Below are 57,671 nucleotides of genomic sequence, written 5' to 3'. Positions count from 1 at the left end.
TTGAATTGCGCGGCATACATATAGCCGAGCGCATATGATGGGAAGTACCCGAAGCTTGCGCCAGCCCAGTGGACATCCTGTAACACGCCTTCAGAATTGTTGGAAGGGCGGACACCAAGGTATTCTTCATATTTATCATTCCATAGCTGTGGCAGATCCTTCACTTCCAATTCGCCGTTGAACAGCCCTTTCTCCAACTCGTAGCGGATCATGATATGAAGTGCATAAGTCAGTTCGTCCGCCTCAATACGGATGAGTGAAGGCTTGGATTCATTGATCGCACGGATAAACTCTTCCTGTGACACCTGTCCGAATTGTTCCGGTGAAAACATTTTTAACATCTCATAATTCTTTTCCCAGAATTTTTCGCTGCGGCCGACAAAATTCTCGAAAAATAACGATTGGGATTCATGGATGCCCATAGATGCGCCAGTCTCCACTAATGTTCCGCTTAACTCTTCCCCGATATTCTGTTCATATAATGCATGTCCGCATTCATGGATAGTGCCGAATACTGCTGTACGGAAATCCTTTTCATCATATTTAGTCGTGATCCGAACGTCTTGGCGATTGATGCCGATCATGAAAGGATGCACCGTTTCGTCGAGCCGTCCGGCATCGAAATCATAGCCAAGCTGCTCCAGAATCTTATCACTGAAACTTTCCTGTGCCTCTTGCGGAAACTGGTGATACAGGAAATCTGTCTGTGGTTTGTTGGGTGAATCGGCAATTTTCTGCACCAGTGGGATGATGCGGCTGCGCAAGTCGCCGAATACCTCATCCAGAATTTCAGTAGTCATGCCAGGTTCATATTGATCCAACAGCGTATTGTAGGCACTGCCGTTCTTTTCTCCCCAATAGCCGATCATCTTTTTCGTCGTAGCCACCATCTTTTCAAGATAAGGCTGGAATAAAGAAAAGTCATCTGTATCTTTGGCTGTTTCCCAAACAGATTCAGCTTTGGATTGAAGGATCACGAATTCCTTGTATTCATCAGCTGGAATCTTTTTGCTTAAATCATACTGTTTCCGCGCTTCTTCCACAGATCGAAGCATCACCGGATCCAGCTCCTCTTTTTTCGCTTCCAGTGAAGTTATCAGCTCACCGAATTCATCTGAAGTTGACATAATAAAAATATCAGAAGAAATCACACCAATTGTTTCTGAACGCAAATCGACACCTTTTTTCGGTGCGCCGGTGCGCAAATCCCAATAAAGCAGTGATACAGCTTCATTATAAGCTTTCAGTTTTTTCATATGATCCGTAAATTGCGTTTCCGATGACATATAAATCCCCCTTTGTCGAATGGGTCTATTATATCATGAATGGATTACTATTTTAGAAAATTTTGAGCAGTGACCGGCAACACCTCTTGCCAAAGGTGCTCAAGAGCCAGTTCATCTTCATTTAACAACAAGTGGATTTCGCCGTGGTCTTCAGACGTACGGATCAATCGCCCGATGCCCTGCTGAATTCTGAGCTGCATGAATGGAAGATCGATTTCTTCAAGCGGATTGGAGCTGAATTTCCGTTTTGCTTCAAAAACGGGATCCTGTGGCGGGAACGGCAAATCGACTATGATGACTTTTGTCAATGCATCTTTCGGCAAGTCCAGCCCCTCCCACAGATGGTAAGAACAAAGCACCTGGAATTTGGCATCCTGGAAATCCTTGACGACGGTAGATAATTCACGATCACCTTCGAACTCAATTTTATAAGCATGGTCAAGCGGCAATGATTGCTTGAAATTCTCCATATCCATTTTTGATTTGAATAAAATCAGTGTCTGTTCGCCACTCGACAGTAAATCATAGGCACGTTGGAATTTATCCCGCTGTTCCAGTGGATGTTTCAGCACTTTCATGACATCTTCATAGTCAAAAGGCGAAGGTACAGTAAATGACTGGTATTTATCAATGCCCAGGCTGTCCGACAAATAGCTGAAATCTTTTTTAATGGATAATGTCGCAGATGAAAAAATGATCGGCACTTTTCCATCGAAAAGTTTTTCGTCCAGAATATCTGTCACCAGACGAGGCATGATGACCAGTGTTTCAATGTCATCTTTTATTTCGAGCCAGTGCACTGCGTCTCCCTCTTCCGTGAATAAACCCATCGAGAAGATGTATTTCTCAAAGAACTCTTCCGCCAGACGCAATTCATATTCAGGGATTGTAAATAATTCACCTTCAAAAACAAATTCCTCTAATAAGAGATTAATGTGATTGACCAGCCCTTTGCCTAAACTGATCAACGCCGGATCTCTGCTAATCGCCTTTCGGTCTTCATCACTTGCCACGATGTTTTTCCGGAGCAAGCGGAAAAATTCGTTGTGCAGATCAATCGTCTCTTCAATCATGTTCAAGGTCTTTTCACGGACATTATCTGCCAGTATACTTTCTGTGACATCAAGGAGTGTGCTTTCCTGAACTTCATATGTTAAAGCGCGCTGAGCCGCGAATTCCAAGAGGTGGCCTTCATCAAGAACGATTTGGGAGAACTCAGGCAATAGCGGTGTCTGTCCTTCCCGGATACGTGTTTCTTTCGTCCACAGATGCTCCATCAGGAAATCATGGGAACAGATGACGAGATCAGTCGCTTCCCGGTAATGGTTGCGGTGTATGGTCTGACCGCATTTATTGCGCAGTTCGCAAGCTGCACAGTTTTGGATCGGGTGGTAGTTGACCTGCTGCCACTGATGGTCATTGATTTCCGGAAAACTGGAACGTTCACCGTAAGGATAGGTGTTCTGCATTGAAAACGTTTTGTTGACGAATTCCGGCAGCCTGGATTCTATGTCATCCAGAAAATCCGCTCCGCTTCTTTTCTTTGCACCTTCGAGTCGCTGCAGGCATAGATATTGGTCACGTGATTTTGCCAGCCGGACATCCAGGTTCAAGTTAAAGAGCTCATCCAAACGGTCAATATCCCCGCCCTTTTTAACAAGCTGTTCAATCAGTGTTTCATCGGCGCAGGAAATTAACGCCGGTTTTCCTGTATATCTGGCGTAGGCGATTGCCGGGAGCAGATAGGCAAGCGTTTTCCCTGTGCCTACGCCTGCTTCCGCAAACATTACCGATTTTTCTTTTAAGGCTTTCTCCATTTGAAATGCCATAAAGATCTGTTCATCGCGAAGATCGTACCCTTTTTCCGGCAGCTCATCGTAAAAAACGTCTCCGATCCAATCATTCAAAGACTCAAAGAAGGTTTTATCTTTCGATAACGGAAATGGTATAGGTTGTCTCATAAACTCTCCTCACAGAGAAACGGAAGAGCTGATGCTCTTCCGTTCCATCATTTTTATTTTTTCGGACGCTCTCCCCAGAACTGGAACAGATCCGTGCGTATAAAACCATTGAACAATTTTCTTTTCTTTGTAGCCGGCTGGCCATAGAGCGTTTCAAATCTTGCCATTGAAGAAAGGATATAAACAGACCAAGTCGGATGCTTCGAAAATATCCTTCCCATATCCTGGATCATCTCTTCAATAATTTCAATCTCGCCGATTCGTTCACCATAAGGAGGATTGCCGATTACAACACCATTTTCTTCAGTAGTTTTAAAATCTTTGACTTGTCGCTGTTCGAACTGGATGATATCGGCAAATCCGGCTTCCAGCGCATTTTGTTCAGCTATCTTTACCATCCGGTGGTCGATGTCGGTACCCAGAATATTCAGCGGCTGATCATAATTCGCCATCTCTTCTGCCTGTTCCCGCACTTCGTTCCAGATATCTTCACCGATCCATGGCCATTTTTCACTGTCAAATTCCCGGTTATAGCCCGGTGCAATGTTTTGGCCGATCATTGCCGCTTCTATGACGATTGTACCTGAACCGCAGAATGGATCTACAAAAGGGCGGTCCGGTGTCCAGCGTGATAATTTCACCAGAGCCGCTGCAAGTGTTTCCTTCAGTGGCGCTTCCCCCTGGTCGACACGATAGCCGCGTTTATGCAAGCCTGCGCCGCTGGTATCTATAGATAATTGAACTTTATCTTTTAGTATGGAAACTTCTATTTTGAAACGTGGACCAGTTTCATCTAGGAAAGAGTTTCGATGGTAAGCTTTTTTCAATCGTTCGACAATCGCTTTCTTGACGATGGACTGGCAATTCGGCACCGAATGCAAAGTCGATTTCACTGATTTTCCCTGTACAGGAAATTCAGCGTCCACCGGCAGGAATTTTTCCCATTCAATTTCCTTCGTCTTTTCGAATAGTTCATCGAAAGTATAAGCATTGAATTCACCGGCAATAATCTTTACACGGTCTGCTGTACGCAGCCAAAGATTTGTTTTGGCGATATCCCGCTCGTCTCCCTCAAAGAAAACTTTACCGTTTTCGGTTTGGGTGTCGTAACCCATGTCTTTCACTTCACTGGCGACAATGGACTCGAGGCCCATTGCGGCAGTCGCTAACAATTTATATGTAGCCATACTTACACCCTTTCCTGTTGACTGATATTCCATTCTTCCACAAAATAACTGACGCTTTCTGCAGGCATCGGCTTGCTGAAATAATATCCTTGAACAATACCACAGCCGAGTCTGCGAAGCAATTCCACCTGCTCAGTCGTTTCAGCACCTTCTGCAATGACATCCATCTGAAGGCTGGCAGCCATATTGATGATTGCATTGACGATCAATTCATTTTCTTTTATGCCATTGATATTGCTTATAAAACTCCGATCAATTTTCAAATAATCAATCGGAAAACGATGAAGGTAGCTTAAGGATGAATAGCCAGTGCCAAAATCATCAACTGAAATTTTAAACCCGAGATTTTTAAGTTCATTCAATTTATCGGCTGTTTCTGTTCCGTTCGCCATAATTGTATGTTCCGTCAATTCAAGTTCAAAAAAAGAAGGCTGGCAATTCATCCTTTCAAACACGGATTTTAATGTCGAAACAAACTGGCTTTGCTGGAAATGCATCCCTGATATATTTATGGAAATCGGAGCTTTGTTGCCGCGCTCCATATTGAATTGTATAAAATCTTCACAGACTTTTTCGAAGATAAGCTCACTTAATGGTGCGATTAATCCGGAAGACTCCGCATGCGGAATAAATTCGGCCGGCGATACCTGACCCAGTTTTTCGCTTTCCCACCTGACTAGAGCCTCATAACCGGTTATACGATTATTGACTATGTCAATTTTCGGCTGGTAGACCATTTTAACCGTTTTCAACTCTATCGCTTTTCGCAATTCACTTTCGAGAACAACATGCCTTTTGGAGGACGGTTTTAATTCATCATGGAAAAAACAGAATTGGTTCCTGCCATTTTCTTTCGAAAAATACATCGCTTTATCTGCTTTCCGCAATAATTCATCTGCTGTCTGCCCATCATTGGGATAAAGTGAAATCCCTATGCTTGTCGAAATATAAATCTCTTCTTCATTCAAAAGGAATGGCCGTCCCAGTGCATCAATAATGCTTTCGGCTAAATGGGCGGCTTCCCTCGGATGTTTAATGGCCGATAAGGCGATAACGAACTCGTCGCCTCCATATCTGGCAATGATGTCTTTGTTTTTTATCAATTCACGGATGCGCTGTGAAACTTCGACCAACAATCGGTCTCCAATATCATGGCCGAGGGAATCATTGATTTGTTTGAAGCGGTCGAGGTCCAGGAATAGCAGGGAGTGCGTAATTGTATACTTTTCGGAAGTCTTCAGCAGCTGCTGCATCCGTTCGGCAAAGTCATAGCGGTTCGAAACTCCTGTAAGAGAATCGGTCAGCGCCATTTCCTTCAGCTCTTTTTCAGCAGATTTCCGGTCGGTCAAATCCGTGAAGATGCCGCAGTAATTCCGAATTTCCCCGCCATTATCCCGAATGGCCATGATATTAAGCCATTCAGGATATATTTCACCATTTTTACGCCTGTTCCATATTTCACCTTGCCATTCTCCCGTAGTTTGCACTTCCGTCCACATACTTTGGTAGAAATCACCTTTATGGATGCCCGACTGCAAAATTTTCGGCGTATGGCCGATTACTTCATCCCGCTGGAATCCTGTAACAATTTCAAAAGCCGGATTGACATGCAGAATTCTTTTGGAAAGATCGGTTATCATGATTCCTTCTGCAACCTTCTGAAACACTTTTTCGGATAACTCGATTGGAAATCCTGAAATCGTAAGTTCTTCCATTTCAACAAATCGCTGATCAGCCAAAAACACCGCATCCTCTTCTATCTGTAATCATAAGAAAAGCCCTCCCTGGGGAGAGCTTTTTTTAATTGCAATTTAAGACCATCGGAAATTCCATAAGCCATGTTTTGTTTTCCACGTACTCAAACGGCTCTCGCCTTGTACACTTGGAAGGCAATCATCTATCTGCAAGGCTATGCCTGCCTTTTCCTCAGTTCAATTCCTTCGGAAAAGTGCCCCTACCATAGTTTGGGTTTCTCACTCGCGGGGTTTACCTCGTTCCACCTGTATAATTTCTTATACAGCTCCGTCACTGTGGCACCTTCAGGGTATTTCGACCATATCCGAAGACTTAGGTGTTCTACCCGCCGTCAGCTGCATAACAGCTGCCTTAGCTTATTGTTTCGCTAAGCGCGATCACTACGGCCATCTCAGGTCCGTGCGAGCATGGACTTTCCTCTCCGGCCGGTAGCCGGAGCGATTGCCGGAATTCCAATGGCTTCATCAGTATACTGCATTTTCATCAATAAAACAAAGGGTATTACTCGTTGTTCAGTTTATTGCCGAAGACGTGATTCTCCAAATGGGAGAGTCTGCGCAGAATATCAAAATTCGTTGTTCCTGGTGCAGGTGTCGCCTGTTTGCGTGGAGCATCTTCAAGTTCAGCGCGTAAACGCTTGTTTTCATTCATCAATTGATCGATTTTTTTCGTGAAGACTTCATAATCCTGAATGATATCATCAAGGAAATGATCAACTTCATCCTGGTTGTAGCCGCGCATACCTGTTTTAAAATCTTTTTCTAAAATATCTTTAGCTGTGAATTTATTGTCCATTTAAATCGTCCTTCCATAAAGAGAAACTTCATTCAGCGGCGGGAAACATGTTCCACTGAATGTTAGTTGATCCAATCGGGTTTTTACGGACAGCTGGCCTTCCGCAAAATGATGCGACAGACTTAATGACCGTTAATACGGGATAAAAGAATGCTTATGGTAAGTATATCATAAGCATAATTTTTGTGTTTCAAAAATTCTCATTTGAAGGACGATTTTTTTGTTTTTTCAATTCTAGCCGGGCCATTCTTTTATCGATATCCTGTACAAGCGATTTCCTGATTTTAGTGTGGCTGCTGGATTCTTTCGCAAAGCCTGCCATTATCAAGGCCTTGTCATAATCTTTGACTTGATGTTCATATAATTTAGCCGCATGGATCCAGGCTTCGACTTCGACAGGTCCCCGCAGATTCGGTGCAGCTTCTGTAAACAGCTTCACTGCTTCTTCGTATTGTCCGCTGCGTTTGCGCTGAATTGCTAAAAAATAACGGGCAAGTGCCGAAGAAGCTCCCCGTTCTGCAGTTACATGTTCGAGATAAGCTGCGCTTTGATCGAATTGTTTAAGATCTGCGTACCATTTCCCGATATTCGTATAAGCGCCGAAGGTTTCAGATTCCAGGTCTTCCATCAATAGATCCGATGACAAGACATATAGCGAGACGAGTGAAAGAATATCCAGTTCATTATGATAAAGCACTTTATCCAATGCTTCCGGATAGCCGCTTTTGACCGCATCCAAATAGATGGCGGGTATCAAGAAGCCTGGCACATCGCCTTCCCGGGTGAATCCGAGCTTTTCTTCCTCGATGGTGCTCAGCTTCATCCGCGCCAATTCATTTTTCCAAATTCTTTTAGTGCCATGGAATAAATCGATTTGCCGCAGCGTTTTCAGCTTCGGCAAAATATTGCGGTGCATCGTCCATCTGGAGGTCAGCTGCGGCCAATCGAAACTCTTGCCATTATAAGAAAAGATGATCGGATCTTCCGACTGCCAAAGATTGGTCTCAAAGAGAAAAGCGGCTTCATTGGATGGATCCGGCATGATATACTGGACCATTTCAAATCCCTTTTCTGTGCGTTCCAATAATCCTGCAAGGAAGATATAAGCTCCGGTTCCGCTGAGGCCAGTCGTTTCAGTATCAAAAAAAAGAATCCGCTCATCTTTTTTCAACTTGAACGGATGATCGAAGTCTGCACTTTCCCACGCAGTCAATACCCTGTCCAGTTCATTTAACCCTATCTTTCCATGACGCGTGTCAAATGGATAGCTGATCACTTTTTTAAAAACGAATCCAAATTCGTTCTCCACCAATTCAAGGCCGATATCCTGCCATCTGTCTTCATGCATTGGCCGCTTCTTTTCCTGCTTTTGTGTTTTCTGCTTCGGCTTGGCACCTGCGTCTTTCTTCAGCATGCCTTTCATCTGCAGCAGTTTATTTTCGAACGACATCGGCTCTCACCTCTCTTCGCGAAGCTCGTCGAGTAATCTGATGACATTTTCCTTCATATTGACCATTGCATCCTGCGCTCCTATACACGAAGGGCAGCCATCCAGGCATGGACATTCAGCGACGTGGCTCCTCGCTTTATCAAGGAGCGGCAGCCACATATCATAGATCCGTTCACTGATTCCGATGCCTCCAGGATAGGAATCATGTATAAAGAATGAAGGCAAATCGTTATGCGGGGACTTCACCTGCGGCACCACATGAACGTCGCGGCGGTCACAGGACACGAAAATCGGGATGAATGATTCGATGGCGTATGCCGCACCGGTCATCATATCCGATAATTCTGAATCCGAGAATCCATCAGGTTTGCTGAAACTCAGCCAGGTCGAGGAAGTATGAAGCTCTTCAGCCGGCAGCGAGATGGGACCCGAACCGATATTATCATGAGAATCGAATCTGATTTTCTTGAATATGGTCGGCATTGCCAATACCGCGATATCGCCGTAAAAAACTTCCGCCCCTTGCATGTCTTTGGTTTTGTCCTCACTCATCACTTTCAACTCGACTGCCAGATTGGCATCAGTGAAATAATCCACATCCACTTCACGGACATACGCCTTTTTCTCTTCCCAATCCAAAATCTCTACTTGAAACTGAGTCCCTTGATGAAGATAGATCGCTTCTTCATGCAATAAAGTCAATGCGCTGAAACGGTCCATTTCGCCGATTACACGGGTATCAGATGGCACGGACTGGTCGATGATGACAACATTTTCCTGTGACGCTGAGCGCAATGAAATGTCATGCGCCGGAAAACGGTCGCTCATCCAATGCCAGCGGTCAGATGTGCGTACAAGCACTCCCTGTTCCTGCAGGTACTCGAGCAATTCCTGCACTTCGAATTCACCATACATTTCATCTGTCGAAAAAGGCAATTCAAAAGAAGCGCATTTTAAATGGTCCATTAAGATGATGATATTCTCCGGATGGATTCTTGCTTCTTCCGGTGACTGGTCCAATAGATAAGCAGGATTATTTATAATATATTGGTCGAGGGCCGTCGACTGCGCAACATAGACAACCAAAGATTCATCCTGGCGTCTTCCGGCACGGCCTGCCTGCTGCCAGGCGCTGGCGATATTCCCCGGATAGCCGGTCATGATGCAGGCTTGCAGCTGGCCGATATCAACGCCAAGTTCCAGGGCGTTTGTCGAAACGACACATTGGATCGAACCATCCCGCAAACCTTTCTCGATCGCCCGCCGTTCGGTCGGCAGATAGCCTCCGCGGTAACCCTTGATGGATTCATCCTGAAGCTTCATCTTCGTGATCGCCTGAAGATATGTCACAAGCATCTCGACCCTGACACGGCTTTTTGCGAATACGATGGTTTGGATCCCTTGTTTTATCAGCACTGTAGCTAAGTCCCGCACTTCAAGCACCGCACTTCTTCTGACCCCGAAAGTCGGGTGGATGATCGGCGGGTTATAAAAGACGATATGCTTTTTGCCTGAAGGTGCTCCGTTCTGGTCGATCAATGCGTGTTCTTCATTGGTCAATGCTTCCGCCAATTCTTTCGGATTGGCGATTGTCGCGGAGGTGCAGATGAAGACCGGATTGCTGCCGTAGAATTCACAGATCCGTTTAAGGCGTCTGATTACATGTGAGACATGTGTACCGAAAACACCTTTATAAGTATGCAATTCATCTATGACAATATAATGGAGATTTTCAAACAGTGACACCCATTTCGTATGATGCGGCAAAATAGCGGAATGCAGCATATCCGGATTGGTCATCACAATCTGCCCCGCTTTTCGCACTTTCGTTCTGATTGCCGGTGATGTATCGCCGTCATACGTATATGATAAAATATCCTTCTCCGTTTTTTCTATTAGATCATGAAGGTCGCTTTTCTGATCCTGCGCCAATGCTTTTGTCGGAAACAGATACAGCGCTCTTGCTCCTGGATCGTTGAGGATCTTATGAAGCACCGGGAGATGGTAGCAATATGATTTACCGGACGCAGTCGGAGTGACTGCCGTATAGGACTTGCCTTCCTGAGCCAGGTCAAAAGCTTGGCGCTGATGTGTATATAATTGCTCAATGCCTTTTTTTCTGAGTGCAGCTTTCAGGCTGTCATGCATCTCTTCAGGAAAATCGGCGTACCTCGCCGGCTTTTCTTCCTTTGTATGCCAATGGACAATCCGCTCCATCATATCGGGCTCGGTTTTCCATTCATCCATCAACTGAGGCAATGTTTTCTTTCTGATCATCTTTCATCGCTCTTTTCATCTATGGCCAGCATGAACGTCTGTAACGTATACTGGGCCGCCTGTATGGTTTGGATAAAACGTTTCTTGCTTGTTTCCTTATAAAAACTTTGCACAAAAAATTGTGTCATACCTTCTGCAGCTGTATCAATCTGCGGTTTATGGACATATTTCGGCCGCTCTTGCTGTATATAAAGGAGCGATTCCTCTTGCCATTGATTTATTTTAGTGTGCCAATAATCTGCGTATGGTTTTACGTCCTCGTAAAAGTCAGGTACCGTGTCCCGCTCACGCATATCAAAAAAGCGGTCCTGGCATTTTCCGCATTCATCATATAATAAGGAAGAAAGTTCACGAATATTCATTTTTCAAGATCCCTCCAATGTCCTCAGTTTATCATATACACCTTGATGAGACGACTATGAACGAACAGACATTCTTTTCAATTGGCTTTCAAACGCCTATCGGCTATCATGAACCTAGCGAAATGGAACTTCGGGTCTCATTTATCGTCTAAATCTATGTGATATGATAAAGTAAGCGAGGTGTATCACAATGGCAATCAATTATCCAAACGGCAAAAAATTCATTCCACAGAAAGAACAGCCAGCGGACCAGAAAAAGAAAAAGAAGAAAAAAGATTTCTCTTTCAGTAATCGGGGTAAAACACTAGAGGATGAATTGAATGAGACAAACGATTATTATCTGCAGCTCGGACATGCCGTCATCCACAAAAAACCGGTTCCTGTCCAAATCGTCAGGGTCGAATACCCATCCAGAAGTGCCGCTGTCATAAAGGAAGCGTATTTCCGTTCCCCCTCCACAACCGACTATAATGGCGTGTGGAACGGCAAATACATTGATTTCGAGGCGAAGGAAACGGAGAACAAAACTTCTTTTCCGCTGAAGAATATACACGAACACCAAATCCAGCACATGGCACAAGTCGTAAAACATGATGGACTGGCTTTCCTGATCATTCGCTTTTCTTCTATAGACCGTTATTTTATTGTTCCTTTTGAAGCTTTTGAATTTTTTTGGAATAGAATGATGAGCGGCGGCAGGAAGTCTGTGACTTTGACGGAAATTGAAGAAACCGGTATTGAATTGAAACCAGGTGCGTTTCCGCGCATCGATTACCTGCCCCATTTGAATAAGTTTCAGTAGACAAGCACCAACGAAAGTGAGGAACATTTAGTGAGCGAAAAACAAATGTCGCGCGAACAGCGCAGAAAAGCAATGGAACAGCAAAAGAAAAAGGGCAAGAAAAAGAAAACCTCCGGAGGCGGCTGGTTTAAACGGATCATCCTGGCAATACTCATTGTCGGAGTCATCGGACTGGTATTCGGCATCGGCCTTTTTACCTATTATGCCAGCAGTGCCCCGGAACTTGACGAAGAACTCCTGCGCGATCCGATCAGCCCTACCTTCCTAGCAGCTGACGGGGAAACGGAAATACCCTATATGACAGGTGAAGACCGTGAATACGTCAATTACGAAGATATTCCCAAGTTAATGGAAGATGCGATTCTGGCAACAGAAGACAACCGCTTCTATGAACATCCCGGCATTGATATCATCCGTCTGGGTGGTGCGGTAATTGCGAACGTGACCGATGGATTCGGTTCTGAAGGAGCAAGTACCATCACACAGCAAGTCATCAAAAATTCTTTCCTGAAAAATGAAAAGACTATTAAGCGGAAAGCTCAGGAAGCCTATCTTGCCTACCAGCTCGAACAGGAGTATACAAAAGAAGAAATTTTTGAAATGTATTTCAATAAAATCCTGATGTCGGGCAACACTTATGGATTTGGAACAGCTTCCGAAAATTTCTTTGGCAAACACGTCTCTGAACTTGAATTGCATGAAGCCGCGATGCTTGCAGGCATGCCGCAAAGCCCGAACGGCTACAACCCTTTCAATAACCCGGAGCGCGCAGAAGAAAGACGCAATGTGGTGCTCCGCCTGATGGAACAGCACGGCAAAATTACGACTGAAGAAAAAGAAGCAGCACAGGCGATTCCGGTAACTGAAACTTTATTGCCGGAGGAACAGCGCCCTGCCCCGCCGAGCGGTGAATATACAGCCTTCATGGAAATGGTCGAAAATGAAATTGAAGCCTTGGATGAAGATATCTCACTCGATGAAGGGTTGACTATTTACACAACACTAGAACCAAATGTACAAAAAGCGGTAAACGAAACTATGGCTTCCAATATTTTCTTCAACGATGAAGTCGAATCCGCTTTGACGGTTGTCGATACTGAAACAGGGGCTATCCGCGCAGTCGGTGCAGCCCGCGAATACAGCGGAGATGTCCGCCGCAATTACGCGACAGCCCGTGACCGCCAAATCGGTTCAACTATCAAGCCACTGATTGACTACGGCCCAGCCATCGAATATCTTAACTGGTCGACAGGTAAGACTTTGGTGGATGAACCTTATTCATATGAAGACGGTGACCAGGAAGTCCGTAACTTCGATAACGACTACCTTGGTGAGATGACGATGCGCGAAGCGCTTTACCGTTCACGCAACGTACCGGCGGTTAAGACTTTGAATGAAGTTGGCACAAAAAATGCAAAAGAATTCACCCAGAAATTAGGATTGAATTTTGGAGGCATATACGAATCGGCCGCAATCGGTTCGCCAGAGGAAAATATCAATACGGTTGAGATGGCTGGAGCTTTCGCAGCTTTCGGCAATGATGGTATTTATACAAAGCCGCATACTGTAACAAAAATCGTTTTCAGGGATGGCACTACTGAACAGGTAGTCGCGCCTGAATCAGTTCCAGCCATGAAAGACAGCACAGCTTATATGGTGACTGACATGCTTCGTGATGTCGTGGACCCTAATATTGCTGGAGCATCCGGTAAGGCAGCTGCAATCAGCGGCTTGGATATTGCCGGTAAAACTGGAACAACAAACTTTACCCCTGAAGAATTTGATAAATATGGACATGACAGCAGTTCTGCTCCGGATATCTGGTTTGCAGGCTACTCTCCTGAATATTCAATTTCAGTCTGGAGCGGCTATCCTTCCCGTGAAGGAGCAATGGACACAGCATCCAATGAACGTTTATTGTCCCAGCAAATCTTTAAAGATGTAATGTCGAAGATTTCTTCTTCTGAAGCAGGAAGATTCCAGCAGCCGGAGTCAGTAGTGGAAGCGACGATTGAAGTTGGAACAGAACCACTTCAATTGGCGAGCGACTTCACTCCATCGGATCAAAAGAGCACTGAGTTATTTGTCCGTGGCACTGTTCCGGAAAAAGTGTCTGAAGAATTCGTACAGGAAGATCTGGATGCTCCCGGCGGACTCAATGCATCTGTTGATGGTTCGAACGTCGATTTGACATGGACTTACGGTGACGTTGAGGATGTGCAATTCGAAGTTGCTGTAGAAGCAGACGGCAACAGGTCAGTGCTCACTACTACAGACGACAAATCCTATACCTACGAAGCGCTTGAAGAAGGCCGCGCCTATACTTTCAGCGTAACCGCGGTAAAAGGTGACCAGCGAAGCGATCCAGCTTCAGTCATTGTTGAAGTGACCCCTCCTGAAGAGCCTGAGGAACCGGAAGAAACTCCACCGGCAGATGAGGAAGAACCACCTGAAGACGAAGCTCCTCCAGAAGATGAAGCTCCACCGGAAGACGACGCCCCTCCTGAAGGTGAAGGAAATGGTGAAGGTGAAGGAAACGGCGGAAATGAAGGAAATGGTGAAGGCGAAGGTGATGGTGAAACCCCTCCTGCAGATGGCGGAGACGGTGAAGGAGATGGCGAAACTCCTCCTGAAGACGGCAGCGGAGATGGAGAAAATTCCAACGGTGAAGCCAACGGCGCTTCCGTCCCTCCTGCAGATGGAAATGGAAATAATGGCAACGGAAACGGCAATGGAAACAATGACGATGAAGATAGTGAAGAATAACTTCACAAAAAATACCCTTAAGCAAAAATTGCTTAAGGGTATTTTTATGTTCAATCATTATTTCTATTTAGAATCGCTCTTTTCGAGGCGATTTTCTTTTGCATTTCATTGAATAATTCCTGAAGCTGGCGATATGCCGCAAACGTTCTGCAGTTCATTTCAACGAAAGCCAGCCGTTCTTCATTATTCAATGGAGCAATCTTTTCTTCGTCCGAACTGCATTGCTCCAATAAAGATTTGTACAAAATGATTCCTTCATGCATTAATGCTTCCGGACTATTATCCTTGCTGACGTGCAGGATCCTGATTTCTTCTTCCAACATGGTCCAGGCTTCTATAAAAGGCGTAATTTTTTCTTTATCAATTGACCTCTGTAATGTGCTCACGCTTAACCAGCCCTTTTTTCTCGCGTTTCTTCCCTTCCCTGCATCTGTCGAATAAAGGACAGATATGGCAGCCGGGATTTTGGGATTTGCAATGGTAGCGTCCAAAGAAAATGATCTGATGATGGGTTTTGGACCAGTCTTCCGAAGGCGTCTTTTTCATGATGGTCTCTTCCACTTGCAGCGGCGAATCTTTCCAGCGATTGAGCCCCAGACGCTTCGCCACCCGTTCCACATGCGTATCGACTGCCAGTGCAGGAATCCCAAAAGCTACTGAAACTACAACATTTGCCGTTTTTCTGCCCACACCCGGCAAAGTCGTCAGTAAATCACGGTCCGCTGGAACTTCACTGTTGAATTGCTCAATCAGAATATGGCTCAATGCCTGGATGTTCTTCGCTTTATTGCGGAACAAGCCGATCGAACGGATATCATCCTGCAGCTCTTCAAGCGGCACAGATACATAATCTTCCGGTGTATGGTATTTTTTGAAAAGGTCTGCGGTCACTTTATTGACCAATTTATCCGTGCACTGCGCGGACAGCAAAGTCGCAATCAATAGATCGAAAGGATTGCGGTGAATCAGCTCACAATGCGCATCAGGAAACATGTGATCCATTTCCTCAAGGCATAATTGCCATTCTTTTTTTGACATCATTTCAATCACCTGCTAATTCCGGTCTTCCAGCCAATTATAGAATTTCACTTTTTTTGCAGTGTTGTCTGTCGAAGGCTGAATCTGGATATTTTTTTCCCTGAAAGTTGCTGCATGTTTCGTGACTTCCGATGAAGTCTTGATATTCTTTTTCTTCCATTCGAAAAGGATGCGGTCAACATAGCGCAAACTCATTTTTTGAGAGATGACCGCTTCTTTCAGTGCCATCCTGATGACAGCCGGTGTATGCCCGTCCTGATCCATCCACATTGAAATCGTTTCTATCTCCATGGGAGACAGGAACCTGCCAAACTCCTGTTCGAATAACTGGAATACCTGGCCTTCCATTTCTTTCTGGGAATGAATCTTTTCCTGATATTCTTCCTGGTCGACACAATCAAGCAATCGATCCCATAAAGGCTGCAGTGAGATATTCTCTGTCAGGATGTCATTTGCCGTTTCCTGCTCAATGGCAATGAATCCTTGCTGCATCAATTTCTGCAACATCGTCGTGACGCTTTTTTGAGAGCACATCATGCGTGCTCCGATTTCATCAGGAGTCGGGAAATGGTTGCCTGCCTGCTGAAAAGCCTGCACGTGCATCAACAACATTGCTTCCTCATCCGAAATCTTCAATTCCTTGTAAAATTGAAAAAAAAGCTGGGAAATGTGAACATTCCCCTTCTCGATCCATGTCTGAAGTCGATCTGGCTGTTTCATATCCCAACCACCTTTCTATTTGTTATTACTATTTTCAAGATTTTGATAAACGATATTCCGCAAAATAGCTTCGCTTTCCTGCTGGCTTGTAATGAGTAGATAACCTGGAAGTCTGCGCTGTTTTGCTTCATATCTTTAGAAAATTCTCTCAGCGCCGGCGCGCCTCTGAACTCGGCGAAGCAATAAGACGAGTGTTCTTCTCGGCTTATTGCGGGAGCCAAGGTGTGCCATACGAAGATGGCCCTCCTTTGCGACGAGCAGTGCGCAGGAGCATAATCTTCGCACTGTCCTAAGCGCCGAAGCGATTTATCAAGTGTGTTATTTTTGGTTCAATTACATGAATATTTCTTCTAAAAATTATTACGGATACAAACGGTTCAATAAACGTGGGAACGGGATGGATTCGCGGACGTGTTCTGCTCCTGAAATCCATGCTACTGTACGCTCCAACCCAAGTCCGAAACCCGAATGCGGCACTGCGCCGTATTTGCTGAGCTCCAAATACCAAGCGTAGGCAGATTCATCAAGGTTATGTTCCTTGATGCGCTGTTTCATCAGCTCGTAATCGTAGATGCGTTCAGATCCGCCAATGATTTCACCGTAACCTTCCGGTGCGATCAAATCTGCGCAAAGAACAACGTCGTCACGTTCCGGATGCGGTTGCATATAGAACGGCTTGATGCCGATCGGGTAATTGACGATGAATACAGGCATGTCATAGCTTTCAGCGATAGCTGTTTCATGCGGCGCCCCGAAATCGTCGCCCCATTCAATGTCATTAAAGCCATTATCATTCAACCATTTGATCGCTTCATCATAAGTGATGCGCGGGAATGGAGCTTTGATTTTTTCAAGTTTCGATGTATCTCTGCCCAGACGATCCAGTTCAAGTTTGCAGTTTTTCAACACGGATTGAACAATATAGGAAACAAACTGCTCCTGCACTTCAAGGCTTTCATCGTGCTCCATGAACGCCATTTCCGGCTCGATCATCCAGAACTCGATCAAGTGGCGGCGGGTCTTGGATTTTTCAGCGCGGAAAGTTGGTCCGAATGAGAATACTTTTCCTAATGCCATAGCCGCTGCTTCCATATAAAGCTGACCGGATTGAGACAGGAATGCATCTTCTTCAAAATATTTCGTGGCGAAAAGTTCAGAAGTGCCTTCAGGTGCAGAACCGGTTAAAATCGGCGGATCCACTTTCACAAAACCATTATCGTTGAAGAACTCATACGTAGCACGGATAATCTCGTTGCGGACTTTCATGATTGCATGCTGTTTACGCGAACGGAGCCATAAGTGGCGGTTATCCATCAGGAATTCTGTGCCATGTTCTTTGGGAGTGATTGGGAAATCTTTCGCTTCGTGAATCACTTCAATGCCTGTCACCGCTAATTCGTAGCCGAATGCAGAACGTTCATCTTCTTTTACTTCCCCAGTAACATATAGGGATGTTTCCTGAGTCAAAGCTTTTGCTGCTGCGAATACTTCTTCGCCGACTTCCGCTTTCACCACTACTCCCTGTACAAATCCTGAGCCATCGCGTAATTGGAGAAACGCGATTTTTCCGCTTGAGCGTTTGTTTGCGACCCAAGCACCCAGTTTAATCGTTTGACCGTTATATTTAGCCATTTCGGCAATTGTGATTTTTTTCATACTAGCCTCCAAGAATGTGTTTTCAACTTAATTTTGCCATCTTGATGTTACGAATTCACCGATTCGCTCCACCGCTTCATTCAATGCTTCCAGCGACATGGCGTAAGATAGACGGATTGTGGATGGTGCCCCAAACCCTGAACCAGGGATAACCGCAACATTCGCTTCCGTCAGCAATGCTTCCACGAATTCATCGACTGAAGCAAAACCGGTCTTCTCCGCTGCTTCTGACACATCAGGCAATAAATAAAATGCCCCTTGCGGCCGAATTACGTTAAAGCCTGGGATTGCTTCCAGTTTCGGAAAGATTTCTTCCAATCTGCTTTCAAAAGCCTGGCGCATTTCTTCAACCGCCCCTTGTGGACCATTATACGCTTCTATTGCAGCATATTGTGAAGTCGTTGTGGGATTCGAAGTGGAATGGCTGGCAAGATTCGTCATAGCTTTGATCAGTTTAGAATCCCCTGCCGCATAACCGATCCGCCAACCTGTCATGGAATGGGATTTTGAAACACCATTCACAATGATTGTGCGATTTTTTGCATCTTCAGATAAAGTTGCGATCGATACATGTTCACTTCCGCCATAAATCAATTTCTCGTAAATTTCATCAGAAACGATCAAAATATCTTTTTCACGGCAAACTTCCGCCAGTTCCTGCAGCTCTTCCTTGGAATAGATCATTCCCGTCGGATTGCTCGGTGTATTGATCATCACCGCTTTGGTGCGGTCAGTAATGGCCTCACGCAATTGCTGAGGTGAAATCTTATAATTCTGGCTGGCTGTAGCTTCTATGTATACAGGCACGCCTTCCGCCAGTTTCACTTGCTCAGGATAACTAACCCAATATGGTATCGGGATAATGACTTCATCACCTTTATCCAGTAACACCTGGAATAATGTATACAGGACGTGTTTAGCCCCGACACCCACCATCACTTCGGCTGGCGCGTATGTCAGTTGCTGATCACGTTTCAGTTTTTCGATGATCGCTTCTTTTAAAGCAGGCAAACCTCCAGCTGGCGTATATTTCGTTTTGCCTTCCATCATCGATTTATAAGCAGCCTGAAGGATGTTTTCAGGGGTATTATAATCCGGCTCTCCTGCTCCGAGTCCGATTATATCGACTCCCTGCGCTTTCAGTTCATTGGCTTTCGCTGTAATCGCCAGAGTTGTTGAAGGCGTCAGAGTTTGAACACGATTTGCTAATTTAATCACAAGTCTTCAATCCCTTCACAAATTTAAAATCCTTTTATAGACGGAACCATCTTCTGCGGAAATGTAAACATAATTCAATTTATCGTTTTCTGTTAAAAACACAACTTCCCAGATCGTCTTATTGTCTTCCTGGCCAAGTTTAGTATGAAGCACTTCCTTGACTTCCATTTCTTTGAAGGCGATGCCACGTGCTTCCTGGGCAGTTATCTTGCCTTCCAGCTCCGTTTCAGATAGTTCCTGGCCTCCCATAGGCACAAATACCGCCTTTAATTTGCCTTCACTGTCTGTCCCGATAACAGTAACCGATTTCTGGTCATTGGAATATACATATGATCTGCTGACTTCACTAAGGAGGTTTTCATCCTTAACCTTTGCAATAGCGGTTTCTTCCGCATCTGAAAAAGGTTTATTGCCCAGAATCAGGATTAAGATGGTCAGAACAATCGCCAGAAACGATAAAAAACCTGCTATAAATAGTATCCATTGTTTCATTTCATCACCTGAACCTATGTTTTATAAATCGTGAAGACCGCTTTCTCCGGATCTTCTTTATCGAGTGCCAGTCCGAACATCAGATTATCATGCTTCAACGTGCGGTTGAGTGCGTCCACCACTTTATATAAATCCGGCTGGTAAGCGACATTTACAGTGGAAAGTACTTCAATTTTCGACTCCATCTGAACGACCTTCCTTTCATTTTTCATTGCTTATTATACCAATGTTCAATATCCGTTACCATCTTTTCCAAAGACACTTTTGATACGCCCACATCCGGAAGGGCATTGAGAAATTCCTGCCCGTAGGATTTCGTTTCAATGCGGCGGTCCAATACGATGAACATTCCCTGGTCTTCTTTGGAACGGATCAGCCGTCCAAAACCTTGCCGTAATCTCAATACCGCTTCAGGCAAAGCATAATGCAGAAACGGATTGATGCCTTCTTTGGATATCATTTCTGATTTCGCCTTGAACACCGGTTCATCGGGAGACGTGAAAGGCAGCCGCACGACGACCACCGCACGAAGCGCATCTCCCGGCACATCAACGCCTTCCCAAAAACTGTTCGTACCGAAAAGCACGGACTTCTGGAAACGCTGGAATGATTTCAGCAGGCGCATCCGGCTGCCTGAAGAGATTCCCTGGGCAAAGAGCATATAGTCATCGAGCAAGCCGGTATCCTGTATAAGTTCCACCGTTTTGCGGAGCATATCCTGGGAGGTGAATAAAACAAAACAACGCCCCTCGGTCACCAGCACTGTACGGATGACCGCATCAGCTACCGCTTCTATATAGTCGATTTGGGAGACTTGCTGAATATCAGGCATATCTTCTATGACAAAAACCCGTGCTCCCTGATAAAAATCTTGAGGCGGTTCATATTTGGTGATCGGAACTGAAGCTGGGACACCTAACTGGCTCACGATGAAACGCTCATTGGATGGGACGGTCATTGTGCCTGACAGCCAGATGATCGCTTTATCACCGCGTATAGGGGCTGTGACTTTATCAATGATCGACTTTACTTCGAACGGCCGTTTATATAAGGAAAGGCTGTTAGGAAGGCTGCGCAGATCCCCTTCGATCCAGCTGACTTCGTCATTGACCGGAAAGACGAAGATTTCACTGAATTCAACTGCTTTCACCATAAGCTCCTGCGTCCAATAACGCCATTCAGCAATGGTCAATTTCTCTTCAATCGATTTTTCATTGATCATTTCCGCTTTTTGCAAAATGGTCTGTGCAAGATCGATCCATTCATTCAGCAAGCGCAGAAGTTCTGTATAATCATTTTTATCCAAATTCATTTCACTCAATAGAAGTGAATTCTTCTTATGCTTCCGAGCTTTGAACTTCTCAGAAAACTCAATTGAAAGTAATGTGCTGATCCGGTCAAAAATTGAAGTGAACCCGATAAACAGCACATCGAGCTTCACCATTTCAGCCGCACTCGCAAAACCCGTCTGTTCAGCAGCCAATTTCATTTTTGTAAATAACTGTTTTTCTTCAGAAGTGCCGATTTGACCAAATATATATTTCCACTGCGTATAAACGAATGTCTTTTCATATTGGGATACAGCAGATTGGACCGCCTGATGGGCTTCATCCCAGATGACGGCATCGACATCTTCCAATAGTGGATGGCTGGATTGCGGTTGATAAAGCAGGTAAGAATGATTGGTTACGATAATATCTGCATTTCTGGCAAGTTCCAGTGCATATTCATAGAAATCATACGACTTTTCTTCACTTCCTGGCCTTCTTGTGTGTGATCGCCTTATCTTATCAAGCAATAATTGCCCGCCGCTTGAAACATTCAATTCATTCAAATCACCGGTTGACGTTTTAGTCAGCCAAATCAGGATTTGCATGATTGTAAATGTTTCATCATAGGATTCGTCCTCACCATATAATATTTCGGTAAATCTTGTAAGATCGATATAATGGCCAAGCCCCTTGATCAAGGCAATATTTACAGGTTCTCCTATGAATCTTTCTACGATTCCCGCTTCATTCCATAATAACTGGTCTTGAAGATGGGTAGTATACGTACTGACAAGCACCTGTTTCCCTGTTGCAAGCGCGTGATTGGCCGCCGGCAATAAATAAGCGATGGTTTTACCCATCCCCGTCGACGCTTCTATGACCATTTCATTAGCATTCTCCAATGTTTCATGAATTGCGGACATCATCTGAAACTGGCTTTCACGGCGCTCAAAATTAGGAAAAACTTCTTCGAGCCTGTTGTGCCAGTCTGTTTTCGGCTGGTACTGCCCCCGTTTCCGGTTAGCCGGATTTTTCCTGAGTTTTAAAGGCACCCCGTTGAACTGATCCATCTCATTATGATGTGAACCTCTTTTTTTGGCAGTTTCTTCATATAACAGACGAGACAAGTCGGACTTTAATTGGAACGAACGTTTATGTAATAAAGCCAAAGTTTCATATGGCAAAAGTCCAAGATCGTTTTTTGCCCGTAAAAAAAGCTCAGCAGTCGCATAAGCGTCATCATCTGCGCGGTGAGCGTTGCCCAGCGATATGCCCAGATCAGCTGTAATATCCTGTAATTTATAGCTGATTGCCGTCGGATAAAGCAAACGGGATAATTCAACAGTATCCATAGTTAGGCCCTGCCATTTCGGAAGGCCGCTGCGCTGCAATTCCTTTTGCAAAAAAGGGAGATCAAAATTGGTATTATGAGCGACGAAAATCGCATCCTGCATTTTCTCGAAAACCGTTTCAGCATATGCCTCGAAAGGCTCAGCTTGTGCTACATCAGCGTCGGATATGCCAGTGAGATCCTGAATGAACATGGGAATTCTGCGTCCAGGATTAACAAATTTCGTATATGTATCTGTAATGGTGCCATTTTCAATCGTAACAATTGCCAATTGGATAATCCGATCACCTTTTACAGGGGAATGGCCCGTCGTCTCAATATCGACGACAACATATTTATCTGTGTTCATGACAATCCCTCTTTCTTAGGTGATTCTATTATATAAAAGCGGAAACGGCCGCTCAGCTCCGACAAGCGTAAGGCACTCTGGCGTAGCGGCGTGTTTTCAGCCGCCTAGCCAGAGAGACTTACGACTCGAGGAGTTGGCCGTTGGAGTCTGGACAATAGAAAAGCGACGGCACCCGTTTAGCTCTGAAAGGCATAAGACAGAACAGCGAAGTGGCGATTAGCCACGCAGCTGGACTGGCTTATGACCCGAAGAGCTGGGTCGCCGGAGTCTGGACAATAGAAAAGCGCAAGCGCCCGCTCAGCTCCGAATGGCATAATGCGAGCCCGGCTCATTTTAATTTTGAAAAACTACGGTTTCTAATCCTATGGAAAAATTGTAACATATCCAGCCCTTTTACGCTTTTTTGTTCAGCCCCAAACAAGGCTGATTCTTGAACGAACATGTATTAACCGCCAGGGCAAAAAGAAAAAGCCTTCTTTTGGAAGGCTTGGTCCTACATAATAGTTGCTTCTGGTTCGTAGCTGATGATTTCTTTGATCCTATTGTCTCCATCCATGATCGCGACGGCCGGTTTATGGTCACGCGCATTTTCATCCATAACATATGCATATGACAGGATGATGACGATATCGCCTTTTTGTACGAGGCGGGCTGCCGCTCCATTGACACAGATGACACCGCTGCCGCGTTCCCCAGAAATTATATAGGTTTCAAAGCGTGCACCGTTATTATTATTGACGATATGGACTTTTTCATTCGGCAGCATGCCGACTGCGTCGAGCAGATCCTGGTCGATTGTGATACTGCCGACATAGTTTAAATCGGCTTCGGTGACAGTGGCGCGGTGGATTTTTGAATTGAGCATCATACGAAGCATTTTCAGTTCCCCTTTACATTAAATATAAGATTGTCGATCAAACGGGCTTTTTCAAATTGGACAGCTAATGCCAAAATAACTTCACTTTCAAAGTCTTCTGTGAGTTCAGGATAAGACAGCAATTGAATATAATCTATCTGTCCTGAAGTGTTGGCGTTTAAATGCTGCTCCATGAGCGGAACCGGATTCTCCCCGGCTAATACAGCCTGTTTGCCGAGTTCAAGCGCTCTTTTCAAATGCGGTGCTTCGGCACGTTCCTGTTCGCTCAAATATACATTGCGTGAACTTTTCGCCAGTCCATCATGTTCCCTGACTGTGGCAACACGTCTTATGTCCAGCGGAAAATTAAAATCTTCCACCCAAGACTCGATGATGGCTAATTGCTGCGCATCTTTTTGGCCGAAATATGCGCGGTCAGCTTGCGCCAGGTGAAACAGCTTTGTGACCACTTTCAGCACGCCCTCAAAATGTCCCGGCCGTGATTTACCGCATAACTGATCCGCCAGTCTGCCGGCGGATATTGTAATAGCCGATTCCTTTGGATACATTTCTTCGGCTGTCGGCGCAAATACTGCATCTGTCCCCGCTGTTTCAGCGAGTTGCATATCCCGCGCCATATTTCGCGGATAGCGCTCAAAATCTTCGTTCGGTCCGAATTGTGCGGGATTTACAAAAATGCTCATCAGCACTGCATCATTTTCCTTCTTCGCAGCTTCGACAAGTGTCAGATGGCCATCGTGCAGAAAGCCCATTGTCGGCACCAATCCGATGCTCAGACCCGCATCCTTTTTTTCCTGCACCCATTCCTGGAGTCCCGCAATTGTTTCAATGATTCGCAATACTTCTCTCTCCTTCCCGGAAGAAAGCCGCATATAAAAAGTCCTTCCCCCAAAATGGGCAGAAGGACAGAAAATGTTTGACTTCATTTCTTCCGTCCCTGTCATACAATAGATCAAGGCAGATTTACAGGTTTTAAGTTAAAGCTTTTTTTACCGGTGCAGTTCTTCATCAGATACTGCCCGTTAAAAACACTATAGCAGAAGATGCTGCCAAAAAACAATTATCATTTCTCCATTTCGATGTCCGCTGAATAAATGCCATGCAGCTTGCCATCAGCAGTCCGGAGCTGAAGTACGCCATCATCGGTGATGCCTTCCGCAATCCCTTCCAGCGTCTCTTTTGCCATGCGGGCACGGACCTTCCGCCCAATTGTGGTGGAATAGCTTTCCCACATCAGTTTCAAAACGCCAAAACCTTCTTTTACATAAATTTCCGTATACTGTTCCAAATAGAATAGGATTGATCGTACAAGCTCCTGACGACTGACATGCCCGCCAGATTCCATTTTCAGTGAGGTGGCGATATCCCTGACTTCATCGCTGAAATCCGCGGGTTCCTGGTTGGCATTCAGCCCTATCCCGATAATCAATGCCTGGATTCCATCAGCATCCGATTGCAGCTCTGTCAATATGCCGGTACATTTCTTTCCATTCACCAGAATATCATTTGGCCATTTGATATCCGGTCTTAAGCCGGTGACTTCCTCAATTGCCCTGACAACGGCTACTGCTGCTATCAAAGTGAATTGTGGAGCGCGCTGAATCGGCACATCAGGACGCAGGATGATGCTCATCCAGACGCCCTTGCCATATGCAGAATCCCATTTTCTGGCCATTCTCCCCCGGCCTGCAGTCTGTTCTTCAGCCAACGCCACGGTTCCGTCCGGAACTCCGGTTTGTGCCAGTTGGTGAGCAATGATTTGTGTGGACTCGCACGAAGCTCTGTATTCAATCGTTTTACCCAAGCGCTTAGTTTTCAGCAAAGGTTGTATTGTTGAAGCTTCAAGTGAATCCGGGAGGCCCATCAATACATATCCCTTCTTTTTAACAGAAGTGATCTCATAACCTTTTTCCTGAAGATCTTTTATGTGTTTCCATACAGAAGTTCTAGAAATACCGAACTCATCAGCCAATTGCTGACCAGAAACCGGTTCTCCGGATGCTTCCATCAATCGCTGCGCCAGTTTATTCGTTACCGTTATATTCACTTAGGAACCATTCCTTTATATTTTCTTTCTTATTTTCCAGTTCATTGAATATGACCTTGCGCTCTATCTCTTCGAGCAGTTCTTTCAGCCACGGGCCGGCCTTCTTGCCGCTCCAGTCCATCAGATCACGGCCATCAACCGCTAAATCCGATTGAGTTTGAATAGGCAAACCGCTTTTTTGTCGAGCCGGATCGCCGCCTCTGCCAGTCAATGCAGCCGCAAGCTCCAGTTGACGGAGCGTAAAGCGGTAGAAAGTCCATTGATTCCATTCTTCGATTGCTGCCGCTTCAAGAGCTTTCCCAAGAGTTTTCTTTTCCTCATTTGAAAGTTTAAAGCCAGCTAAAGCCGGCACTTCTTTTCTATTCCACCATAAAGCATATAGCCATCCGCTCAATGGATCACCTGTCGGTTTAAAATTTTTCCAGTCCGTACGGAACAATCCGCCTGACGGAAGATAATCGGTTAGGCTTGATTGATTCATATAAGCAATGCTGCGCCTTACATGCTGATTGGCCAGAATCTTATCCAACTCGATTTTTATGCGTTCGACTGCGATCATTTGAATGAGTGCCGCATTATTAGTGATAGCTGCCAGCGTCTGTTCTTCAATGGAAAAATTCAGCTGACCGGAAAATCTTATTGCCCGGAGCATCCGCAGCGCATCTTCCTGAAAACGTTCATCCGGTTGTCCCACAGCCTTTATCAATTTTCGCTCCAAGTCCTTTTGGCCGCCAAATAAATCGACAAGCTCCAAGTCTTCCGTCATAGCCATGGCATTGATGGTGAAATCCCGGCGCTTCAAATCCTCTTCAAGTGATTTCACGAACTCCACTGAATCCGGTCGCCTGTTATCAGTGTAATTGCCTTCTGTTCTGAACGTCGTTACTTCCACACCGCTGCCATTCATTAACACGAGAACAGTTCCATGCTGAATTCCTGTGTCCACTGTTCGTTTGAAAATCTCTTTCACTTGTAAAGGTTCCGCTGAAGTCGCAACATCAAAATCCTTCGGGTTCTTGCCGAGCAGGAAATCACGCACTGCACCGCCGACGAGGTAAGCATCAAAACCGGAAGCTTTCAGTTTAAGTATGACTTCGATGGCTGTCTTCATTGCCCCTCACCTTTATTCAACAAACGTTCGTAAATATCTTCATATTCTTTCAGAATCCTGCTGGAATGGAACTTGGATGCTACAGTGTCGATTGCGCCTGCACTTAATCTGTTGCCGAGTTCAGAGTTGCTCAATAACTCCACTCCGTGAATCGCCGCTTGTCTGGTATCGCCGAGTTCAACTAGATAACCATTTTCCCCCGGTTCGATAATTTCAGGGATTCCCCCGACATTAGTGCCTATTCCCGGCACACCGCAAGCCATCGCTTCCAGCATCACCAGGCCGAATGCTTCTTTTTCGGAAAGCAATAATTTCAGTTCACTAATATTATACAATTCTGACAAATTATCCCTTTTACCAAGAAACAACACATCTTCATCCAATTTCAACTCTTTTACTTGTTCTTGTATTCCACTCATTTCCGGTCCATCACCCACCAAAAGCAATTTACTGGAGACTTGCTGGCGAATCCGGTGGAATGTATCAACTACATCCCCCACTCTTTTAACTTTACGGAAATTGGAAACGTGGATCACCACTTTTTCATCTTCCAGAATACCCAGCTCTTCTTTCAAATGAACGGCATCTTTTACTTGATATTCCCTTTCGTCAACAAAATTATAGACCGTTTCTATGCTTTGATCAGGGTCGATCAGTTCATAAGTCTGATCCCGCAATGAATTGGAGACCGCTGTCACTACATCAGATTTTTCGATGCCGTAGCGTATGGCTTCTTTTAATGAAGAATCGGATCCCAGAACCGTAATATCCGTACCGTGCAGTGTCGTCACGATCCCTATATCCGATTCTGCCATATGCCGTCCTAAAATCGCGCACACAGCATGCGGAATCGCATAATGCACATGCAAAAGATCCAGCTTTTCATTTTTGATCACTTCGGCTATTTTCGTCGCCAGCGCAATGTCGTAAGGGGCATATTGAAAGACCGAATACGTATTGACGTCAACTTGATGGCTGAATACATTCGAATACATCCTGTTCAGCCTGAACGGTGTACTGGAAGTGATGAAGTGGATTTCGTGCCCTTTTTCTGCAAGCAGTTTACCCAGTTCTGTCGCGACAACACCCGATCCTCCGACTGTCGGATAGCAAGTGATGCCTATTTTCATTTTACGCATTTTTGACACTCCTATCCTCTGCGTTCCCGTATCAGGCGCCAGTCGACAAAGCCTTCTTTCAGGCCTTTCAGCAGCACTTCCGCAGTGCCCATATTTGTCGCCAGCGGAATATTATAGACATCACAAAGGCGGATCAACGCTGTCACATCAGGTTCATGTGGCTGGGCAGTCAATGGATCACGGAAGAAAATGATCATATCCATCTCATCCTGTGCAATCATCGAGCCGATCTGCTGATCTCCTCCTAATGGGCCAGAACGGAATTTATGTACAGGCAAACCTGTTTCATCAATGATCCGTTGGCCGGTGGTCCCCGTTGCATACAATGAATTCTCCATTAATATTGGCTGGTAGGCGATTACAAACTGAATCAGATCATCTTTTTTTCGGTCATGCGCAATTAATGCGATTTTCATGCCATCTTCCCCTTTAGTCGATTATATTTTCCAAACCGTAAACCAAACTTTCAATTTCCATCACTTTATTGATGGACAATGCTACACCTGACATGAATGATCCACGGTTGAATGAATCGTGTCTGATCGTCAATAGCTGGCCTTCTCCACCTAAAAGGACTTGCTGATGTGCTACCAAGCCTGGCAATCTCACACTGTGAATTCGCATTCCGTCATAATTTGCGCCTCTGGCTCCAGCAATGGTTTCTTTTTCTTTCGGATGGCCCTGGCTATGTGCTTCCCGTTTGTCAGCGATCAAGTTAGCCGTTTTCATGGCAGTTCCAGAAGGCGCATCCAGCTTTTGATCATGATGCATCTCGATGATTTCTATATCCGGCAAGTATTTGGCTGCCTGTTCAGCGAACTTCATCATCAAAACCGCCCCTATAGCAAAGTTCGGGGCAATGATGCAGCCTATCCCATTTTGCGCGGAATAAGCAGAGAGCTCTTTAAGTTCCTCATCTGAAAATCCAGTGGTGCCCACAACCGGCCGGATTCCAAGTTCCAATGCTTCACGCGTATGCTCGTAGACTGATTCAGGAGATGTCAGATCTAACAAAACTTGCGGTTTCGTTTCTTTGTTAAGTTCAGCGAGCTTCAAAAAAATCGGCACAGTAAAAGTTTGAGGAAACAATTTGGTATCCGCTAAGGTTTCTCCGACTTCCTTATAGTCAAGAACTGAAACCAGCTCCATATTTGGATTTTTCATGACTGTATGTACGGCTTCCTGTCCCATCCTTCCACGCGCTCCTGCGATTGCAACTCGAATAGTCATCAGTTTTCATCCTTTCTGGTCCATCGATTTTTATCTCTTGTATTGAATTTTTCCAGGACTTGCTCCAGGGAGTCCGTCAAATCGACATCCAATGAATTTGCCATCGTGATTAAAACGAACAGTAAATCACCCATTTCTTCAGAAATGCTTGCTTCCGTTTCACTGGATTTCTTTTTCTTCGGTCCATAAACGTGATTCACTTCCCTGGCCAGTTCGCCGAGTTCCTCGGTTAATCGGGCGATCATTTCCAACGGTGTAAAATAGCCTTCTTTAAATTGCGATATATAATCATCAACATCCTGCTGCAAATGTTTCATTGTTTTTTGCTGTGCCATATCTTCACACTCCTGTTTTAATCGTAAAGAAAAGGGATGATGTTGTCAAAATCCTGTCCATAACCCATAATACAAGAGTTGAGCAAAAAGAATGGAGTTGATCTCAAATGAAAAATCTACAAGTTAAAAACATTTTCTTCATCTTATTGGGAGCCGCCATCTACAGTTTCGGTTTTGTTCACTTTAATATCCAAAACGAACTGGGTGAAGGCGGCTTCGCGGGTATCACATTGATCTTATACTTCCTTCTTAACTGGGACCCCGCATTGATGAACCTATTATTGAATATTCCAGTTTTCTTTGTAGGCTGGAAGCTGCTTGGGAAAAAAGTGTTCCTTTATACAATCATTGGAACAGTTGCCGTGTCAGTTTTTCTCAAGATATTTCTTGTATATGAAATTCAGATTGACCTGGAACACGACTTGTTCCTTGCCTCCCTGTTTGCAGGAATTTTTGTAGGAGCTGGCCTGGGCATCATTTTCCGTTACGGGGGCACGACCGGAGGCGTCGATATCATCGCCAGACTGGTCCAGAAATACGTGGGATGGAGCATGGGGAAAACGATGTTCCTGTTCGACGCCGCAGTCATCCTTCTTTCATGGCTGGCATTTCTTGATAACCGTTCGATGATGTATACACTTGTTGCCGTCTTTGTCGGGGCTCGGGTAATCGATTTCGTGCAGGAAGGCGCATACTCGGGACGTGGTGCATTGATCATCTCCAACTCACAGGAAGAGATTGCGAGCCGCATTGCGATTGAAATGGACCGTGGAATAACGATACTCCGCGGCTATGGCCACTTTTCGAAAGAAGAACGCGAAGTGCTGTACTGTGTAGTCGGAAGAAATGAAATCGTCCGATTGAAAAACATCATAAACTCTGTAGATCCTCATGCCTTCGTTTCAGTAATTGAAGTCCATGATGTCATCGGAGAAGGATTTACATTGGATGAACAGAAAATGCCGTTAAATTAACGAAATAGCTAAAAAAAACCGTTCCGATTTTCGTCGGAACGGTTTTTTAGTTATTATGAACGGTTCATGCTTGAGTAGATCAATAAAAGGCGGGCCAGTTCCAGAACAGCAACTGCTGTAGCAGCCACATACGTCATCGCTGCAGCGTTCAATACTTTTTTCGCGTGAGGCTCTTCCTCGTTGCGGATTATATTGGCTGACAGCAATTGGTCCATCGCTCTATTGGAAGCATTGAACTCAACCGGTAAAGTGATGATCTGGAAAATGACACCCATCGCCAATAGGACGATACCAATCAGCAAAGCCCCGCTGAGTTGCGCGAAGAAACCGATCATGATGAACACCCAGGACATATTGGATGAAATATTCACAAGCGGTACCAACCGGTGCCGCAAGCGAAGAAACGAATAATCTTCAGCATCCTGGATTGCATGTCCAACTTCGTGTGCAGCGACCGCTGTTCCGGCTACAGATGCTTCATGAAAATTATGGCTAGATAAAGCTACAGTTTTTTTAAGTGGATTGTAGTGGTCACTTAACATCCCACGGCTTTCAATAACCTTAACATCGTATAATCCATTCTGATCTAATATCATACGGGCAACTTGAGCACCGGTATGACCGGATGTCGAACGCACTTTCGAATACTTGCCGTAAGTTTTCTTCAATTTAAATTGAGCCCATAAAGGCAGGATCAACAAGACTGCGAAATAGATGAGATATGAACCTAAGCCCATGATGTCCTAACACCCTTTCTTTACTATCTGTTGCACTTATTTTACTTGGTTTGGTCAGTGTTGGTCAACTGAAACGGCGTGGGCTTATTGAGCCAGGCTGCAAAGAGGGCGAATGCAATGCATGCAATCGACAACCAGAATGTAAAGTAGCCGATTTGATTGCTGTATGCTGACAAACTGCTGTATATAGGCATTTGTCCAAAAACATAGTCGATTACATCATTATGCAATGTCCAGACTGCAGCCAGTGACACAGCGAGCCAACCAAACCGGTAATGGTCGAGATACAGGACCGCCTGCAATGCCATGGCGAAATGTGAAACCACCAGCATCCAACCCAGCCATCCAATATCCCCAGTCTGCCACAACGTTAAAATATTCATCACCACTGCCCATAATCCGTATTTGATCAAAGTGATAAAAGCGAGAGCTTCAATCAGGCTGCTCCGTTTCCCGATCAGCCATAATCCCAATACAATCGTGAAGAAAAGGCTGGCAGTCGGACTGTCCGGTACAAATATCAAATATTTAGGTTCAGTGATGGCCAGTTGCCATCCATACCATATGTAACCGTAAATGGTTCCGCCCAAATTCACAAAAAACAGCAATAACAGGAATGGCTTGAACATCAGCCAGGCGGACAATTTATTGACAAAGGAAAGCATTGGATTTCTTCCTTTCAAGATAGCAAAAAAGAGCCGGTTTCCCGGCTCTTTTTTTAGTATGTTATTCTGCTTCAAGACCTGAGATGAATTCTGCCATAACCTGCAGGTCTTCTTCTGTACCATCCCAAGACGGCGGCATGGATTGTACTCCGCCTTCTTCGATACCGTTGACAGCAATTTCAGCGATTTCTTCCGGAGACAAGCCAGTTCCTACCAGTGTAGGTCCGACAGCTCCTTCCAAATTACCACCGTGACAGCTGATACAAGCGGCACCTGCATATATTTCATACCCAGGATCGGATGTATCGATTTCAACTTCTTCTGTAATCTGGCCTTGAGCTTCAGCAGCTTCCCAGTCATGGTTAGCTACGGATTCCCAAGTAAGGAAGATGATTGAAGCGATTGCCAAAAGCATGAAGCCTGTTGGAAGAGGCCGTTTTGACGGGCGTCTTTCCGGTCCGCGATCCAAGAATGGAGCCAAAGCCAATGCCCCGAATGCGAGACCTGGAATAATGATGGCACCTACAACATTGAATGGGCCTGAAGCGAATTCGTATTTAAGTAATTGATATAAGAATAAGAAATACCAGTCTGGCAATGGAATATAAGCTGTATCAGTCGGATCCGCCTGACCTTCAAGAGGTGACGGGTGAGCGACAGTCAAAAGCAGATAACCGATCAAGAAGACTGCACCAATCATCCATTCTTTCAAAAGGAAGTTTGGCCAAAAAGCTTCTGTCTTGCCAGGGTATTCGGAATAATCTTTCGGGATATTCGGTTTGCGATGTTCCATTCCTGGTACACGCGAATCCCCTACAAATTTCATCCCTTTTCCGCGATGCATAGTGTCCCCTCCTTTAAAAATCCGTTAAGCCGCATTGCTTACAATGGGCCTGAAATACCCTGTCTCCGAATCATGATAAAATGCGCCGCAAGCAACCCAAGCAAAGCAGCAGGCAAGAAGAATACATGAATGGCGAAGAAACGGGTCAAGGTTTGTGCACCAAGAATCGTAGAATCCCCGGCTAGCAATACTTTGATCATACCGCCGATCAATGGAACGGAAGCAGCGATTTCGATACCAACTTTAGTAGCGAACAATGCTTTCATGTCCCATGGAAGCAGGTAGCCTGTGAAACTCAATCCAAGGATGACACCGAAAAGCATAACGCCTACTACCCAGTTCAATTCACGCGGTTTTTTATAAGAACCTGTGAAGAATACGCGAAGCGTATGAAGGAAAATCATAACTACTACAAGAGAAGCTCCCCAGTGGTGCATACCGCGCACGATTTCTCCGAATGCTACTTCATTCTGGAGATAATAAACCGACTGCCAGGCATTCTCGATATCTGGTACGTAGTACATAGTTAAGAACATACCGGATAAGATCTGAATTACCGTGATGAAGAACGTCAATCCCCCAAAACAATAAACGAATGCTGAAAAGTGGTGTGCGGGGTTTACGTGTTCCGGTACTTCATGGTCTGCAATATCACGCCAGATCGGCGTAATGTCCAGACGCTCATCAACCCAATCATATAACTTGTTTAGCACTGGTGTCGTACCCCCTAACTATTAAACTAATGTGTTTGGTCTTACTGCGCCGATAGCTACATAGCCATCTTGCTCTTCGACAAGATATTCATCGAGTGGCCCAAGCGGTGGCGTTCCTGCGATATTCTGTCCATTTTTCTCATAACGTCCGGCGTGGCATGGGCAGAAAAATTGCGTTGGGTGTTCCGGATCGCCGGCCCAGTTTACTGTACAGCCCAAATGTTTGCAGACCGGTGAAAGTGCGATCAATTTATCGCCTTCTTTGTAGACCCAAGCTGAGTTCGTTACTTCAGATACATACCATGCATCTGTTTGTTCAAATGTAAAATCGACACGCACTGGTTCTTCAGTGATATCTTCCACACGTTGATCAGTCAATACGAAGTCGCCTGCGCCCTTCTGCTGAAGAACCGGGTCAACTGCAAAACGAACCATCGGCATCAGCATTCCTGCTGCCATGAATCCGCCGACTCCTGTTAATGTGTAGCCTAAAAATTGACGTCGTGATACACGATTGTTACTCATCCTTTTCCCCCCTCTAACATTCAAGGTCAGTCCAATGGACATACTCATTCAAATATAATTACTAGGACAACCTAATGATATATCAATCGAAAGTGCAGGTCAATAATGCTGTGAAGCTAAAAGCCAGTTTGTGAACATTTCATGAAGCTTATGACCATTCTTTTAAAAATAATGGGAGCACTTGCCGCAACTGGTCTTCCATCACTGATTGCTTGAAATTCCTGTCCATATGTTCGGTTGGAATCGCCGGCAGCCATAAGACATTCTTCAACTCTTCAACTGAACGCCATTCAGCGTCCGTTGTCATGTAAAACACATGCTTGAAGCCTGCCTTTTCCATTTCTGATGAAATTTCTTCAGACAATCTGTTTCTGTCTGCGTTTTTCGTATACGCCACAGGTGGAAACAGTAAAATGCGCCCTTTAAATTGTTTTTCCAGCATAGCAGTGAGAGACTGGAGATATTCCGAGGCGCCAGCGCTTGACTTTAGGCCCGCCTCACTCAAGTCCAATTGCAGCAACGGCACTACCGCTGTATCCACATAATCTTTTTGGCTCAGGTACTGGTCCATGTCTTTGCCGATAAAATGCATGTAATCTACTCACCTTTCATTTTCTTGATCGCTTGTATGTTATGCAGCAAAGTGGACAATTCGAAGAATTTCTCTTTGTCATTGGCATCCAATGCTTCGTCAATCTGTTTCAGCAGCTTTTCCTCCTGGAAAGAAGACAAGCTGTCTGCCAGAATGTCTTCCGCAAGCTTCCGATCCTGTTCATTAATGGTTTCATCCAATGGTATATATGGATTTTCTTCAAGTACAGATAAATAGAGCGGCGTTGGCGGCCGGTTGGGAAAATTCAATTGGAGATAAAGATCCTGCTCCGGGTTTAACCGCAGGTCATGAAAAGATTTTTCAGCATCGGCAGTCATCAAATTGCCCTTATAAAAACGGAACGGCAATTCTTTTGATTCTGTCGAGGACATAACCATTGCACGGGGGCAATAATGTGCTTCTTCAACGAAATGGGTTTTTTCAAGAAGCTCATCATTGCTGAGCATGTAATTCAAGATCCAGATGCATTCCCTGCGTTTCATTTTATATGATTGAAGAAACCATCGCACAAACTGCTTTTTATCCCCTACTGAGACTGAAGCGGTCATGTAAAATCCTCCTCTCATTCGAAAGATTGCTGCATATCCAGCCATTCCTGATTGTCTGGTTCCAAAACCTGCAACTCTTTTAATATTTCAAGAGCACGTTCCCTTTTTCCTTCTTCAATCAGGAAACGGACATACTTCCCGAGAAATTCCGAATCTTCGCGGAAAGCGGGATAAGATAAGTCAAAATAAGTGGCGGCTTGTTCAAATTGTTCAGTTCGTTCATAGGCTTCGGCGACCATCGGATATAATCCTGCCCAGTCGTCCCCGCTTTCAATTGCCGCTTCTACAAGTTCAAGCACTTCTTCGTCCATTTCCTTCGAATGGAAATAGGACACAAGGGCAAAGATCGCTTCCATGTATTCGGGATCCAGAGCGACAGCCTGCCTGAGATTTTCCACTCCATCTTCGGTGTTCCCCAGCTTCAACGCCAGTTTGCCTGCAAATAGGTATAATTCCTTATCGAATTCATCTCTCTTTAAGCCTTCTTTAATGGCTTCATAGGCAGCTTTATAATCCTCGGCCATATTAAGGCTCTGTGCCTTCAATAAATAAGCTGAAAAATAATCGGGATCCAGCACAATCAATTCATCAAGCCGCTGAACCGCACGTTCATACTGCTGTGTCTGAAATGCAGCAACAGCTGCACCGAATAGAACGTCAGGCTGAACCTGATCCTCCAGTGCTTCTTCATAAAATAGCAGCGCTTCTTCATAAGCAGCACCAGCGCTGTATACTTCTGCCAGGCGTTCAGAAAAATTGACGCCATCAATTTCAACGCCATCAGATTTAAGATCCTGATAAATTTTCGCAGACTCCAAATACCTTCCGGAATCCAATAGCAGCTCCGCTTTCGCCTGCATCAGCAGCGGTTCAGCAGGAAGCAAGGCAATAGCTTCATTCAAGCGGTTCTCTGCCGCTTCCATCAAGCCTTGCAGCTGAAATAAATCCGCCAGTGTAACCAGTGCCTGAGCATAGTATTCATCATCCTTCGGAATTTCCATCAACAGGTTTAAAGCTTCGTCTTCACGGTCAGCTTCAATCAGCAGATTGGCCCTGTCGATCTTCAACTGGCTTTCTTCAGGAAACAGATACTCGAGATGCTCCAGCACTTTGACAGCTTCTTCGACAAACCCGATTTCCCCCAGCCATTCCGATAACCCGTATTGTTCATCCGGATCACCTTCCAATAAATAAGAATCCAACAGTGCATTCAGTTTACCCATATCCCCTGTCTCTACAGCTTTTTGAATCTCTTCTACAGTTGCCATACAATCACCTATTCTTTCAATTTCCTACTTCCATCCTACACGATACGCTGATTTAAGCATAATAAAAACCCCCCCGAAGGAGAGTCAGACAAGCAGGCTATTCAGATGTCCAAAAAATCCTGGATAAGACACCGCAATACAATCCGGGTCGTCAATTGTCACCGGACCTGAAGCTGCCAGTGCAGCTACTGCAGCCATCATTCCGAGTCTGTGATCACCATAAGTTTTCATGTCCGCACCATTGATCGCAGTCGGACCATGGATAACCATTCCATCATCGGTCGCTGTAATGTCAGCGCCCATTTTGGAAAGTTCATCGACCACAGCCGTAATTCTGTCTGTTTCTTTTACACGCAGCTCTTCAGCATCTTTTATAACGGTAACGCCATTGCATTGAGTGGCGATCAAAGCGATGATCGGTATTTCATCAATCAGCCTAGGAATCAACGCACCGCTGATTTCAATTCCTTTGAGTTTTGAAGATCGGATCACCAGGTCCGCAGAACGTTCTCCCTCAGTTTCTTTCTCTTCAATATCAAAATCAGCGCCCATTTGGCTGATTACATCCAGAATCCCCGTCCTTGTTGGATTAGTGCCCACATTTCCCAAACGGATTTCACTTCCAGGTGTTATAAGCGCTGCTCCGATGAGGAATGCTGCAGAAGATATATCGCCAGGAACTTTCACATGACGGGCTGACAGCGATTGCCCGCCGGCCACTTCGATGACATTTTCATGGCGATTGATATCCGCTCCGAAATGACGGAGCATGATTTCTGTATGGTCTCTTGTCGCTACTGGTTCTTCAATTGTCGTTCTTCCTTCTGCGTGCAAGGCTGCCAGCAAAATTGCGGATTTCACCTGTGCACTGGCAACCGGCAAAGTGTAATCGATAGCCTTTAAGCGAGTGCCTTGAATTGCCAGTGGAGTGAACTGTCCGTTTGATCGGCCACGAATATCCGCCCCCATTAATCTGAGAGGGTCGACGATCCGCTTCATGGGACGCTTGGCGATCGATTCATCTCCAGCCACGACTGTATGGAATGGCGTACTGGCTAAAAGCCCCAGCATCAGCCGGGTGGTTGTTCCGGAATTGCCGGTATCCAAAACTTCATCCGGTTCCTTCCATCCTCCGATGCCTTTGCTGTTGATGGTTACTTGACTGCCTCGCAGATCAATTTCCACACCCAGTTTCCGGAAACAGGCGATTGTACTCAGACAATCAGCCCCCAGCAGAAAACCTTCGACAGTGGTCGTTCCAGAAGCGATGGCACCGAACATTATGGAGCGGTGAGAAATTGATTTATCGCCCGGCACTGTAACCGTGCCTTTTAATGAGGATTTCTCGAATTTCAAAATCGTTGACAACTCTGTTTCCTCCCTTTATGAAATATAGACATCGTATACCGTACGCTCAGCAATGCACGCTTTCGCCTTTTCCCGGTCCTCAGCGGTTTGAAAACTCATCACTAGAATCCCGAAAACATCTTCACGTGTTTCCAGAATACGCAGATTGACGATGCTGATTTTCTCTTCTGCCAGGTAACCGGTCAGTTCAGAGATGACACCGGGAACATCCGGAATATCAATATAAAGGTCGAATACCGAATACATGGCGCCATGCCCTGCAATCGGCAATTGATCCCTCACGGATTTAGCTTTCTCGAAATATTGCCGTATCGGCTCTTCTTCATTAATTTCAAGTAAATCCTTTAATTTGGACATTTCTTCTATCCATAAGTTTAACTGTGCCGTAATCATGCCGTTATTCTGTGTAGTGATGTCCCTCCACATGATCGGATCCGAAGACGCTATGCGGGTAATATCACGAAACCCGCCCGCTGCCAATTGCCTTGTAAACGGATTGGCCTGTTCCCGGTCAAGCTGATGCACCAGTGAAGCGGCGATCAGATGCGGGAAGTGGCTGACAATCGAAGTCATGTGATCGTGCTCTTTAGCCGTCAGCACTTCAACTTTCGCCTTTGTCACTGACAGCAGGCTTTTCAGTTCATCTATGTGTGAGTCTTCAGCCAGAAGCCCTGGAGTTAAAATATAGTAAGCATTTTCAAAAAGGACGTCCTTTGCCGCTTCGACACCGCTCTTATGGGAGCCCGCCATTGGATGGCCGCCAATGAACACACGGTCCATTTGTTCAGCAGCTTCCATAATCTCCATTTTGGTGCTGCCAGTGTCACTGATGATCACATCATCCTTCAAATTCCAGAAACGGCTTTGCTGCAGCAGTTTCTTCGCAGCGCCTACGGGAGTTGCCAGTATAATGAAATCCGCTTCAGAAGCCGCTTCCTCCAGGGACAATGCAGCCCGGTGGATGATGCCCATTTTATAAGCTTTCCGGACAGTCAGCGCATCTGTGTCATAGCCAACTATCAAGGCATTGTCATGCCGCATTAAAGCTTTTGCCAAAGAACCGCCTATCAGCCCAAGACCTATAATAAGAATATTCTTTTTCACCGCTTATGCACCTTGCTGTCTTTTAAAAGGTCGGGACGCAATTTTACCGCATCATTCATATAGACATGATGAATATCTTTTTGCGTTACCGGTGTATTGACATGCATCATCACCCGTATGCATAAAGGCATGCTGCCGGGCACATCCATTTCATGGGTGCACATCACCGGCACAAACGTCCAATTTTCAATCGTCCGGACAGCCTTGGCTGGAAAAGCCGAAGAAATGTCAGTGGTCGTCGATATCACTACTGAAGCGACCAGTTCCGGGTCTATCTGATTTTGTTCAGCCATTTCCAGTACCAGTTTTCTTGTCTCACTCAATATTTCTTCCGGATTATCGGCAGAAACGGTAATTGCCCCTCTTATGCCCCGCATCATCATATATGCATCTCTCCTAACTTTGCGCTCAACGCCATAAATGTCCTTCTCGCCGTTTGTTCATCGATTGTTTCCATATATGGTCTGCCTGTCTCTTTCAACAGCACAAAGTTCAATAAACCTTCCGACGACTTCTTGTCTTTTTTCATTACAGCTGACAGCTTTTCAAAACTCAGTTTATCGATGGCGTTCAGCGGATACTTGTTTTTCATGCACCATTCCAGAAATTCCCCCGATTTTTCATGACCTGATAATTCCAATGCATAAGCCATACCGATCGCCACCGCTTCACCGTGTGTAATTGTGCCATAACCGGACACCGCTTCAATAGCATGCGCCAGTGTATGACCGAAATTCAGGAACTTCCGGACACCGCTTTCGAACTCATCTTCTTCGACAATTGCCGATTTGACCGCAATCCCTCTCTCCAGATGAACAGCCAAGTCCTTTTCATCCATTTGAGAAAAGTCGTTGACAGCCAATAGTTCAGCCAGCCAGTCTTTATTGGAAATAAAAGCGTGCTTGATAACTTCAGCCATGCCCGAACGGACTTCCTGCACTGGCAATGTCTTCAGAAAATGCGTGTCGTAAATAACTGCCGAGGGCTGATAAAAAGTCCCTATCATGTTTTTGCCGGAAGGATGATTGATGGCTGTCTTTCCGCCTACAGCACTGTCATGGGCTAAAACAGTGGTGGGAATCTGGATAAACCGGATTCCTCTCATGTAAGTGGAAGCGACAAATCCAGCCAAGTCCCCAGTTGCTCCGCCGCCAAATGCCAAGAGGATCGATTTTCTTGAAAAATTATGATCCAGCAGAAATGTTTGGCAATCCATGAAACAGTCGATCGATTTTGCCTGTTCGCCTGCTGGTATCTTAAAAATGAATATTTCAACGGTGTCTTTTAAATGTGCATTCAGATAATCCAGATGAAGCGCAGCAACTTTCTCATCCGCAATGATGCCGATTTTATCCGTGATTTCCAGCATTCCCCTGTAATTTTCCTGAAGCACCTTTAACATACCCTGTCCAATATGGACCTCATAAGGTTTTGCCGCTTCTACTGTCAGCGTAGCCATAGAATCAGAACTCCTTTGTATACGTTAAGTAATCAGCGATATTTGCTTGAAGACGAGGCAGTTGATCGGCATCGAATTGCTCCAGCAGCGCATTCGCAACCTCCCATGCCACCACATGCTCAGCCACTATCGATGCGGCTGGGACAGCACAACTGTCAGACCGCTCAATACTGGCCTGGAATGGCTCTTTCGTTTCAATGTCCACACTTTGGAGCGGTTTGTACAGGGTAGGTATCGGTTTCATGACACCACGCACTACAATTGGCATACCAGTCGTCATACCACCTTCAAAACCGCCTAAGTTATTCGTTTTCCGCGTGTAGCCCTGAGCTTCACTCCACAATATTTCATCGTGGACCTGGCTTCCGGGCTTTCTCGCCATTTCAAAGCCGAGACCGAATTCGACGCCTTTGAAAGCATTTATGCTCATAACCGAAGCGGCGATTTTAGCATCCAGTTTGCGGTCATAATGGACATAGCTCCCGATTCCTGCCGGCATCCCTTCCACAATCACTTCCACCGTTCCGCCGATTGAATCTCCGTTCTTTTTCGTTTCGTCTATCAGATCAGTCATTTGCTGAGTCACTGAAGGATCAGCACAATAAACCGCGTCTTTTTCGACAAGTTCCCGGATTTCAGCTGCTGATTTTCCGGTATAGCTTTCAGGATCCACTTTGATGCCGCCGATTTCCGTTACATGCGATACCAATTCGATGCCCAATTGGGACAATAATTGCTTGGCAACTGCACCAACAGCTACACGGACTGTAGTTTCTCTGGCTGAAGAACGTTCAAGCACATTCCTTAAATCACGGTGGCCATATTTCATTCCGCCATTCAAATCAGCATGTCCGGGACGAGGACGCGAAATTTGCCTTTTGACTTCATCTGTCTCTTCGATCGGTTCGATGCCCATTACATTCGTCCAATGTTTCCAGTCATCATTCTTAACAACCAACGCAACCGGTGATCCAAGTGTTTTGCCGTGACGTACTCCGGAAACGATCTCCACCGTATCGGTCTCGATCTGCATTCTTCTTCCTCTGCCGTGTCCGCCTTGTCTTCTTTTTAATTCTTTATTGATCATTTCGGCTGTCAGCGGCAACTGTGCCGGCAAGCCTTCTATAATGGCTGTCAATTGTGGGCCATGTGATTCTCCTGCTGTCAAATAACGCATAAACGCTTTCCCCCTTCAACGCACTAAAGTATTTATGTATCACTATAACACATAATATTTCATCAATTCTATACGAAATTGCCGGGAAAGTGAACTATATCAGCACTTTATGTTCATTAAGGAATAAAGGATAAAAAAAAGAGATGGCAATAGCCACCTCTTAGTTCCGGATTAGTTTACCCAGCTGCTCATTGTTTTTTCGTATGATACCAATTCTTCTTCTTTGAAGAACAAACCGATTTCACGCTCTGCACTTTCAGCAGAATCTGATCCGTGAATCATGTTTTTTCCGACAGTGACTGCGAAGTCGCCGCGGATTGTTCCTGGAGCTGCATCTTTAGGGTTTGTAGCGCCCATCATTTGACGTGCAGTCAAGATAACGTTTTCGCCTTCCCAAACCATTGCGAATACAGGACCTGAAGTGATGAACTCAACCAATTCACCGAAAAACGGACGCTCTTTATGTTCGCCGTAATGCTCTTCTGCCAACTCAGTTGGGATCTGCATCAATTTAGCGCCTGCAAGGTTATAGCCTTTTTTCTCAAAACGGGCTACGATTTCTCCGATTACATTGCGTTGCACACCATCAGGTTTAACCATTAAAAATGTTTTTTCCATTAATGAACACTCCTCTATTAAAAGCTCGGGCATAAGTTGCCCACCTTAAAAAATACTATCATTATGAAGCTGATTGTCAACTACCAGCTTAAAACTTTCTCTTTCCAATGAATAAAGCGATTTTTCTCATGGTCTTGCTGGCATTTCCTTTCGGCAGATGCGCAAGCTCCTGCAAAGCTTTATCCAAGTAGAGATCGCTGACGGCTTTTGCTTCCTTCAAAGCTGAACTGTTGCGGATCATCTCAACAACTGCCCTGCGTTCACTATCTGTCATCGCTTCCCCGACCGTTTCTTTCAGACGGCTGTAAATTTCCGGGTCTTTCCTGGCGAAAAGAACAGGCAACGTAATATTCCCCTGAATGAAATCACTGCCTGCAGGTTTGCCAAGTTCTTCATCTGATGAAGTAAAATCCAGAATATCATCGGTTATCTGGAATGACATTCCTATAAAATAACCGAATCTGCGCAAACGCGCGGCAGTTTCCTTATCCGTTCCTGACACAGTCGCCCCCAGTTCACAGCTCGACGAAATCAGCAATGCTGTTTTGCGTTTGATACGGCGCAAATAATCACGAACCGACTGATCCAATTTAAACTTGTCCTCGATTTGGATGATCTCACCCCGACAGACTTCAATCATCGTCCTGGACAAAATATCATGGATTTTCGGATCTTCAATAACAGTAATATATTCCAGTGCACGCGCCAATATGAAATCTCCCGTATACATCGCCACACTATTATTCCACTGCGCTTTGACAGTTGCCTGGCCTCTTCTCATTTCAGAATCGTCAATGACATCGTCATGGACCAGAGAAGCCATGTGAATCAATTCAAGCGGCACTGCCACCTGCTTCATCACATCGACGTTATAATCGCCGAATTTTCCTGCAAGCAAAACAAAAACAGGCCGGATTCTTTTTCCTCCGGCCTGCAATAAGTGTAGGGAAGCTTCGTTAAGGAGGAGTGAATTGGAGTCTACAGCGACTTCCAGTTCTTTTTCAATCATTTCCAATTCCGGTCTAAGGTCGGAATAGAGCAATTTCAACTTCACCTTTTCCACTTAAAAACCTTCTCCCGCTATTTTACTTTTTTGATCCCCATATGGAGTGCAGCTGCACCGCCGGTATAAGGCTTGTATTTAACTTTTTCAAAGCCGACTTTGACAAACAGTTTCGCCAATTGTTTCATGCCAGGAAATTCTTTTGCGGATTCCTGGAGCCAGGAATATTCCTTATAGCTCTTAGCGAAAAGTTTTCCGAAAACAGGCATGACAAAACGGAAATAGAATCGGAAAAACGGTTTGAAAAGAAGGCTTTCCGGCTGGGAGGTCTCAAGACAGGCAATCATGCCGCCAGGTTTGAGGACCCTATGCATCTCAGATAACACCTGTTCGTAATCGGGGACATTGCGTAATCCGAAACCGATTGTCGCAAAATCAAAAGAGTTGTCTGGGTACGGCAAAGACATTGCGTTCCCCTGCACCAATTCAACCTGCGGCAAATGCCTCGTCTTTTCAACACCGACGTTCAGCATATTCTGGCTGAAGTCCAGTCCTACCACACGGCCATTTCTACCAGCCGCTTCGGCAAGTGCAATGGTCCAATCAGCCGTCCCGCAGCATACATCAATTGCAGAAGCACCAGGTGCCACCTGCATTTTATGCATTGTATCCTTACGCCATTTATTGTGCTGCTGAAAACTGATGACCGAATTCATCTGGTCATAATTACCGGAAATCTTTTCAAATACTTCGTGTACACGCTGTTCTTTTGTTTTTGGCATTTCAGTCATCCTTCTCGGGTAAGCTGTTCAGCTAAATGCTGATGCGGTGTAATTTGATGAAGCATAAAATTTTTCAGGCCGAAATCCATGGAATGGGCATCCAACACCTTTGTCAACTCGGCATGTGATGCATCCAGTTTATCCAATAGCCAGCGTTCTGAGTAAAGCGGCAATGGCAGAGCAAGATTCAATTTGCGCAAGATATTTGTTTCAACACCATTCCGGTAAGCATCCAGCTGGTTGGAGAAATGGACATACTCCAAAGCAGGCTTGGAAATGGCCCTGTACTGAGAAAAACCATAGTAATTATAAAATATGTTCAGCAACTCGGTTTCGATGACTTCAGCAGCCGCTTCAACACCTGAAGCGGGCATGATGGTTTTTTCATACAGTGATGCTTTTTTCTCGCTTACACCGATGATCCCACTGGCCAATAATCGAATCAGCTTGATATTATTCGTATTGCTTAACATTTGATAGTAGATGCCGCTGTAAAAATCTCCAGCCAGTACAGTCAATTGCTGGCTTTTGCTTATCGGCGAGTCTTCCTCGACCTGATCGTGGGCATGTAAAGCAGCGTAGACGATAGCTACTGTTTTAGCAGAATCCTCTATGTCATTCGACCATTGTTTTCCATCAAAAAAAGGCAACAGTAAAAAGAACAAACGCGCCCGTTCAATTGATGGGCCGGCTGTATATTTCTCAAGTGTCCGCTGATGCAGCGCCTGCAGGACATCGATTTCCATTGATGTTATTTTCGAATGTATTTGTAGGTCATTCATACCGCGTGCTCCATTCGTGATTTAGCAATTCTACATAAGTTCTACATAAGTATAACACAGCATCTAATGTGGCTTCATCCATTTGGTCCTATTTCTTGGTTTCACTTTCGACTACGCCATGGGCAGAATGGATTTCAGCTTTGCCGCGTATTTTCATAGCAGAAGTATGTTCAGTGAATTGGGCGATCATCACTTCGCCTTTATCGAGTTTTTCAGTATGATGGAATTTCGTATCATTGCCGCGAGTCAATCCTATGACATTAACACCGTCTTCTTGAGCCCGAATTACAATATATTCAGTTTGTGCCATGTTCCCGCCTGCTTTCCAGTATTTTAATTTTTAGTAATGTAAGTAATGACTTCAGAACGCTTGATAGCGTCCGTCTCAAGTATGCCGCGAGCTACCGCAGTTACAGTGGTCGCCCCCGGCTTTTTAATGCCGCGCATCGTCATGCACATATGTTCCGCTTCAACCATGACAAATACTCCATGCGGGTTCAGCGTTTCCATCATTGAATCGGCGATAGTGGAAGTGATCCGTTCCTGAAGCTGTGGACGTTTCGCAACGGTTTCCACTGCCCGGGCCAATTTGCTTAACCCTGTCACAACACCATCCCTTGGAATATAGGCGATGTGAGCTTTGCCAAAGAAAGGCACCAAATGGTGTTCGCACATCGAATAAAAAGGAATATCTTTTACCAGAACCAGTTCTTCGTGCCCTTCGTGGAATACAGTCTTAAAATATTCCTTTGGATTTTCTTTCAAGCCAGAAAAGACTTCTGCGTACATTTTTGCCACGCGCTTAGGTGTGTCATGCAAACCTTCACGGGTTACATCTTCTCCGACCGCTTCCAAGATCATCGAAACAGCTTCTTCAATTTTTTCAAGGTCTACATTCTGCAATTCCGTATCGGTCACAATGGTTCCTCCTGTAAAAGATGAATTCTAATTCATCCATGTCTTATGTAATTTCATCATTTATGTCAAATAATCAACGCTTAAGTCCAATCAATGATAAGGTTCATTTTGATAGGAAAAGGTCCCGGAAAATCAACACTGCAACCTCATCCATCTTAGCATAAGAATCTTAGCATAATAGCGGGTGTTTCGCAAAATTAGCGCTTATGCAGTAAAAGGATAAATCCACAGTTTTCAGCTTGTTTGAACTGTTTGAAAGAGCTCTGGAATGCTGTCTGCATAACACTTACAATCTATGAACTCCGGTATAGCAAGTATAGGAAGAATCAATTGAGTGTAATTTGCCATAAAAAATACATAAAATACTCTTCCTACAAGAAAAGAATGGCTCCAGCGGAATACTGATTCCGTCGGAGCCATTCTATGTACAGCACTGTAGCTTATTTCACCGCGTCTTTAAGCGCTTTACCTGGCTTAAATGCAGGGACTTTGCTAGCAGCGATTTCGATTTCAGCACCAGTTTGTGGGTTGCGTCCTTTACGGGCTGCGCGTTCGCGTACCTCGAAGTTACCGAAACCGATCAACTGTACTTTATCACCTTTAGTTAATGCGCCTTGAATCGCTTCAAAAGCTGCGTCTACTGCTTTAGCAGCATCTTTACGGGAAAGCTCAGCTGATTCAGCAACAGAGTTCACTAATTCTGTCTTGTTCATGCTATTCACCTCCTCTCAAAGGGGATGTTTACCATCAATCCTGTAAAAAGAGTATCACATCGAAAAACGCATAGCAACCACTAATACCGCGGTTTCAGCAGTTTCAGGCCAAATACTGACAAAATATTCTAAAAAGAATGGTTTTCTACTAAAAACATCGTTAAAACACCATTCTTTATTCATTCAGAAATATTGGCTCTCTGTTTTCATCGATGGTGTATGGCAATGAATAAGCCGGCAATACTGCATTATCTTCGTATAAAAGAAATCGAATATCCTCGCCCTGCTGCAAATCCCCTTCATATTCCTGAAGTGCTGAATATAGATCCATGGAATAATCGACGTAAACCATACCGCGCCCAGTAATGACTAGAGGAAGATTTCTTCCACTATATGGACTGACCACAGTCGGCTCCTCGTTGAATCCCATTGCCTCATGATTGAATTTATATACATTGTCCGCAATGATCTCCGATATAGGCGCTTGGCCTCCGTTAGCGCTTTTTCTGACATTAACGGCTCGAATCGTTTCAGCCATGCGCAAATCCACTAATTTAACTGTAGGGTTTTCGTCGACATCCATCAATACATATTGAAAAATGCCTCCTGTTTCAAACGCATTGGTAGGAATCTCCGCCATATAATCTGGCACTATTTTACTGAAATCGACCGGATACTTGATGAATTGATCTACATCCATATCCCTCGTCTTGATCGGCAGTAAACCTCCGCTAGTGTTACGATACTGATTCACAGCATTTTGCACTGAAATCAATTGGTCTTCGTAAGGGATCTGATTTTCCGCACGTTCACTTTCCGGGAACATGCAAGCACTCAAGAGTAATGCAGTGGAAATAAAGAGCAGAAAAAGTATTGTCTTTTTCATATTTTTCACCTCATGCGCCGCCAGTTGGTCCGCTGAAGACCGTGAAAACCATGATGAAGAATCCAAGTATCAGCAGAATATATGCAACCAGGGCAAAAATAAATTTAATGATGCCATTGTTTAATTTGTATCTGCTTAAGTAAATCATTCCCATTGAGATAATCAAAAAAGCAATCCCGGCAAATGATACCCACATTTTATCCAAAGAACTCATAAAACAGCCGCCTCTCGTTCGGTTTCAGACCATAGTATAGCATATTACGGTCCTTGTTGCCCCTGGAGAATTTGACAGTGACAGTACAATTTCCAGCTTCTGATCGAACCGTACCAATCCATGCCAAAAAAAAGAAGCAGCACATTTGCGCCGCTTCAATACCCAGCTTAAAGCAAGTCGATCAGGTCTTCCATTTCATTTTTCTTCATTCTGCCCATCAAATGCCCGACCGCTTCATCAATTGGCACATTTTCGAACAGGACGCTGTAAAGGGCCTCTGTAATCGGCATAGGCACTTCAAAAGCTTTCGCCATTTGATGCGCAGCTTTTGTTGTACGTATCCCTTCGACTACCATGCCCATTTCCTCCAGCACTTCATCAAGTGATTTGCCTTTTCCAAGCATATTGCCAGCGCGCCAGTTTCTTGAGTGCTGGCTTGTACAGGTGACAATCAAATCACCGACACCGGTCAACCCCGAGAACGTCAACGGGGTCGCGCCCATTTTCACGCCCAGACGGGCTATTTCTGCCAGTCCACGCGTCATGATGGCCGCTTTTGCATTGTCACCGAGGCCGAGGCCATCGGTAATCCCTACCGCTAACGCGATGATATTCTTCAACGCGCCGCCGATTTCCACACCTATCACATCCGTATTCGTATAGACACGGAAATACTGGTTCATGAACATATCCTGAACCCGTTCGGCGGAATGAGTGTTTTCACATGCCGCAGTCACTGTGGTCGGATGCTCGAGCACCACTTCTTCAGCATGGCTCGGTCCCGACAGCACAATAAGATCCTCAATCCATTTTTCCGGAATTTCTTCACGGATCAGCTCACTGACACGTTTCAGGCTATCCGGTTCGATGCCTTTGGAAACATGGACAAAAAGTGATGGTTTTTCAATGTATCCAGCGATGTCCGCTGACACTTCACGCATCGCTTTTGTCGGAACCGCCAGAACATGAACATCTGCATGCTTCACAGCCTCTTCGATGTTGCTGGTCGCTTTAAGACTGTCAGGAAGCTTGATGCCTTTTAAATATCTTTCATTACTGTGCCTGTTTATTTCTTCTGCCTGTTCAGCACGATGAGACCAAAGCAAGATGTCATGGCCATTTTGAGCAAGAACGTAGCTTAGAGCTGTTCCCCAGCTCCCGGCCCCATATACAGAAATTTTTTCCATAATCAAACTACCACCTTTATCCTATTAAGTGCGGGCACGGGTAATAAGACGGAGGGGTGTGCCTTCAAAATCGAAACTTTCCCGTATCCTGTTCTGCAGAAATCTTATATAACTGAAATGCATCAATTCCGGTTCATTGACAAATACCACGAAAGTAGGCGGCTGAACTGCCACTTGCGTCACGTAATATAAGCGCAGTCGCTGTCCTTTATCCGATGGTGCCGGGTTCATCGCCACAGCATCGGCGATGACTTCATTCAGAATGCTCGACTGTATGCGGCGTGAATGGTTTTCATTCACTTTATTGATGGTTTCAAGAATGCTGTGCACCCGTTTGCCGCTGATAGCTGAAACGAACATGATCGGGGCATAATCCAGGAAAAGGAAATGTTCGCGAATTTTGCGCGTCATTACATTCATCGTTTTTTCATCTTTTTCAATAGCATCCCATTTATTGACGACGATTATTACCGCTTTGCCAGCTTCATGGGCATATCCCGCAATTTTCTTGTCCTGTTCCTGTATTCCTTCTTCAGCATTCAGGACCACAAGAACAACATCTGACCGTTCAATGGCACGCAACGCACGCAGCACACTGTATTTTTCAGTGGTTTCATAGACTTTCCCTTTTTTGCGCATTCCGGCTGTATCAATGATGACATACGGTTGACCTTCATATTCATATTGGGTATCAACTGCGTCCCTGGTTGTGCCGGCCACTTCGCTTACAATTACTCGTTCTTCCCCAAGAAATGAATTGACCAAAGATGATTTGCCCACATTCGGACGTCCGATCAATGAGAACTTGATAACGTCCTCAGGATAATCCTCTTCGTCTTCCTTAGGGAAATTTTTAGCGACTTCATCCAAGAGATCACCAAGACCAAGTCCGTGAGAGCCAGAGATTGCAAAAGGCTCACCCATGCCAAGTGTATAAAAATCATAAATCATCGATTTCATATCAGGATTATCGATTTTATTGACTGCCAAAATGACAGGCTTTTTCGCACGGAACAGGATTTTAGCAACTTGCTCATCCTGGACGGTAACGCCATCCCTGCCGTTGACCAGAAAAATGATTACATCGGCTTCGTCCATGGCAATCTCTGCCTGCTGCCGAATTTGTTCAAGAAACGGTTCGTCCCGAAGGTCGATCCCGCCTGTATCGATTATATTGAATTCATGTGTCAGCCAATCTGCAGAACTGTAAATACGGTCACGCGTCACTCCTGGAATATCTTCCACGATGGAAACGCGTTCTCCTACTATACGATTAAAAATCGTAGACTTACCTACGTTCGGCCGGCCGACTATTGCTACTACCGGTTTTGACATAATAATTTCATCCTTCCACTTCTAATATACCTATTATACACGAAAAAGAGGACGGCATCGTGTAAATGTCCATCCCCCTCCAATGGTGCAATATTCAGTTTTTCGCAGGATTTGCAAAAACAGCCGGATCAAAGCCCCTCGCAATCAGATAATTGCCCAAATTACCGGAAATGACAATCGGACATCGCTGAAGATCACGGATATCACCAGCACCGAGTGCCGTCATCATCATCGCCAGATCTTCATGCAGCTCGAAGACGCTCTCGATCAGTTTTGATTCACCTTCATCGATCGCAGTCTTTAAAAAAGAGCCCGCCAGACCCGCTGCATCCGCTCCTAGCACAAATGCCTTAATGATATCCTGGGCATTTTTAATTCCGCCTGAAGCCAAAACGGTGCCATTGAAAGCTTTTTTGACTTCGATAATAGCCGCGGCTGTCGGAATGCCCCAGTCCTGAAAATAATCCAGCTTTTTCGCGCGGCGCTCGTTTTCGATTTTCGCGAAATTCGTTCCGCCGTATCCGCTTGCATCGATGGCAGCTACCTTGGTGCCGGCCAACTTCAGAGCCGTTTCATATGAAATTCCAAATCCCGTTTCTTTAACAATGACCGGCACTGGAAGAGATTCTGAAATACGATGAATTCTTTCAAGCGCACCTTTAAAATCACGGTCACCTTCAGGCATCGTCAGCTCCTGCACCACATTCAAGTGAATCTGGAGAGCGTCCGCTTCAATGATTTCTATAGCCTCCATAGCTTGGTCAAAGGTAGCTTCACTGCCGAGATTCGAAAATATGATGCCGTCCGGATTCTCTTTTCGAACGACTTTGAATGACGGCCTTTCGGAACGGTCCTTTATTGCTGACATTTGGGATCCGACTGCCATAGCCATTCCTGTTTCCTTCGCCACTCTGGCGAGCATACCATTGAGTTTTTCTGTATGATCTCCGCCGCCGCCTGTCATAGCATTAATAAAAACAGGTGATTTTAAATTCAAATCACCTGTTTTTGGACGCAAATCGATATCATCTACTCCAAGACCGGGTAATGCCTGATGGACAAAACGAATGTCTTCAAACATTGTCCCCGCTCCTTGGCCAGTAGTCAAAGCATAATTGATATGATCCATCTTGCGTTGAGCCCTCGACATTTACTCGGATTTGAACCCTTTCAATTTATCGCCGATGACATCACTGATGGAGAAGCCGCTGGATTCTTCAGGCATATCATAATCAGAGAAATCCTGTTCGCCTTCTTTTTCCTGAAGTTCCTTGATGCTTAATGACAGGCGTTTATCTTCTTTATTGACATCAAGGACTTTCACTTGAACTTCGTCACCTTCACTGATCACTTCGTTAGGTGTCGCAATGTGTTTATGGGCAATCTGTGAGATGTGCACGAGACCTTCAACACCCGGCAACACTTCAACAAATGCCCCATAGCTTACAAGGCGTTTAACTTTTCCGGTGTGAACTGAACCTTTTGGCGCTTTCTCTTCAATGGAATCCCATGGTCCAGGCAGTGTATCTTTGATGGAAAGCGAAATCCGTTCAGCGTCACGATCAACTGAAAGTACTTTCACTTTCACTTCCTGTCCTTCTGTCACCGCATCAGATACCTGGTCGATATGTTCATGGGAAAGCTGGGAAATGTGGACAAGGCCATCCACTCCTCCGATATCAACAAATGCACCGAAAGATGCAATACGCTGCACTTTACCTTCAATCACATCGCCTGGATGGATATTTTCCATCACTTCCACTTTGTGCGATTCTTTCTCTTTCTCGACCACTGCGCGGTGAGAAAGTATCAGACGATTATTTTCTTTTTCCATCTCAACTATTTTAAAAGTCATGACTCTGCCTTTATAATCTTCGAATGATTCCACAAAATAATCTTCGACAAGGGAAGCAGGCACAAATCCGCGGACGCCAAGGTCAACAACCAGTCCGCCTTTGACCACATCTTTAACTTCCGCTTCGATGATTTCACCCGAATTGAATTTTTCTTCTAATTTATCCCATGCTTGTTCGGCATCCACTTTTCGTTTGGATAAAACAAAGTTCTCGTCTTCCACTTTTGTAATCACCAGATCAAGAATATCTCCCACTTGAACGGAATCTGATGCTTTTTCAATATGGAGGCTCGATAACTCACTGATTGGAATAACCCCATCAAAAGGAGCACCTTCGATTGTAACTGTTACTGCTTTCTCTTCGATTTTAGCAACTGTACCTTTAACGTGATCTCCAGTTTGGAACCCATTGTTTTCCATCATGTTCATTTCCTCAGACATAAGTAGCCCTCCTTCACAAACTATCCAACTTCTATTTTATTCGAATTCTCTAATAAAAACAAAAATTATCCCTTATTTTTCCGAGTTTTCGTCCAGAAGTTTTTGGATGCTCTCCATGATGACCGACGTTACTTCTTCCGCTGACGCTTTCCGTTCACGGTAAGGAGCCATCAGAACAGGCTCTCCGTAGACGACTTTCACTTTTCGGAACGGCTTATAGGGACCAATGATAGCACATGGCATGACATCAGCATCCCCTCTCAAAGCGAAAAACCCGGCTCCGCTCAACCCTTTTTTCAAAACGCCGTCAGTAGATCGTGTACCTTCAGGGAATAGTCCTACAACGTCCCCGTTTTTCAAAATCCTCAAAGCACTGCGCAGAGCTTCCCTGTCACTCATCCCACGTTTCACTGGGAATGCATTGACTTGGGGAAGGATACGTCCGAGCACCGGCACTTTGAACAGTTCTTCTTTTGCCATGAAGTGGACGGTGCGCGGCGAAGTCATTCCGACTACCGGCGGGTCCAGTGCATGTATATGATTGGAACACAATAAAATCCCACCCTGATCCGGGAATTTCTCTGTTCCTGTCACTTCAAACCGATAAAGCGGGGTTAATGCCGTTTTGACCAAAGCTTTGCCGAATGTATATAAATTCACGTCAGTCCAACCTTTCTTCCGCTAATTTTAGAATTTCGGATGCGGCGTCGACAATAGATAAATTCGTTGTATCGAGATAAAGCGCATCCTGTGCCTGACGCAGTGGGGATACTTCCCTCTCGCTGTCCATTTTATCTCGCGCAGCAATCTCTTTTTGCAGATCATCCAGCGGCGTATCGATTCCTCTTTTTTTGTTCTCTTCAAAACGGCGCCGCGCGCGTTCTTCAACAGTAGCAGACATGAAAACTTTCAGCTCAGCATTCGGCAGGACCTGGGTGCCGATATCACGTCCATCCATAACCACGCCTCTGCCGGAAGCCAATATCTGCTGCAGCTTCACCATCTGTTTTCGTACGGATTCATGTGCTGCCATCATAGAGACGGAATTCGTCACATTTTGTGAACGGATGTCTTCTGTCACGTTTTTTCCATCTAAAAAGACCAATTGCCCATCTTGTGAAGGCTGCAGGTCTATCCGTGTATCTGCAAGCAGGCGCCCAGCCTCTTCACCGCTCTCTAAATTGATGCCTTCCCGTATAGCCTTTAATGTAATAGCACGGTACATTGCGCCTGTATCGATATAAATATAGCCTAATTTCTCAGCTACGATTTTTGCGATTGTGCTCTTGCCTGCAGCAGCAGGACCATCGAGCGCTATTTGGATTGATTTCGTCAAAAAAGTCACCTCATCGTATGTATTCAAGTTATTTTAACACAAGAAAAGCGGAAGCGACCATGTAGATTCGAAAGGCATAAGACGATCTGGCGAAGCGGCGTGTTTTCAGCCGCACAGCCAGAGTGGCTTATGATCCGAGAATCTGGTCGCTGGAGTCTGGACACAAGAAAAGCGACAGCGCCCGCTAAGCTCTGAAAGGCATAAGACAGAACAGCGAAGTGGCGATTAGCCACGCAGATTCGAAAAGCGGAAACGGCCGCTCAGCTCCGACAGGCTTAAGATGAACTTCCGAAGCGGCGCATTTTGCCGCACAGGAAGAACAGCTTAAGTCCGAGGAGTTGGCCGTTGGAGACTAGACACTGGGCTGGCTTATGACCCGAAGAGCTGGGCCGCTGGAGTCTGGACACAAGAAAAGCGGAAGTGCCCGCTCTGCTTTAAAAGGCATAACTAGTAAAATGCATAGAAAAAAGCCCGAAGACCCCGGGCTGAATAGTTATGATAATTAATTCATGGCATTTTGGAATTTTGCTGGTGGTAATGTGATAAGGACAATAAATGGGCCTGCTTCACTTTTCTAAGGCCGAACCACCACAGGAACAGCATAAACGGTGCAGCGCCTGCCAGAAGGTTATTATTGGACCAGAGGCTTGCATTGTATAAAAGATGCAGCACAAACGGTATGAACAATGCCAGGAACAACCATTTATGCTGAACTCCATCGTGTGAAAATTTGGCTTTCCCATAATAATATCCCATGACGACGCCAAACAGCGCATGGCTTGAAACGGGAAGCAAAGCTCTGATAAAAGCGATATCAGTCCCGAATTCCAATAGATAGAGGATATTTTCAACTGTCGCAAATCCCAGTGAAACACTTGCTCCATAGAGGATTCCATCATAAGGATCTTCAAAATCCACATGCCTGAAAATAGCAATCAGTATAACAAGCCATTTGAAAAATTCTTCTATAATACTGGGGAACAGAATATTGGTCGCCAGTATATTGCTGAATACCTGTTCTTCTTTAAAGACATATTGTAAAAACAGAATCGGAAACGTCAGAACTGCTCCATAGATGAAACTTTGAAACAGCAGTTTGGAAGGCTCCTGTGAAAATTGATCCCGCAAATAGAAATAACTGAATAATGCCAGGCTAGGAGCTATCGCTACAGTAAGTAATATTATCATCGTGATGCTCCTTTGCTCATAGTACTTTCAGTATATCACGATATATTATGAATTTTTAGCCGCCAGCTGAAATTTAACCAATTATATGGAAAATGTCTGATTATCAATTTTGCCTGCAGACGATAATGCCACCGCCAATTTAATACGGGCTTTTTTACTGTCATAATCACTTCCTAAAAATACGCCTTTTGAAAGCAGATCATGGGCACTGCCAGGATAGCCGTAAGAGGGATAGACATTGCCTTCCTCGGCACTTGTAGTAAGGACAACATATACGCCTTGCTCTACAGCTTGGCTGATCGATTCCACCATAAATGGTGAAACCTGCCCTCGCCCTGCAGCTTCCAAAACAATGCCTTTCGATCCGCCTTTGACAAGCATATCGACGATGTAGCCATCCTGGCCCGAATGGCATTTCACTATATCCACACGTGGAATACTGTCGATCACATTATGTATTTCGCGATAAATAGGCTTTTGGTAAACTCTGACTTTATCATTATCGATGATGCCCAAATAACCATGTCCGAACGAATCGAATCCCTGCAGATTGCTCGAATGCACTTTTTTCACGTATTTTGCTGAATAGATCCGTTCGTTGAAAACCACTACTGTCCCCACATCATGAAGTGTTTTGTCCACTGCTGCATTTATTGAGTTACGCAAATTCGAATAAACATCTGTCCCGACTTCCTCCGGTGCCCGCTGCGAACCCGTCACTACAACCGGACGACTGTCGTCGATAGTAAGATCCAGAAAAAAAGCGGTTTCTTCAAGCGTGTCTGTACCATGGGTAACCACTACACCACTGACGGAATCATCCTGAAATTCCTTTTCGACCGCTTCTTGGATTTTAAGCATTTGTTCGAAGCCAATATGCATACTTGGCAATTGAAATATATCGATTACTTTCACTTCTATATCTAATGGCAACTGGCATAACTCTGCCAGTTCCTGACCGGAGATAGCTCCGGATTTCAATAAACCCTTTGAAATTTCGCGGGATGCGATTGTGCCTCCCGTCGTGATCAGCGATACTTTTTTCTTCATGACCGAATCTCCTTCCGATGCTCTTGCTGCATGCTTATTAATAATTTGTAATTTTCATCCTGAAACCTATTTCAGTCCTTCTCTGCTGCAAATTGCTGCGGCAATCTGTTCACCATGGAAACGGCCATTTTCAATAAATATTTCATTGGCATTATTTCCGGCAGCTATAACTCCGGCAATGAACAGACCGTCGACTCCTGTTTCCATGGAATCTTCATCAAATTCAGGTCTGCCGGTCGCTTCATCGATTACAATGCCCAGGCTTTTTAAAAATTCATGATCCGGATGATATCCGATCATTGCAAAGACAAAATCATTTCTGATGAATACTTTTCTGTCATCTGCGGTCAGTTCTACAGAATCCGCCGTAATCCGGTCTACCATCGAATCAAACAGCATACTGATTTCGCCTTTACGCACCAAACCGTCGAATTCGGGAAGAATCCAAGGTTTGATGCTTTTGGAATAACTGGTGCCATGGTAGGAAACTGTCACGCGGCTGCCCGCTTTATGTAATTCCAAAGCTGCGTCAACCGCTGAATTTTTACCGCCGATCACTAAAACATCCTGATTGAAATAAGGATGCCCTTCCTTGAAATAATGCATCACTTTAGGCAGTTCTGCACCTTCGACATCAAGTGTGTTGGGCTGATCGTAATAACCTGTTGCGGCAACAAGATATTTTGACCGATAGATGCCTTTGGATGTAGTGACAATAAAATCCCCATCTTTTTCCACCGAAAGGGCCGTTTCATATGCTCGCACATCCAATCCCGCCATAGTTACGACATTTCGGTAGTATACAAGGGCCTGATTTCTTCTCGGTTTTCTCTCTTCTGTTATGAATGGGATGCCGCCTATTGAGAGCCGTTCACTGGAACTGAAAAAGGTCTGATGGGTCGGATACTGATAAATTGCATTTACGACATTGCCTTTTTCGATGACAATTGTCTGCAGTCCCGCTTTTTTCAATTCAATTGCGGCTGACAGTCCGCAAGGGCCTCCGCCAATGATTACAACATCTGTATTCTCCATTTAAGCCAACTCCTGCCTGTTGCATTACTTTACTCCTCTTATAAGCATAGAAGATTTACGTATTCTTCGCCACTCGCTGAAAGCCATTGCCTTCTAAAGGTATGAATTCCAAAATGTGATACTGCGCTTCAGCTCCAAGCCGCAACGGAAGCGATGTAGTCCCATAGCCGTTAGTAACGAGTTGATAGCGTCTGCCAAACTTTCGAAGGGAGCCTTTTTTATAAAGTCCGATTCTCCCTATTCTGATCTGACCTCCGTGTGTATGCCCGGCCATCATGAACCCGGGGCCTTCTGCTGATTGCAGGTATTTAAAAACAGCCGGCGTATGGGATGCAAAAAGGACGGTATCATCACGTTCAACTTTTGAGAAAGCTTTTTTCAGCTTTTCTTCCCTGTCGCTGAAAAAATCAACCCCCACTAATTTCAGGTGCGGATTGTTGAATAATTCCACTGATTCATTATCCAAAATAGTCACCTGAAAATGGCCCAGTAGTTTCCGCAGATTGCGCTCTCCAACCTCTTCATCGTTATTGCCCCAAATAAAAAACACCGGTGCGGCTTCAGTTAAAATCCGCAAATTATCGGCAGTCCTCTTCATAGGCACACCGCGTTCCGTAAAATCCCCTCCAATCACGACAGCATCCAAAGGATTCGTGATGAAGTTTTCCGGCAGCTTCTTCCGGTGGATGTCTGCGACAAAAAGCAGACGAAAAGGACGGAACCCATGACGGGTTTCCAGTTTGATAATATGTCTTTTCTTATGAATCTTATTCGCGTTTCTGTACATGTATAAGAGCAGTGCGGCAGCTGCAAGCCCTGCACGGAAAAGATATTTCAAATGCACCACTCCTCCAATCA

General features: G+C 45.0%; 59 protein-coding genes and 1 other RNA gene (1 of these 60 cut by a window edge). 3 read left to right on the top strand and 57 right to left on the bottom strand.

Annotated elements, in window-relative coordinates; all coding sequences use genetic code 11:
• The 9 genes from CXF70_RS12565 to CXF70_RS12525 all read right to left on the bottom strand — a co-directional run.
• Window positions 1–1,286, bottom strand: the 5' portion of a protein-coding gene (locus CXF70_RS12565; protein WP_101802936.1) for a carboxypeptidase M32. The gene continues 217 nt to the left of window position 1, outside the view; 1,286 of the gene's 1,503 nt are visible here — the first part of the coding sequence; its start codon is at window positions 1,284–1,286; its stop codon lies off the left edge, out of view.
• 47 nt (window positions 1,287–1,333) lie between these two features.
• Window positions 1,334–3,247 (bottom strand): ATP-dependent DNA helicase, encoded by a 1,914-nt coding sequence (locus tag CXF70_RS12560; RefSeq protein WP_101802935.1) that lies wholly within the window; start codon window positions 3,245–3,247, stop codon window positions 1,334–1,336.
• Window positions 3,248–3,300: 53 nt separating this feature from the next.
• Window positions 3,301–4,434 carry a THUMP domain-containing class I SAM-dependent RNA methyltransferase gene (locus tag CXF70_RS12555; protein WP_084245588.1) on the bottom strand — a complete coding sequence of 378 codons (1,134 nt, stop codon included), beginning with the start codon at window positions 4,432–4,434 and terminating at the stop codon, window positions 3,301–3,303.
• A gap of 2 nt (window positions 4,435–4,436) precedes the next feature.
• Window positions 4,437–6,173, bottom strand: a complete 1,737-nt coding sequence (locus CXF70_RS12550) for a putative bifunctional diguanylate cyclase/phosphodiesterase (protein WP_233208629.1) — start codon at window positions 6,171–6,173, stop codon at window positions 4,437–4,439.
• An 88-nt stretch (window positions 6,174–6,261) separates the two neighbouring features.
• An RNA gene (gene rnpB, locus CXF70_RS12545) (RNase P RNA component class B) lies at window positions 6,262–6,642 on the bottom strand.
• A gap of 48 nt (window positions 6,643–6,690) precedes the next feature.
• The gene (gene gpsB, locus CXF70_RS12540; protein WP_084245584.1) at window positions 6,691–6,984 is read right to left on the bottom strand and encodes a cell division regulator GpsB; all 294 of its coding nucleotides are present in this window, start codon (window positions 6,982–6,984) and stop codon (window positions 6,691–6,693) included.
• A gap of 190 nt (window positions 6,985–7,174) precedes the next feature.
• Complete coding sequence (locus CXF70_RS12535) at window positions 7,175–8,434, bottom strand: ribonuclease H-like domain-containing protein (RefSeq protein WP_101802934.1); 1,260 nt, start codon at window positions 8,432–8,434, stop codon at window positions 7,175–7,177.
• A gap of 6 nt (window positions 8,435–8,440) precedes the next feature.
• Window positions 8,441–10,711: a DEAD/DEAH box helicase gene (locus CXF70_RS12530; RefSeq protein ID WP_101802933.1), complete on the bottom strand. Its 2,271-nt coding sequence runs from the start codon at window positions 10,709–10,711 to the stop codon at window positions 8,441–8,443.
• Window positions 10,708–11,073 (bottom strand): YppE family protein, encoded by a 366-nt coding sequence (locus CXF70_RS12525; RefSeq protein WP_101802932.1) that lies wholly within the window; start codon window positions 11,071–11,073, stop codon window positions 10,708–10,710. The genes CXF70_RS12530 and CXF70_RS12525 overlap by 4 nt, the downstream gene beginning before the upstream one ends.
• 190 nt (window positions 11,074–11,263) lie before the next feature.
• Here CXF70_RS12525 and recU point away from each other — a divergent pair, with 190 nt between their 5' ends.
• Together recU and CXF70_RS12515 are read left to right on the top strand one after the other, a co-directional pair.
• Window positions 11,264–11,875 carry a Holliday junction resolvase RecU gene (gene recU, locus CXF70_RS12520; protein WP_084245576.1) on the top strand — a complete coding sequence of 204 codons (612 nt, stop codon included), beginning with the start codon at window positions 11,264–11,266 and terminating at the stop codon, window positions 11,873–11,875.
• Window positions 11,876–11,905: 30 nt separating this feature from the next.
• Window positions 11,906–14,641 (top strand): penicillin-binding protein 1A, encoded by a 2,736-nt coding sequence (locus tag CXF70_RS12515; protein ID WP_101802931.1) that lies wholly within the window; start codon window positions 11,906–11,908, stop codon window positions 14,639–14,641.
• A 50-nt stretch (window positions 14,642–14,691) separates the two neighbouring features.
• Here the strand turns inward: CXF70_RS12515 and CXF70_RS12510 are convergent, their stop codons facing one another.
• From CXF70_RS12510 to CXF70_RS12430, 16 genes are all read right to left on the bottom strand, one after another.
• On the bottom strand, window positions 14,692–15,027 hold the full coding sequence (locus CXF70_RS12510) for a YpoC family protein (RefSeq protein ID WP_145990726.1): 336 nt from the start codon (window positions 15,025–15,027) through the stop codon (window positions 14,692–14,694).
• Window positions 15,002–15,682, bottom strand: a complete 681-nt coding sequence (gene nth, locus CXF70_RS12505; RefSeq protein ID WP_101802930.1) for an endonuclease III — start codon at window positions 15,680–15,682, stop codon at window positions 15,002–15,004. Before nth ends, CXF70_RS12510 begins: the two co-directional genes overlap by 26 nt.
• A 12-nt stretch (window positions 15,683–15,694) precedes the next feature.
• The gene (locus CXF70_RS12500) at window positions 15,695–16,399 is read right to left on the bottom strand and encodes a DnaD domain-containing protein (protein ID WP_084245568.1); all 705 of its coding nucleotides are present in this window, start codon (window positions 16,397–16,399) and stop codon (window positions 15,695–15,697) included.
• A gap of 360 nt (window positions 16,400–16,759) precedes the next feature.
• Window positions 16,760–18,055: an asparagine--tRNA ligase gene (gene asnS, locus CXF70_RS12490; RefSeq protein ID WP_101802928.1), complete on the bottom strand. Its 1,296-nt coding sequence runs from the start codon at window positions 18,053–18,055 to the stop codon at window positions 16,760–16,762.
• Between the two features lie 27 nt (window positions 18,056–18,082).
• Window positions 18,083–19,273, bottom strand: coding sequence for a pyridoxal phosphate-dependent aminotransferase (locus CXF70_RS12485; RefSeq protein ID WP_101802927.1), 1,191 nt, complete (start codon window positions 19,271–19,273; stop codon window positions 18,083–18,085).
• Window positions 19,274–19,288: 15 nt separating this feature from the next.
• The gene (locus CXF70_RS12480) at window positions 19,289–19,765 is read right to left on the bottom strand and encodes a cell wall elongation regulator TseB-like domain-containing protein (RefSeq protein ID WP_101802926.1); all 477 of its coding nucleotides are present in this window, start codon (window positions 19,763–19,765) and stop codon (window positions 19,289–19,291) included.
• Between the two features lie 14 nt (window positions 19,766–19,779).
• Window positions 19,780–19,950: a YpmA family protein gene (locus CXF70_RS12475; protein WP_084245560.1), complete on the bottom strand. Its 171-nt coding sequence runs from the start codon at window positions 19,948–19,950 to the stop codon at window positions 19,780–19,782.
• 23 nt (window positions 19,951–19,973) lie between these two features.
• Window positions 19,974–22,736: an ATP-dependent DNA helicase DinG gene (gene dinG, locus CXF70_RS12470; protein ID WP_101802925.1), complete on the bottom strand. Its 2,763-nt coding sequence runs from the start codon at window positions 22,734–22,736 to the stop codon at window positions 19,974–19,976.
• Between the two features lie 493 nt (window positions 22,737–23,229).
• Window positions 23,230–23,613, bottom strand: coding sequence for an aspartate 1-decarboxylase (gene panD / locus CXF70_RS12465; protein WP_101802924.1), 384 nt, complete (start codon window positions 23,611–23,613; stop codon window positions 23,230–23,232).
• Window positions 23,614–23,615: 2 nt separating this feature from the next.
• Entirely contained in the window at window positions 23,616–24,452 is an 837-nt protein-coding gene (gene panC, locus CXF70_RS12460) for a pantoate--beta-alanine ligase (RefSeq protein ID WP_101803049.1), read from the bottom strand.
• 224 nt (window positions 24,453–24,676) lie between these two features.
• The gene (locus CXF70_RS12455) at window positions 24,677–25,660 is read right to left on the bottom strand and encodes a biotin--[acetyl-CoA-carboxylase] ligase (RefSeq protein WP_101802923.1); all 984 of its coding nucleotides are present in this window, start codon (window positions 25,658–25,660) and stop codon (window positions 24,677–24,679) included.
• Entirely contained in the window at window positions 25,638–26,771 is a 1,134-nt protein-coding gene (locus CXF70_RS12450) for a CCA tRNA nucleotidyltransferase (protein ID WP_101802922.1), read from the bottom strand. The genes CXF70_RS12455 and CXF70_RS12450 overlap by 23 nt, the downstream gene beginning before the upstream one ends.
• On the bottom strand, window positions 26,768–27,910 hold the full coding sequence (gene bshA / locus CXF70_RS12445; RefSeq protein ID WP_101802921.1) for an N-acetyl-alpha-D-glucosaminyl L-malate synthase BshA: 1,143 nt from the start codon (window positions 27,908–27,910) through the stop codon (window positions 26,768–26,770). Before bshA ends, CXF70_RS12450 begins: the two co-directional genes overlap by 4 nt.
• An 11-nt stretch (window positions 27,911–27,921) precedes the next feature.
• Window positions 27,922–28,326 (bottom strand): methylglyoxal synthase, encoded by a 405-nt coding sequence (gene mgsA / locus CXF70_RS12440; protein ID WP_084245546.1) that lies wholly within the window; start codon window positions 28,324–28,326, stop codon window positions 27,922–27,924.
• A 13-nt stretch (window positions 28,327–28,339) separates the two neighbouring features.
• Entirely contained in the window at window positions 28,340–29,140 is an 801-nt protein-coding gene (gene dapB, locus CXF70_RS12435) for a 4-hydroxy-tetrahydrodipicolinate reductase (protein ID WP_101802920.1), read from the bottom strand.
• Complete coding sequence (locus CXF70_RS12430) at window positions 29,140–29,475, bottom strand: nucleotide pyrophosphohydrolase (protein WP_084245542.1); 336 nt, start codon at window positions 29,473–29,475, stop codon at window positions 29,140–29,142. The genes dapB and CXF70_RS12430 overlap by 1 nt, the downstream gene beginning before the upstream one ends.
• A gap of 107 nt (window positions 29,476–29,582) precedes the next feature.
• Between CXF70_RS12430 and CXF70_RS12425 the strand changes: the two genes are divergently transcribed.
• Window positions 29,583–30,449: a YitT family protein gene (locus CXF70_RS12425; protein ID WP_101802919.1), complete on the top strand. Its 867-nt coding sequence runs from the start codon at window positions 29,583–29,585 to the stop codon at window positions 30,447–30,449.
• Window positions 30,450–30,502: 53 nt separating this feature from the next.
• Here CXF70_RS12425 and CXF70_RS12420 read toward each other — a convergent pair whose 3' ends face one another.
• The 32 genes from CXF70_RS12420 to CXF70_RS12265 form a co-directional block, all read right to left on the bottom strand.
• The gene (locus CXF70_RS12420; protein WP_084245538.1) at window positions 30,503–31,186 is read right to left on the bottom strand and encodes a zinc metallopeptidase; all 684 of its coding nucleotides are present in this window, start codon (window positions 31,184–31,186) and stop codon (window positions 30,503–30,505) included.
• A gap of 41 nt (window positions 31,187–31,227) precedes the next feature.
• Window positions 31,228–31,851 (bottom strand): lipoprotein heptaprenylglyceryl N-acetyltransferase LhaT, encoded by a 624-nt coding sequence (lhaT, locus tag CXF70_RS12415; RefSeq protein WP_084245536.1) that lies wholly within the window; start codon window positions 31,849–31,851, stop codon window positions 31,228–31,230.
• Between the two features lie 61 nt (window positions 31,852–31,912).
• Window positions 31,913–32,695 carry a menaquinol-cytochrome c reductase cytochrome b/c subunit gene (locus CXF70_RS12410; RefSeq protein WP_101802918.1) on the bottom strand — a complete coding sequence of 261 codons (783 nt, stop codon included), beginning with the start codon at window positions 32,693–32,695 and terminating at the stop codon, window positions 31,913–31,915.
• 38 nt (window positions 32,696–32,733) lie between these two features.
• The gene (gene qcrB, locus CXF70_RS12405; RefSeq protein WP_084245532.1) at window positions 32,734–33,408 is read right to left on the bottom strand and encodes a menaquinol-cytochrome c reductase cytochrome b subunit; all 675 of its coding nucleotides are present in this window, start codon (window positions 33,406–33,408) and stop codon (window positions 32,734–32,736) included.
• A gap of 21 nt (window positions 33,409–33,429) precedes the next feature.
• The gene (locus CXF70_RS12400; RefSeq protein ID WP_084245530.1) at window positions 33,430–33,933 is read right to left on the bottom strand and encodes a Rieske (2Fe-2S) protein; all 504 of its coding nucleotides are present in this window, start codon (window positions 33,931–33,933) and stop codon (window positions 33,430–33,432) included.
• Between the two features lie 148 nt (window positions 33,934–34,081).
• Window positions 34,082–34,525, bottom strand: coding sequence for a DUF2487 family protein (locus CXF70_RS12395; protein WP_084245528.1), 444 nt, complete (start codon window positions 34,523–34,525; stop codon window positions 34,082–34,084).
• 5 nt (window positions 34,526–34,530) lie between these two features.
• Entirely contained in the window at window positions 34,531–35,094 is a 564-nt protein-coding gene (locus CXF70_RS12390) for a ReoY family proteolytic degradation factor (RefSeq protein ID WP_084245526.1), read from the bottom strand.
• Between the two features lie 14 nt (window positions 35,095–35,108).
• Window positions 35,109–36,362 carry a tetratricopeptide repeat protein gene (locus tag CXF70_RS12385; RefSeq protein ID WP_101802917.1) on the bottom strand — a complete coding sequence of 418 codons (1,254 nt, stop codon included), beginning with the start codon at window positions 36,360–36,362 and terminating at the stop codon, window positions 35,109–35,111.
• 84 nt (window positions 36,363–36,446) lie between these two features.
• Complete coding sequence (aroA, locus tag CXF70_RS12380) at window positions 36,447–37,730, bottom strand: 3-phosphoshikimate 1-carboxyvinyltransferase (protein ID WP_101802916.1); 1,284 nt, start codon at window positions 37,728–37,730, stop codon at window positions 36,447–36,449.
• A gap of 15 nt (window positions 37,731–37,745) precedes the next feature.
• Complete coding sequence (locus CXF70_RS12375) at window positions 37,746–38,834, bottom strand: prephenate dehydrogenase (RefSeq protein WP_101802915.1); 1,089 nt, start codon at window positions 38,832–38,834, stop codon at window positions 37,746–37,748.
• Entirely contained in the window at window positions 38,831–39,214 is a 384-nt protein-coding gene (aroH, locus tag CXF70_RS12370) for a chorismate mutase (RefSeq protein ID WP_101803048.1), read from the bottom strand. The genes CXF70_RS12375 and aroH overlap by 4 nt, the downstream gene beginning before the upstream one ends.
• A complete protein-coding gene (aroB, locus tag CXF70_RS12365; protein ID WP_101802914.1) occupies window positions 39,214–40,293 on the bottom strand; it encodes a 3-dehydroquinate synthase in 1,080 nt (359 codons plus the stop codon). The genes aroH and aroB overlap by 1 nt, the downstream gene beginning before the upstream one ends.
• Before the next feature lie 4 nt (window positions 40,294–40,297).
• Window positions 40,298–41,470 carry a chorismate synthase gene (aroC, locus tag CXF70_RS12360; protein WP_101802913.1) on the bottom strand — a complete coding sequence of 391 codons (1,173 nt, stop codon included), beginning with the start codon at window positions 41,468–41,470 and terminating at the stop codon, window positions 40,298–40,300.
• Window positions 41,471–41,641: 171 nt separating this feature from the next.
• On the bottom strand, window positions 41,642–42,088 hold the full coding sequence (ndk, locus tag CXF70_RS12355) for a nucleoside-diphosphate kinase (protein WP_084245512.1): 447 nt from the start codon (window positions 42,086–42,088) through the stop codon (window positions 41,642–41,644).
• A gap of 88 nt (window positions 42,089–42,176) precedes the next feature.
• A complete protein-coding gene (gene hepT / locus CXF70_RS12350) occupies window positions 42,177–43,151 on the bottom strand; it encodes a heptaprenyl diphosphate synthase component II (protein WP_084245510.1) in 975 nt (324 codons plus the stop codon).
• A gap of 17 nt (window positions 43,152–43,168) precedes the next feature.
• Complete coding sequence (locus CXF70_RS12345) at window positions 43,169–43,873, bottom strand: demethylmenaquinone methyltransferase (RefSeq protein ID WP_101802912.1); 705 nt, start codon at window positions 43,871–43,873, stop codon at window positions 43,169–43,171.
• Window positions 43,874–43,878: 5 nt separating this feature from the next.
• Window positions 43,879–44,655, bottom strand: a complete 777-nt coding sequence (locus tag CXF70_RS12340) for a heptaprenyl diphosphate synthase component 1 (RefSeq protein WP_101802911.1) — start codon at window positions 44,653–44,655, stop codon at window positions 43,879–43,881.
• Between the two features lie 88 nt (window positions 44,656–44,743).
• Complete coding sequence (gene mtrB / locus CXF70_RS12335; RefSeq protein ID WP_101802910.1) at window positions 44,744–44,965, bottom strand: trp RNA-binding attenuation protein MtrB; 222 nt, start codon at window positions 44,963–44,965, stop codon at window positions 44,744–44,746.
• Window positions 44,966–44,988: 23 nt separating this feature from the next.
• Window positions 44,989–45,558 carry a GTP cyclohydrolase I FolE gene (folE, locus tag CXF70_RS12330; RefSeq protein ID WP_101803047.1) on the bottom strand — a complete coding sequence of 190 codons (570 nt, stop codon included), beginning with the start codon at window positions 45,556–45,558 and terminating at the stop codon, window positions 44,989–44,991.
• Between the two features lie 455 nt (window positions 45,559–46,013).
• Window positions 46,014–46,286: an HU family DNA-binding protein gene (locus tag CXF70_RS12325; protein ID WP_084245500.1), complete on the bottom strand. Its 273-nt coding sequence runs from the start codon at window positions 46,284–46,286 to the stop codon at window positions 46,014–46,016.
• Between the two features lie 175 nt (window positions 46,287–46,461).
• A complete protein-coding gene (locus CXF70_RS12320) occupies window positions 46,462–47,172 on the bottom strand; it encodes a hypothetical protein (RefSeq protein ID WP_101802909.1) in 711 nt (236 codons plus the stop codon).
• Window positions 47,173–47,182: 10 nt separating this feature from the next.
• A complete protein-coding gene (locus CXF70_RS12315) occupies window positions 47,183–47,386 on the bottom strand; it encodes a DUF2768 domain-containing protein (protein WP_084245496.1) in 204 nt (67 codons plus the stop codon).
• Between the two features lie 167 nt (window positions 47,387–47,553).
• Window positions 47,554–48,573, bottom strand: coding sequence for an NAD(P)H-dependent glycerol-3-phosphate dehydrogenase (locus CXF70_RS12310; protein WP_101802908.1), 1,020 nt, complete (start codon window positions 48,571–48,573; stop codon window positions 47,554–47,556).
• Between the two features lie 24 nt (window positions 48,574–48,597).
• On the bottom strand, window positions 48,598–49,908 hold the full coding sequence (der, locus tag CXF70_RS12305; RefSeq protein WP_084245492.1) for a ribosome biogenesis GTPase Der: 1,311 nt from the start codon (window positions 49,906–49,908) through the stop codon (window positions 48,598–48,600).
• Between the two features lie 94 nt (window positions 49,909–50,002).
• Window positions 50,003–51,058 (bottom strand): type 2 isopentenyl-diphosphate Delta-isomerase, encoded by a 1,056-nt coding sequence (gene fni / locus CXF70_RS12300; RefSeq protein WP_101802907.1) that lies wholly within the window; start codon window positions 51,056–51,058, stop codon window positions 50,003–50,005.
• Entirely contained in the window at window positions 51,059–52,204 is a 1,146-nt protein-coding gene (gene rpsA / locus CXF70_RS12295; RefSeq protein ID WP_084245488.1) for a 30S ribosomal protein S1, read from the bottom strand. It lies immediately after the preceding gene.
• 72 nt (window positions 52,205–52,276) lie between these two features.
• Entirely contained in the window at window positions 52,277–52,864 is a 588-nt protein-coding gene (locus CXF70_RS12290) for a lysophospholipid acyltransferase family protein (protein WP_101802906.1), read from the bottom strand.
• A 1-nt stretch (window position 52,865) separates the two neighbouring features.
• Window positions 52,866–53,540: a (d)CMP kinase gene (cmk, locus tag CXF70_RS12285; protein ID WP_101802905.1), complete on the bottom strand. Its 675-nt coding sequence runs from the start codon at window positions 53,538–53,540 to the stop codon at window positions 52,866–52,868.
• A gap of 507 nt (window positions 53,541–54,047) precedes the next feature.
• On the bottom strand, window positions 54,048–54,728 hold the full coding sequence (prsW, locus tag CXF70_RS12280) for a glutamic-type intramembrane protease PrsW (protein ID WP_101802904.1): 681 nt from the start codon (window positions 54,726–54,728) through the stop codon (window positions 54,048–54,050).
• Window positions 54,729–54,809: 81 nt separating this feature from the next.
• Window positions 54,810–55,778: an asparaginase gene (locus CXF70_RS12275; RefSeq protein ID WP_101802903.1), complete on the bottom strand. Its 969-nt coding sequence runs from the start codon at window positions 55,776–55,778 to the stop codon at window positions 54,810–54,812.
• Between the two features lie 66 nt (window positions 55,779–55,844).
• A complete protein-coding gene (locus tag CXF70_RS12270; protein ID WP_101802902.1) occupies window positions 55,845–56,813 on the bottom strand; it encodes a YpdA family putative bacillithiol disulfide reductase in 969 nt (322 codons plus the stop codon).
• A 55-nt stretch (window positions 56,814–56,868) separates the two neighbouring features.
• Window positions 56,869–57,651, bottom strand: coding sequence for a metallophosphoesterase (locus tag CXF70_RS12265; protein WP_101802901.1), 783 nt, complete (start codon window positions 57,649–57,651; stop codon window positions 56,869–56,871).
• Window positions 57,652–57,671 lie beyond the last annotated feature (20 nt).

Source organism: Planomicrobium sp. MB-3u-38 (assembly GCF_002836425.1).
In the GTDB taxonomy this organism is placed as follows: Bacteria; Bacillota; Bacilli; order Bacillales_A; family Planococcaceae; genus Planococcus; species Planococcus okeanokoites.
The sequence above is the reverse complement of the archived record's forward strand: the minus strand, read 5'-3'. Positions and strand labels throughout refer to the sequence as shown.

Bases quoted from the DNA above. Each gene is read 5' to 3' on its own strand.
- CXF70_RS12450 (WP_101802922.1), bottom strand. From the start codon at position 26,771: ATGAAGACAGCCATCGAAGTCATACTTAAACTGAAAGCTTCCGGTTTT.
- mtrB (WP_101802910.1), bottom strand. From the start codon at position 44,965: ATGGCACAAACTGAATATATTGTAATTCGGGCTCAAGAAGACGGTGTT.
- CXF70_RS12560 (WP_101802935.1), bottom strand. From the start codon at position 3,247: ATGAGACAACCTATACCATTTCCGTTATCGAAAGATAAAACCTTCTTT.
- CXF70_RS12400 (WP_084245530.1), bottom strand. From the start codon at position 33,933: ATGAGTAACAATCGTGTATCACGACGTCAATTTTTAGGCTACACATTA.
- CXF70_RS12555 (WP_084245588.1), bottom strand. From the start codon at position 4,434: ATGGCTACATATAAATTGTTAGCGACTGCCGCAATGGGCCTCGAGTCC.
- CXF70_RS12535 (WP_101802934.1), bottom strand. From the start codon at position 8,434: ATGTCGTTCGAAAATAAACTGCTGCAGATGAAAGGCATGCTGAAGAAA.
- gpsB (WP_084245584.1), bottom strand. From the start codon at position 6,984: ATGGACAATAAATTCACAGCTAAAGATATTTTAGAAAAAGATTTTAAA.
- aroH (WP_101803048.1), bottom strand. From the start codon at position 39,214: ATGATGCGGGGCATAAGAGGGGCAATTACCGTTTCTGCCGATAATCCG.
- CXF70_RS12430 (WP_084245542.1), bottom strand. From the start codon at position 29,475: ATGGCACAGCAAAAAACAATGAAACATTTGCAGCAGGATGTTGATGAT.
- dapB (WP_101802920.1), bottom strand. From the start codon at position 29,140: ATGACTATTCGAGTTGCAATCGCAGGAGCGCGTGGAAGGATGGGACAG.
- fni (WP_101802907.1), bottom strand. From the start codon at position 51,058: ATGTCGAGGGCTCAACGCAAGATGGATCATATCAATTATGCTTTGACT.
- CXF70_RS12420 (WP_084245538.1), bottom strand. From the start codon at position 31,186: ATGGGCTTAGGTTCATATCTCATCTATTTCGCAGTCTTGTTGATCCTG.
- bshA (WP_101802921.1), bottom strand. From the start codon at position 27,910: ATGCGTAAAATGAAAATAGGCATCACTTGCTATCCGACAGTCGGAGGA.
- CXF70_RS12275 (WP_101802903.1), bottom strand. From the start codon at position 55,778: ATGAAGAAAAAAGTATCGCTGATCACGACGGGAGGCACAATCGCATCC.
- CXF70_RS12395 (WP_084245528.1), bottom strand. From the start codon at position 34,525: ATGCATTTTATCGGCAAAGACATGGACCAGTACCTGAGCCAAAAAGAT.
- aroB (WP_101802914.1), bottom strand. From the start codon at position 40,293: ATGGCTACGCTGACAGTAGAAGCGGCAAAACCTTATGAGGTCCATATT.
- rpsA (WP_084245488.1), bottom strand. From the start codon at position 52,204: ATGTCTGAGGAAATGAACATGATGGAAAACAATGGGTTCCAAACTGGA.
- CXF70_RS12345 (WP_101802912.1), bottom strand. From the start codon at position 43,873: ATGCCAAAAACAAAAGAACAGCGTGTACACGAAGTATTTGAAAAGATT.
- ndk (WP_084245512.1), bottom strand. From the start codon at position 42,088: ATGGAAAAAACATTTTTAATGGTTAAACCTGATGGTGTGCAACGCAAT.
- CXF70_RS12530 (WP_101802933.1), bottom strand. From the start codon at position 10,711: ATGATCAGAAAGAAAACATTGCCTCAGTTGATGGATGAATGGAAAACC.
- CXF70_RS12320 (WP_101802909.1), bottom strand. From the start codon at position 47,172: ATGAAAAAGACAATACTTTTTCTGCTCTTTATTTCCACTGCATTACTC.
- CXF70_RS12525 (WP_101802932.1), bottom strand. From the start codon at position 11,073: ATGAATATTCGTGAACTTTCTTCCTTATTATATGATGAATGCGGAAAA.
- mgsA (WP_084245546.1), bottom strand. From the start codon at position 28,326: ATGAAAATCGCATTAATTGCGCATGACCGAAAAAAAGATGATCTGATT.
- asnS (WP_101802928.1), bottom strand. From the start codon at position 18,055: ATGAAAAAAATCACAATTGCCGAAATGGCTAAATATAACGGTCAAACG.
- dinG (WP_101802925.1), bottom strand. From the start codon at position 22,736: ATGAACACAGATAAATATGTTGTCGTCGATATTGAGACGACGGGCCAT.
- CXF70_RS12340 (WP_101802911.1), bottom strand. From the start codon at position 44,655: ATGAATGACCTACAAATACATTCGAAAATAACATCAATGGAAATCGAT.
- aroC (WP_101802913.1), bottom strand. From the start codon at position 41,470: ATGCGTTATTTGACAGCAGGAGAATCACATGGCCCACAATTGACAGCC.
- CXF70_RS12500 (WP_084245568.1), bottom strand. From the start codon at position 16,399: ATGAAACAGCCAGATCGACTTCAGACATGGATCGAGAAGGGGAATGTT.
- CXF70_RS12390 (WP_084245526.1), bottom strand. From the start codon at position 35,094: ATGACCGCTTCAGTCTCAGTAGGGGATAAAAAGCAGTTTGTGCGATGG.
- prsW (WP_101802904.1), bottom strand. From the start codon at position 54,728: ATGATAATATTACTTACTGTAGCGATAGCTCCTAGCCTGGCATTATTC.
- panD (WP_101802924.1), bottom strand. From the start codon at position 23,613: ATGCTTCGTATGATGCTCAATTCAAAAATCCACCGCGCCACTGTCACC.
- lhaT (WP_084245536.1), bottom strand. From the start codon at position 31,851: ATGCTTTCCTTTGTCAATAAATTGTCCGCCTGGCTGATGTTCAAGCCA.
- nth (WP_101802930.1), bottom strand. From the start codon at position 15,682: ATGATGTCAAAAAAAGAATGGCAATTATGCCTTGAGGAAATGGATCAC.
- recU (WP_084245576.1), top strand. From the start codon at position 11,264: ATGGCAATCAATTATCCAAACGGCAAAAAATTCATTCCACAGAAAGAA.
- CXF70_RS12310 (WP_101802908.1), bottom strand. From the start codon at position 48,573: ATGGAAAAAATTTCTGTATATGGGGCCGGGAGCTGGGGAACAGCTCTA.
- CXF70_RS12425 (WP_101802919.1), top strand. From the start codon at position 29,583: ATGAAAAATCTACAAGTTAAAAACATTTTCTTCATCTTATTGGGAGCC.
- CXF70_RS12315 (WP_084245496.1), bottom strand. From the start codon at position 47,386: ATGAGTTCTTTGGATAAAATGTGGGTATCATTTGCCGGGATTGCTTTT.
- CXF70_RS12270 (WP_101802902.1), bottom strand. From the start codon at position 56,813: ATGGAGAATACAGATGTTGTAATCATTGGCGGAGGCCCTTGCGGACTG.
- CXF70_RS12325 (WP_084245500.1), bottom strand. From the start codon at position 46,286: ATGAACAAGACAGAATTAGTGAACTCTGTTGCTGAATCAGCTGAGCTT.
- CXF70_RS12385 (WP_101802917.1), bottom strand. From the start codon at position 36,362: ATGGCAACTGTAGAAGAGATTCAAAAAGCTGTAGAGACAGGGGATATG.
- CXF70_RS12410 (WP_101802918.1), bottom strand. From the start codon at position 32,695: ATGCATCGCGGAAAAGGGATGAAATTTGTAGGGGATTCGCGTGTACCA.
- der (WP_084245492.1), bottom strand. From the start codon at position 49,908: ATGTCAAAACCGGTAGTAGCAATAGTCGGCCGGCCGAACGTAGGTAAG.
- CXF70_RS12475 (WP_084245560.1), bottom strand. From the start codon at position 19,950: ATGGAGTCGAAAATTGAAGTACTTTCCACTGTAAATGTCGCTTACCAG.
- CXF70_RS12480 (WP_101802926.1), bottom strand. From the start codon at position 19,765: ATGAAACAATGGATACTATTTATAGCAGGTTTTTTATCGTTTCTGGCG.